General features: G+C 73.4%; 50 protein-coding genes, 1 pseudogene and 1 riboswitch (1 of these 52 only partly in view). Of the genes and pseudogenes, 28 read left to right on the top strand and 23 right to left on the bottom strand.

Annotated elements, in window-relative coordinates:
- Together IEZ08_RS34475 and IEZ08_RS34470 are read left to right on the top strand one after the other, a co-directional pair.
- Positions 1-1,552, top strand: part of the annotated coding region (locus tag IEZ08_RS34475) for a response regulator (RefSeq protein WP_189243851.1) (this coding region is incomplete at its 5' end). 974 nt of the annotated region lie to the left of the window's left edge; 1,552 of its 2,526 annotated nt are in view.
- A gap of 54 nt (positions 1,553-1,606) precedes the next feature.
- Positions 1,607-3,982: a SpoIIE family protein phosphatase gene (locus IEZ08_RS34470; RefSeq protein WP_084780196.1), complete on the top strand. Its 2,376-nt coding sequence runs from the start codon at positions 1,607-1,609 to the stop codon at positions 3,980-3,982.
- Positions 3,983-3,995: 13 nt separating this feature from the next.
- Here IEZ08_RS34470 and IEZ08_RS34465 read toward each other — a convergent pair whose 3' ends face one another.
- Both IEZ08_RS34465 and IEZ08_RS34460 read right to left on the bottom strand, forming a co-directional pair.
- A complete protein-coding gene (locus IEZ08_RS34465; RefSeq protein ID WP_218061727.1) occupies positions 3,996-4,919 on the bottom strand; it encodes a 5'-3' exonuclease in 924 nt (307 codons plus the stop codon).
- 246 nt (positions 4,920-5,165) lie between these two features.
- Positions 5,166-6,053 carry a PP2C family protein-serine/threonine phosphatase gene (locus IEZ08_RS34460; protein WP_229803839.1) on the bottom strand — a complete coding sequence of 296 codons (888 nt, stop codon included), beginning with the start codon at positions 6,051-6,053 and terminating at the stop codon, positions 5,166-5,168.
- 364 nt (positions 6,054-6,417) lie between these two features.
- On the opposite strand from IEZ08_RS34460, the gene IEZ08_RS34455 reads away from it, so the two are divergent.
- From IEZ08_RS34455 to IEZ08_RS34440, 4 genes are all read left to right on the top strand, one after another.
- Positions 6,418-7,533, top strand: a complete 1,116-nt coding sequence (locus IEZ08_RS34455; RefSeq protein WP_068923972.1) for a M24 family metallopeptidase — start codon at positions 6,418-6,420, stop codon at positions 7,531-7,533.
- Positions 7,534-7,783: 250 nt separating this feature from the next.
- Complete coding sequence (locus IEZ08_RS34450; protein WP_068923971.1) at positions 7,784-8,929, top strand: acyl-CoA dehydrogenase family protein; 1,146 nt, start codon at positions 7,784-7,786, stop codon at positions 8,927-8,929.
- Positions 8,930-9,098: 169 nt separating this feature from the next.
- Positions 9,099-11,696 carry a DUF7824 domain-containing protein gene (locus IEZ08_RS34445; protein WP_068923970.1) on the top strand — a complete coding sequence of 866 codons (2,598 nt, stop codon included), beginning with the start codon at positions 9,099-9,101 and terminating at the stop codon, positions 11,694-11,696.
- Positions 11,697-11,789: 93 nt separating this feature from the next.
- Positions 11,790-12,761 carry an SMP-30/gluconolactonase/LRE family protein gene (locus tag IEZ08_RS34440; protein WP_068923969.1) on the top strand — a complete coding sequence of 324 codons (972 nt, stop codon included), beginning with the start codon at positions 11,790-11,792 and terminating at the stop codon, positions 12,759-12,761.
- A gap of 25 nt (positions 12,762-12,786) precedes the next feature.
- Here IEZ08_RS34440 and IEZ08_RS34435 read toward each other — a convergent pair whose 3' ends face one another.
- Positions 12,787-13,137: an STAS domain-containing protein gene (locus IEZ08_RS34435; protein ID WP_068923968.1), complete on the bottom strand. Its 351-nt coding sequence runs from the start codon at positions 13,135-13,137 to the stop codon at positions 12,787-12,789.
- 118 nt (positions 13,138-13,255) lie between these two features.
- Positions 13,256-14,020 carry a PP2C family protein-serine/threonine phosphatase gene (locus tag IEZ08_RS34430; protein ID WP_068923967.1) on the bottom strand — a complete coding sequence of 255 codons (765 nt, stop codon included), beginning with the start codon at positions 14,018-14,020 and terminating at the stop codon, positions 13,256-13,258.
- A gap of 416 nt (positions 14,021-14,436) precedes the next feature.
- Here IEZ08_RS34430 and IEZ08_RS34425 point away from each other — a divergent pair, with 416 nt between their 5' ends.
- The 5 genes from IEZ08_RS34425 (at position 14,437) to IEZ08_RS34405 (ending at position 19,059) form a co-directional block, all read left to right on the top strand.
- Positions 14,437-15,591 (top strand): sensor histidine kinase, encoded by a 1,155-nt coding sequence (locus tag IEZ08_RS34425; RefSeq protein ID WP_068923966.1) that lies wholly within the window; start codon positions 14,437-14,439, stop codon positions 15,589-15,591.
- Positions 15,588-16,706, top strand: coding sequence for a hypothetical protein (locus tag IEZ08_RS34420; protein WP_176728525.1), 1,119 nt, complete (start codon positions 15,588-15,590; stop codon positions 16,704-16,706). Before IEZ08_RS34425 ends, IEZ08_RS34420 begins: the two co-directional genes overlap by 4 nt.
- Positions 16,676-17,404 (top strand): response regulator, encoded by a 729-nt coding sequence (locus IEZ08_RS34415; RefSeq protein WP_068923964.1) that lies wholly within the window; start codon positions 16,676-16,678, stop codon positions 17,402-17,404. The genes IEZ08_RS34420 and IEZ08_RS34415 overlap by 31 nt, the downstream gene beginning before the upstream one ends.
- Before the next feature lie 46 nt (positions 17,405-17,450).
- Complete coding sequence (locus tag IEZ08_RS34410; RefSeq protein WP_084780195.1) at positions 17,451-17,921, top strand: Lrp/AsnC family transcriptional regulator; 471 nt, start codon at positions 17,451-17,453, stop codon at positions 17,919-17,921.
- Positions 17,922-18,069: 148 nt separating this feature from the next.
- A complete protein-coding gene (locus IEZ08_RS34405; protein WP_189243850.1) occupies positions 18,070-19,059 on the top strand; it encodes an RNA polymerase sigma factor in 990 nt (329 codons plus the stop codon).
- Between the two features lie 104 nt (positions 19,060-19,163).
- Here the strand turns inward: IEZ08_RS34405 and IEZ08_RS34400 are convergent, their stop codons facing one another.
- The 3 genes from IEZ08_RS34400 to IEZ08_RS34390 are packed head-to-tail and all read right to left on the bottom strand — an operon-like array spanning position 19,164 to position 21,251.
- Positions 19,164-20,435: a cytochrome P450 gene (locus tag IEZ08_RS34400; protein WP_084780193.1), complete on the bottom strand. Its 1,272-nt coding sequence runs from the start codon at positions 20,433-20,435 to the stop codon at positions 19,164-19,166.
- 10 nt (positions 20,436-20,445) lie between these two features.
- On the bottom strand, positions 20,446-20,637 hold the full coding sequence (locus IEZ08_RS34395; RefSeq protein ID WP_068923962.1) for a ferredoxin: 192 nt from the start codon (positions 20,635-20,637) through the stop codon (positions 20,446-20,448).
- Complete coding sequence (locus IEZ08_RS34390; RefSeq protein ID WP_189243849.1) at positions 20,637-21,251, bottom strand: TetR family transcriptional regulator; 615 nt, start codon at positions 21,249-21,251, stop codon at positions 20,637-20,639. Before IEZ08_RS34390 ends, IEZ08_RS34395 begins: the two co-directional genes overlap by 1 nt.
- A gap of 159 nt (positions 21,252-21,410) precedes the next feature.
- Between IEZ08_RS34390 and IEZ08_RS34385 the strand changes: the two genes are divergently transcribed.
- Positions 21,411-22,205: a DUF6461 domain-containing protein gene (locus IEZ08_RS34385; protein ID WP_068923960.1), complete on the top strand. Its 795-nt coding sequence runs from the start codon at positions 21,411-21,413 to the stop codon at positions 22,203-22,205.
- Positions 22,206-22,324: 119 nt separating this feature from the next.
- On the top strand, positions 22,325-22,666 hold the full coding sequence (locus IEZ08_RS34380) for a DUF5713 family protein (RefSeq protein ID WP_189243848.1): 342 nt from the start codon (positions 22,325-22,327) through the stop codon (positions 22,664-22,666).
- A gap of 110 nt (positions 22,667-22,776) precedes the next feature.
- Here the strand turns inward: IEZ08_RS34380 and IEZ08_RS34375 are convergent, their stop codons facing one another.
- The 3 genes from IEZ08_RS34375 to IEZ08_RS34365 all read right to left on the bottom strand — a co-directional run bounded on the left by IEZ08_RS34375 (position 22,777) and on the right by IEZ08_RS34365 (position 26,276).
- Positions 22,777-23,748: an N-acetylglucosamine kinase gene (locus tag IEZ08_RS34375; RefSeq protein ID WP_189243847.1), complete on the bottom strand. Its 972-nt coding sequence runs from the start codon at positions 23,746-23,748 to the stop codon at positions 22,777-22,779.
- The gene (locus IEZ08_RS34370; protein WP_189243846.1) at positions 23,745-25,004 is read right to left on the bottom strand and encodes a 6-phospho-beta-glucosidase; all 1,260 of its coding nucleotides are present in this window, start codon (positions 25,002-25,004) and stop codon (positions 23,745-23,747) included. Before IEZ08_RS34370 ends, IEZ08_RS34375 begins: the two co-directional genes overlap by 4 nt.
- Positions 25,005-25,067: 63 nt before the next feature.
- Positions 25,068-26,276, bottom strand: coding sequence for an ROK family transcriptional regulator (locus IEZ08_RS34365; protein WP_068923957.1), 1,209 nt, complete (start codon positions 26,274-26,276; stop codon positions 25,068-25,070).
- A 300-nt stretch (positions 26,277-26,576) separates the two neighbouring features.
- On the opposite strand from IEZ08_RS34365, the gene IEZ08_RS34360 reads away from it, so the two are divergent.
- The 4 genes from IEZ08_RS34360 (at position 26,577) to IEZ08_RS34345 (ending at position 32,559) form a co-directional block, all read left to right on the top strand.
- Entirely contained in the window at positions 26,577-28,841 is a 2,265-nt protein-coding gene (locus tag IEZ08_RS34360) for a HelD family protein (RefSeq protein ID WP_506330647.1), read from the top strand.
- A gap of 475 nt (positions 28,842-29,316) precedes the next feature.
- A complete protein-coding gene (gene lnt / locus IEZ08_RS34355; RefSeq protein WP_229803833.1) occupies positions 29,317-31,044 on the top strand; it encodes an apolipoprotein N-acyltransferase in 1,728 nt (575 codons plus the stop codon).
- Complete coding sequence (locus tag IEZ08_RS34350) at positions 31,044-31,787, top strand: polyprenol monophosphomannose synthase (protein ID WP_068923955.1); 744 nt, start codon at positions 31,044-31,046, stop codon at positions 31,785-31,787. The genes lnt and IEZ08_RS34350 overlap by 1 nt, the downstream gene beginning before the upstream one ends.
- 196 nt (positions 31,788-31,983) lie before the next feature.
- Entirely contained in the window at positions 31,984-32,559 is a 576-nt protein-coding gene (locus tag IEZ08_RS34345; protein ID WP_068923954.1) for an FxsA family protein, read from the top strand.
- 54 nt (positions 32,560-32,613) lie between these two features.
- On the opposite strand, the gene IEZ08_RS34340 is transcribed toward IEZ08_RS34345, so the two are convergent.
- The 5 genes and pseudogenes from IEZ08_RS34340 to IEZ08_RS34320 form a co-directional block, all read right to left on the bottom strand.
- A complete protein-coding gene (locus IEZ08_RS34340; RefSeq protein WP_068923953.1) occupies positions 32,614-33,057 on the bottom strand; it encodes an SRPBCC family protein in 444 nt (147 codons plus the stop codon).
- Between the two features lie 31 nt (positions 33,058-33,088).
- Complete coding sequence (locus IEZ08_RS34335) at positions 33,089-33,637, bottom strand: snapalysin family zinc-dependent metalloprotease (protein ID WP_068923952.1); 549 nt, start codon at positions 33,635-33,637, stop codon at positions 33,089-33,091.
- A 323-nt stretch (positions 33,638-33,960) separates the two neighbouring features.
- The gene (locus IEZ08_RS34330; RefSeq protein ID WP_068923951.1) at positions 33,961-34,305 is read right to left on the bottom strand and encodes an RNA polymerase-binding protein RbpA; all 345 of its coding nucleotides are present in this window, start codon (positions 34,303-34,305) and stop codon (positions 33,961-33,963) included.
- A gap of 156 nt (positions 34,306-34,461) precedes the next feature.
- A pseudogene (locus tag IEZ08_RS34325) lies at positions 34,462-35,883 on the bottom strand (MFS transporter); the annotation flags it as partial.
- A gap of 108 nt (positions 35,884-35,991) precedes the next feature.
- A complete protein-coding gene (locus IEZ08_RS34320; RefSeq protein ID WP_068923949.1) occupies positions 35,992-36,789 on the bottom strand; it encodes a glycerophosphodiester phosphodiesterase family protein in 798 nt (265 codons plus the stop codon).
- Between the two features lie 214 nt (positions 36,790-37,003).
- Between IEZ08_RS34320 and IEZ08_RS34315 the strand changes: the two genes are divergently transcribed.
- On the top strand, positions 37,004-37,711 hold the full coding sequence (locus IEZ08_RS34315) for a hotdog family protein (protein ID WP_189243844.1): 708 nt from the start codon (positions 37,004-37,006) through the stop codon (positions 37,709-37,711).
- A 49-nt stretch (positions 37,712-37,760) separates the two neighbouring features.
- On the opposite strand, the gene IEZ08_RS34310 is transcribed toward IEZ08_RS34315, so the two are convergent.
- Complete coding sequence (locus tag IEZ08_RS34310) at positions 37,761-38,039, bottom strand: WhiB family transcriptional regulator (RefSeq protein ID WP_068923947.1); 279 nt, start codon at positions 38,037-38,039, stop codon at positions 37,761-37,763.
- Positions 38,040-38,227: 188 nt separating this feature from the next.
- Positions 38,228-39,229: a DNA topoisomerase IB gene (locus IEZ08_RS34305; protein ID WP_176728524.1), complete on the bottom strand. Its 1,002-nt coding sequence runs from the start codon at positions 39,227-39,229 to the stop codon at positions 38,228-38,230.
- A 216-nt stretch (positions 39,230-39,445) separates the two neighbouring features.
- Here IEZ08_RS34305 and IEZ08_RS34300 point away from each other — a divergent pair, with 216 nt between their 5' ends.
- From IEZ08_RS34300 to IEZ08_RS34280, 5 genes are all read left to right on the top strand, one after another.
- Complete coding sequence (locus IEZ08_RS34300; RefSeq protein ID WP_068928868.1) at positions 39,446-39,844, top strand: TIGR03618 family F420-dependent PPOX class oxidoreductase; 399 nt, start codon at positions 39,446-39,448, stop codon at positions 39,842-39,844.
- A 94-nt stretch (positions 39,845-39,938) separates the two neighbouring features.
- Complete coding sequence (locus IEZ08_RS34295) at positions 39,939-40,337, top strand: pyridoxamine 5'-phosphate oxidase family protein (RefSeq protein WP_275424752.1); 399 nt, start codon at positions 39,939-39,941, stop codon at positions 40,335-40,337.
- Positions 40,330-41,565, top strand: coding sequence for a bifunctional cobalt-precorrin-7 (C(5))-methyltransferase/cobalt-precorrin-6B (C(15))-methyltransferase (locus IEZ08_RS34290; RefSeq protein WP_068923946.1), 1,236 nt, complete (start codon positions 40,330-40,332; stop codon positions 41,563-41,565). The genes IEZ08_RS34295 and IEZ08_RS34290 overlap by 8 nt, the downstream gene beginning before the upstream one ends.
- 73 nt (positions 41,566-41,638) lie before the next feature.
- On the top strand, positions 41,639-42,382 hold the full coding sequence (gene cobM / locus IEZ08_RS34285) for a precorrin-4 C(11)-methyltransferase (RefSeq protein ID WP_068923945.1): 744 nt from the start codon (positions 41,639-41,641) through the stop codon (positions 42,380-42,382).
- 215 nt (positions 42,383-42,597) lie between these two features.
- A complete protein-coding gene (locus IEZ08_RS34280; protein WP_141704091.1) occupies positions 42,598-42,909 on the top strand; it encodes a hypothetical protein in 312 nt (103 codons plus the stop codon).
- Positions 42,910-42,938: 29 nt separating this feature from the next.
- Here IEZ08_RS34280 and IEZ08_RS34275 read toward each other — a convergent pair whose 3' ends face one another.
- Positions 42,939-43,469 (bottom strand): DUF6194 family protein, encoded by a 531-nt coding sequence (locus IEZ08_RS34275; protein ID WP_189243843.1) that lies wholly within the window; start codon positions 43,467-43,469, stop codon positions 42,939-42,941.
- An 86-nt stretch (positions 43,470-43,555) separates the two neighbouring features.
- Between IEZ08_RS34275 and IEZ08_RS34270 the strand changes: the two genes are divergently transcribed.
- A complete protein-coding gene (locus tag IEZ08_RS34270; RefSeq protein WP_068923942.1) occupies positions 43,556-44,263 on the top strand; it encodes a MerR family transcriptional regulator in 708 nt (235 codons plus the stop codon).
- Positions 44,264-44,387: 124 nt separating this feature from the next.
- On the opposite strand, the gene IEZ08_RS34265 is transcribed toward IEZ08_RS34270, so the two are convergent.
- The gene (locus tag IEZ08_RS34265; protein WP_068923941.1) at positions 44,388-45,458 is read right to left on the bottom strand and encodes a cobalt-precorrin-5B (C(1))-methyltransferase; all 1,071 of its coding nucleotides are present in this window, start codon (positions 45,456-45,458) and stop codon (positions 44,388-44,390) included.
- Positions 45,459-45,607: 149 nt separating this feature from the next.
- Between IEZ08_RS34265 and IEZ08_RS34260 the strand changes: the two genes are divergently transcribed.
- Positions 45,608-46,378, top strand: coding sequence for a cobalt-precorrin-6A reductase (locus tag IEZ08_RS34260; RefSeq protein WP_203863623.1), 771 nt, complete (start codon positions 45,608-45,610; stop codon positions 46,376-46,378).
- Here IEZ08_RS34260 and IEZ08_RS34255 read toward each other — a convergent pair.
- From IEZ08_RS34255 to IEZ08_RS34245, 3 genes are read right to left on the bottom strand one after another with little or no spacing between them, the layout of a single operon-like run.
- Positions 46,366-47,997, bottom strand: coding sequence for a precorrin-2 C(20)-methyltransferase (locus IEZ08_RS34255; protein ID WP_068923939.1), 1,632 nt, complete (start codon positions 47,995-47,997; stop codon positions 46,366-46,368). The genes IEZ08_RS34260 and IEZ08_RS34255 overlap by 13 nt on opposite strands.
- Positions 47,997-48,623 (bottom strand): precorrin-8X methylmutase, encoded by a 627-nt coding sequence (locus IEZ08_RS34250; protein ID WP_068923938.1) that lies wholly within the window; start codon positions 48,621-48,623, stop codon positions 47,997-47,999. Before IEZ08_RS34250 ends, IEZ08_RS34255 begins: the two co-directional genes overlap by 1 nt.
- Positions 48,620-50,104: a ferredoxin-like domain-containing protein gene (locus IEZ08_RS34245; protein ID WP_189243841.1), complete on the bottom strand. Its 1,485-nt coding sequence runs from the start codon at positions 50,102-50,104 to the stop codon at positions 48,620-48,622. Before IEZ08_RS34245 ends, IEZ08_RS34250 begins: the two co-directional genes overlap by 4 nt.
- Before the next feature lie 99 nt (positions 50,105-50,203).
- Positions 50,204-50,405: riboswitch (cobalamin riboswitch) on the top strand.
- Positions 50,406-50,539: 134 nt separating this feature from the next.
- On the opposite strand from IEZ08_RS34245, the gene cobN reads away from it, so the two are divergent.
- The 3 genes from cobN to IEZ08_RS34230 all read left to right on the top strand — a co-directional run bounded on the left by cobN (position 50,540) and on the right by IEZ08_RS34230 (position 56,102).
- On the top strand, positions 50,540-54,241 hold the full coding sequence (gene cobN, locus IEZ08_RS34240) for a cobaltochelatase subunit CobN (RefSeq protein WP_189243840.1): 3,702 nt from the start codon (positions 50,540-50,542) through the stop codon (positions 54,239-54,241).
- A gap of 259 nt (positions 54,242-54,500) precedes the next feature.
- Positions 54,501-55,142 carry an alpha/beta fold hydrolase gene (locus tag IEZ08_RS34235; protein WP_068923935.1) on the top strand — a complete coding sequence of 214 codons (642 nt, stop codon included), beginning with the start codon at positions 54,501-54,503 and terminating at the stop codon, positions 55,140-55,142.
- 105 nt (positions 55,143-55,247) lie between these two features.
- A complete protein-coding gene (locus IEZ08_RS34230) occupies positions 55,248-56,102 on the top strand; it encodes a hypothetical protein (RefSeq protein ID WP_189243839.1) in 855 nt (284 codons plus the stop codon).
- Positions 56,103-56,182: 80 nt separating this feature from the next.
- On the opposite strand, the gene IEZ08_RS34225 is transcribed toward IEZ08_RS34230, so the two are convergent.
- Positions 56,183-56,800 (bottom strand): FMN reductase, encoded by a 618-nt coding sequence (locus IEZ08_RS34225; protein ID WP_189243838.1) that lies wholly within the window; start codon positions 56,798-56,800, stop codon positions 56,183-56,185.
- Between the last annotated feature and the right edge of the window lie 155 nt (positions 56,801-56,955).

The following is a 56,955-nucleotide window of genomic DNA, read 5'->3' as shown; positions in this document are numbered from 1 at the left end:
GTACGCCGGGATCATCCACTCGGCCGGGTCGGACCTGCTGCAGCTGATCAACGACATCCTCGACCTGTCCAAGGTCGAGGCCGGCAAGATGGACATCAGCCCCGAGTGGGTGCCGCTGCGCCGCCTGCTGGACTACGTCGAGGCCACCTTCCGGCCGATGACCACCCAGAAGAGCCTGAACTTCCAGGTCGTCACCGCGCCCGGCGTCCCGGCGGAGCTGCTCACCGACGACTCCCGGCTCCGCCAGGTGCTGCGCAACCTGCTGTCCAACGCGGTCAAGTTCACCGAGTCCGGAAGCGTGGAGCTGCGCATCGAGCCCGCCGGCCAGGCCGAGATGCCCCCCTCGGTGCGCGCCAACGGCGCCGCCATCGCGCTACGGGTGGTCGACACCGGCATCGGCATCGAGGAGCAGCAGCTGGAGATGATCTTCGGGGCGTTCCAGCAGGCCGACGGGACCACCAGCCGTAAGTACGGCGGTACCGGCCTGGGCCTGTCGATCAGCCGGGAGATCGCCCACCTGCTGGGCGGCGCGATCACCGCGCAGAGCACGCCCGGCCAGGGCAGCGCCTTCACCCTGTACCTGCCGGTCGCGCACCCCGATTTCGAGGAGCGCGCGGCGGCCGCCGAGCCGTCCGCGGCCGACCCGCAGGCGGCGCGGCACGACGAGTCCGTGAAGGCGCACACACCCGCCTCGTCCGCGGTGCAGCCGCGCCGGCTGCTGGTGATCGAACAGCGGGTCGGCGGGTTGCTGTCCCTGGTGGCCGAGAGCGCCGTGACCGAGCTGTCGGGCACGAGCGAGACGATCGAGCTGGTCACCGCCGCGGGAGGGCAGGAGGCCGCAGCCCTGCTGGCAACAGAGCCGTGCCACTGCATCGTGCTCGACCTGGACCTGCCCGAGCTGGCGGCGTACCAGCTGCTGGAGGCGATGGACGGCGACCCCGCCCTGGCGGCGGTCCCGGTGCTGGGCTACAGCAACTGGCGGATCAACCCGCAGCAGGAACGGCGGCTGCTGTCCCGCATCCAGGACCGCCCCCTGGAGCTGCTGTTCAGCCTGGACGAGCTGCGGGAGCGCATCGCCCTGCACCTCAGCGCCGACCAGCCCGGCGACGTCGTGCCGCTGATCAGGTCGGAGGCGGCGGCGGAGGTGGTACCCGTGCTGGAGGAGGGCCAGAGCTCACTGGCCGGCCGCACCGTGCTGGTCGTCGACGACGACACCCGCAACCTGCTCGCGCTGACCAGCATGCTGGAGATCCACGGTGTCAACGTGCTGCACGCCGAGAACGGCCGTCAGGGCATCGACACACTGGTCGCCCACCCCGAGACCGACCTGGTCCTGATGGACGTGATGATGCCGGAGATGGACGGCTACGCCGCCACGACGGCCGTACGGGCCATGCCGCAGTACGCCGAGTTGCCGATCATCATGGTGACGGCCAAGGCCATGCCGGGTGACCAGGAGAAGAGCATCGCCGCCGGGGCCAGCGACTACGTGACCAAGCCCGTCGACGCCGACCACCTCATCGGACGGATCCGCCAGTGGCTCAACGCCTGACGCCCAACCCGTTCCGCCCGCGGAGGACACGGCCCACCGGCAAGGAGTAGTCACGTGCAGAGCCCATCGCACCACCTGGCCGTCCCGGTCGTATCCGCCCTGCCCGGCCATCCCGCGGCGGGGAGCAACGTGGGGCGGCTGGCGGCCACCATCGAGCGTCTGCGCCAGGAGGTCGAGCGCGCCCAGCGCGCCGCCGAGGGGCGCGCGCTGATCGAGGTGGCCAAGGGAATCCTGATCGAGCGGCTGCAGTGCGGGCTCACCGCGGCCGAACACCAGCTCGCCGCACTCGCGGACCAGGCCGGGGTGAGCCGGCTGGAGCTGGCCGCCGACATCATCAACCAGGCGACCCACGACAAGATCAGCCAGGCTGCCCACGACTTCCTGAACGCGGCGCGTTCCGCGCACGGCGCGCCGGAGGCGGCCGGTGTGGCGGTGCGGCTGCGCACCGCCGAGAACAGCATGCTCAAGGCGACGGACGTGCCGGCGGTGGCCCAGTCGCTGCTGGAGCACGCCCTCACCCCGCTGGACGCCACGGCCGTCGCCATCTGGATGGCCGGTTCGGACACCTCCCTCACGCTGGCCGGACACGCCGGTTTCAGCGAGGTGGAGGCGCGCCAGTGGCGGTACGTCCCGCCCGGCGTGGCGACACCCGCCCGGCGAGCCCTGGACGAGCAGCGGGCCGTCTGGATCCGGGCGTTGTCGGACGTCGGCCTGCCCTCGATCGGGATGCGCGCGGCGCCGGACGGCGGGCGGGTGGTCGTTCCGGCGGGCACCGGCGGCCGGATCCTGGGAGTGCTGGAGATCGGCTGGGCGCGGCCGCTCGAACCACAGCCGCCCCAGGTCACCAAGCAGATCGAGGCGCTGGCCGAGCTGTGCGCGCACACCCTCGACCTGCCCGCGGGCAGCGATCACGGCACCGCCCTGGACGAGCTGACAGGCCTCGCCGACTGCCTGCCGGACGCCGCGCTGATCCTCCGCCCCCACCTGGACCACGACGGCAAGCTGATCGATTTCCGTATCAGCCACACCAACCCCCACTTCGTCGACCCGGCAGGCCGGCCCGTCGGCGCCGTCAACGGCGCCCTGCTGCTGGAGGCCTACCCCCTGGCCGCCGAGGACAGCGGGCTCTTCTCCAAGATCGAGCGAGTGCACGCCACCGGCGAGCCGTACCGGGCCGACCAGATGACCATCACCGCGCTCGTGGACCAGGTGCCGCTGGACAGCGTCGCCACGGTGAGCATCACCCGGCACGGCGACAGCGTATTGCTCGTCTGGCGCGTGCAGGACGAGACCGTACGGCTGGCCAACCTGCTGCAGCACGCCCAGCGCCTGGGCCGCATCGGCGGTTTCGAGGAGAACGCCCTCACCGGGGACATCATCTGGAACAGCCAGCTCTACGCCCTCTACGGCATGGACCCCGGCCAGCCGCCGATCCCGCTGGAGCGGCTGTCCGAGCACGCGCACCCGGACGACGCCAACGCCATCGGCCGCTTCCTGCGCAGCCTGCTGCACCACCGCCGGCCGGCCTCGATCGCGTTCCGGCTGCAGCGGCCCGACGGCATCGCCCGGCACATCAGAATCATCGCCGAGCCCGTCCTGTCCCCCGACCGGCGTCTGCTGGCGATCCGGGGCGCCTACCAGGACATCTCCGCACAGCACTGGACCGAGGTGGCCCTGGCCGCCACCCGCGACCAGCTCGCCCACACCGAGGAGCAGGCCGCCGAGCGCAACAGGCTGGCCCTGCAGCTGCAGCAGGCGATCATGCCGCCCAGCCGGGGGCCGCTGGAGGCCTTCGACCTGAACATCGCCGTCCGTTACCGGCCGGCGGAGCAGGAGCACCTGGTCGGCGGCGACTGGTACGACGCCGTCGTCCTGCCCTCCAAGCAGGTCCTGCTGTCGCTGGGCGACGTCGCCGGGCACGGCATCGAGGCGGCGACCGGCATGGTCGTCCTGCGCAACGCGCTGCGCGGCCTGGCGGCCACCGGTGCGGGTCCGGGACAGCTGCTGACCTGGCTGAACATGGTCACCCATCACCTGACCGAGAACGTGACGGCCACGGCCGTCTGCGCGTTGTACGACCCGGAGACCCGCATCCTGCGCTGGGCCAGGGCCGGGCACCTGCCGCCCATCCTGATCCGGCAGGACGACGCGGCCGAACTGGATCTGATCGGCGGGCTTCTGCTCGGCGCCCTCTCCGACGCCGAGTACGAAGAGGCCCAGATCCAGCTCGAGCCGGGCGACATCCTGCTGATGTACACCGACGGCCTGATCGAACGGCGCGACCTCGCCCTGCACCAGTCACAGGAGCAGCTCCTGCGCACGGCCTCGCACCGTGGGGGCACGCTGGAGCACCGCCTCGATCACCTGCTCACCCACAGCAACTCCGACACCGACGACGACACCTGCCTCATCGGCGTCCAGCTGTGCTGACGAGGACCCGGGGTCACGCCTTCCAGGACAGGGCGTCGGCCAGGCGCTTGAGCGGGCCGCCCAGGCCGTACCGGGCGGAGAGGGCCTCCAGCGCCTCCGGGTCGCGGGGCTCCGCCGGGAGGACGAGCCCCGCGGGCCCGGTCTCCGGGAGCGGCGCGTCGTGGGCGACCCGGACCACCGCCGGGGCGACGGCGAGGTAGTCGCGGGCGGCGGCCAGCTTGGCCCGCTGCCCCTTGGTCAGGCCGTTCTCCGCGCCGTCCTCCTCCGCCGCCTTCAGCAGCTCCGCGAGCGAGCCGAACCGGGTGATCAGCGTGGCGGCGGTCTTGTCGCCGATCCCGGCGACGCCGGGCAGCCCGTCGCTGGGGTCGCCGCGCAGGACGGCGAAGTCGGCGTAGGCGCGCCCGGGGATGCCGTACCGCTCGGCGACGGCGGCCTCGTCGACGGGCTGGATGTTCTTGATCCCCCGCACCGTGTAGAGGACGCGGACCGGCCGGGCGTCGTCCACCAGCTGGAACAGGTCCCGGTCGCCGGTGACGATGTCCACCGGGCCGCGGGAGCGGGCGGTGAGCGTGCCGATGACGTCGTCGGCCTCGTAACCGGCCGCCTCGACCCGGGCGATCCCCGCCGCGTCCAGCACCTGCTCGATCACCGGGACCTGCGGGGCGAGCGTGTCGGGGACCTCCTCGCCGCCGTCGGACGCGACCCGGTGGGCCTTGTAGGAGGGGATGGCCGTCACCCGGAAGGCCGGCCGCCAGTCGGCGTCCATGCAGGCGGCCAGCTCGCCGGGGGAGTGCTCCCGGACCAGGGAGGCGATCATGTCGATGACCCCGCGGACCGCGTTGACCGGCATTCCGTCGGGAGCGGTGACCGACTCCGGCACCCCGTAGAAGGCGCGGAAGTAGAGGGACGGCGTGTCGAGGATCATCAGTCGGGGCATGGCCCCCATTCAACCAAGCCGCGCCGACAGTCCGCGCGCCGATCGGGGCCCGGCCGGAAACGACCGGCAGGACCGTCACCCGGGAACCGGACGCACCTGCCGGAAGCCGGCCACGCCGTGTGCGATCGGCCGGGGGATCCCGGAGGTGAGTCAGCCGGGGATCTCGGAGGTGAGTCAGCCGGGGATCTCGGAGGTGAGTCAGCCGGGGATCTCGGAGGTGAGTCAGCCGGGGATCTCGGAGGTGAGTCAGCCGGGGATCTCGACCGAGAGCAGGCACACGTCGTCCTCGGGGGCGCTCCCGCAGACCGCCTCGATCATCCGGTCCAGCCCGGCGTCCAGGCCGCCGCGGGGCAGCCGGGACGCCGCCTCCAGGGCCAGCGCGAGGCCCTCGCCGATGTCACGGCCGCGCCGTTCCACCAGCCCGTCGGTGAACAGCAGCAGCAGGTCCCCCGCCTTCAGGCGTACCTCGGCCGGTTCGTACGGCAGGCCCGCGCCGACCCCGAGCAGCACCCCGTCCGGCGGGGCGAGCTGGGCGGCGGCCCCGTCGCGGACCAGGATCGGCGCCGGGTGCCCGGCCTGGCCCCAGGTGAACACGGAGGTGTCCGGGTCGAGGTGACCGACGATCGCGGTCGCGGTCGTCCCGGGCATCCGGTGCACGACCAGATCGTCCAGCCAGGCCAGCAGCCGGCCGGGCGGCGCGCCGCTCATGGCCAGCCCGGCGAGCGCGTGCCTGAGCTGGGCCATCCGGGCGAGCGCGGGCAGGCCGTGGCCGGCCACGTCGCCGATCGCCAGCACGGCCCGGCCGTCGGGCAGGGAACCGGCGTCGTACCAGTCGCCGCCCAGCCCTGCTCCGGCCCCCGCCGGGACGTAGCGCGCCGTGATCCGCGCGTGCGGCAGGTCCACGTCGGCACCGGGACCGGGCATGATCGCATCACGCAGCGCGGCGCTCACGTTCCGCTCCGCGGCGGCCTGCTCGCTGACCTCCAGCAGCAGCCGGCGGGAGTCCGACGCGGTCTGCTCGGCCAGGGCCAGGCGCGCGCTGAGGAGGACGTGCTCGGCGGAGACGGGCTCGCCGGGTTCGTCGCGGGGCCGCTGCATCGTCCGGGCCGTGCCCGGCGGCACCGGACCGCTCACCCGGTCACCGCCGAGGGCGTCCTGATCTCCAGACCGGGGAGGATCGGGCGTACGGTCTGCATGGTCGTTCCTCGTTCGTACCGGTGGCGTGACCGCCGGCACGCTGGAGGAGCGGGATACCGGTGGAGGATGCCTGCGGCTCGCCTATGGGGGTGATCCCGTCCCGTGGGAGGGCCCGTGGGAGGGATTTCGTGGGCTTGGTCGGACGCCCCGCCGCCGAAGCGGCCGACAAAACGTGAGCGCCATTGCACGGAGTGTAGTGAGGTGCCCGCTCCACTGCCAACCCATCGGTGTTCCGGCCGGTGGCGGCCGGTCCGGCGCATTGGTGATCCCGCAACCGCGGACACCCCTTAGATTGGTCCACGTGACAAAGGAGTCCTCTGACCTGTACCCCGTCGCCCGCCTGGCCGCCGCCCAGGAGGCGACCGCCGCCGCCGGGCTCGACGCCCTGCTGCTGACCCCCAGCCCCGACCTGCGCTACATCACCGGCTACGAGGCGCTGCCGCTGGAGCGGCTCACCTGCCTGGTGGTGCCCGCCCGGGGCGAGGCGTTCATGATGGTGCCGAGACTGGAACTGCCCGCGGCCGAGCACTCCCCGGCCTCACGGCTCGGCGTCGAGTTCGTCGCCTGGGACGAGACCGACGACCCCTACGCGGTCGTGGCCGCCCGGCTGGGCAGGGTCGGCAAGGTCGGGCTGGCCGATCTGATGTGGGCGATGCAGTCGCTGCGCTTCCGCGATGCGCTCCCCGGCGCCGAGCAGGTTCTCGCCGGCACCGTCCTGCGCGGGCTGCGCATGCGCAAGAGCGCCGCCGAGGCCGCCGCGCTGCGCGAGGCGGGCGCCGCGATCGACGCCGTCCACGCGCAGGTCCCCGACCTGCTGAAGGCGGGGCGGACCGAGCGGGAGGTCGGCCGGGACATCGCCGAGGCGATCCTCGCCGCCGGGCACGTGACCGTCGACTTCGTCATCGTCGGGTCGGGGCCCAACGGCGCCAGCCCGCACCACGAGCTGTCCGACCGCGTCATCCAGGCCGGCGAGCCGGTGGTGGTCGACATCGGCGGCCGGATGCCCAGCGGTTACCGTTCCGACTCCACCCGGGTCTACTCGGTCGGTGAGCCGCCGGCGGGCTTCCTGAAGTACTACGACGTGCTCCAGCGTGCCCAGGAGGCCGCCTGCGCCGCCGTACGGCCCGGCGTCCCGTGCGAGGAGATCGACGCCGCCGCCCGCGAGGTGATCGCCGCCGAGGGCTACGGCGAGTACTTCATCCACCGCACCGGCCACGGCATCGGCCTGGAGAGCCACGAGGAGCCGTACATCGTGGCGGGCAACACCGAGCCGCTGGAGCCCGGCTTCGCCTTCTCCGTCGAGCCGGGCATCTACCTGCCCGGGACGCACGGCGCGCGCATCGAGGACATCCTGATCTGCACTGAGGACGGCGGCGAGCGGGTCAACCACCGCCCCCGCGAGCTGATCGTCATCTGAGCCCCCGAGCCGCGACGCGAAGCGTCGCCATGGACCCGTGCGGGGGCGCCGGTGAGCCAATGGAGGAGCGCCCGCAGCGAAGCGAGGACGTGACGACGGCGGGAGCCGGTTACCAGCCCCCGAGCCGCGACGCGAAGCGTCGCCATGGACATGTCACAATCGGGTCGGATGCCACAATCGGGGTGACCGGCGATCCCGGTCACCCCGTTGTCCTTCACTGTTCCACGCCCATGATCTGGAGTGTGCGGCGATGCCCGTCGAGCGTGTCCTTCCGACCCCCGAGGCCCACGACCTGCTGGACCTGGTCCGCGACCTGATCGGCAAGGAGGTCGCGCCGCGGGCGGCGGGCGACGAGTCCGCCGGGCGTTTCCCGCGCGAGGTGTTCGCCACCCTGGGCGCGTCCGGTCTGCTGGGCCTGCCCTACCCCGAGGAGCACGGCGGGGCCGCGCAGCCGTACGAGGTCTACCTCCAGGTGATCGAGGAGCTCGCCGCGGGCTGGCTGGCGGTCGGTCTCGGCCTGTCGGTGCACACGTTGTCGTGTTTCCCGGTCGCCGCCTACGGCACGGGCGCGCAACGCGAGAGCCTGCTGCCCGGGATGCTCGGCGGCGAGCTGCTGGGCGCCTACTGCCTGTCGGAGCCGCACTCCGGGTCCGACGCCGCGGCCCTGACCACCAAGGCCGTCCGCGACGCCGACGGTTACGCCGTGGACGGGGTGAAGGCCTGGATCACCCACGGCGGCGCCGCCGACTTCTACACGCTCATGGCCCGCACCTCCGCCGACGGGGCGCGCGGGATCTCCTGCTTCCACGTGCCGGCCTCGGCCGAGGGCCTCTCGTTCGGCGAACCCGAGCGGAAGATGGGCATGAAGTCCTCGCCGACCGCCCAGGTCCGCTTCGACGGGGTACGGCTCGCGCCGGAGGCACTGATCGGTGCGGAGGGGGAGGGCTTCCGCATCGCGATGGCCGCCCTGGACGGCGGCCGGCTCGGCATCGCCGCCTGCGCCGTCGGCCTGGCCCAGGCGGCCTTCGACGCCGCCGCCTCCTACGCCAGGGAGCGCCGCCAGTTCGGCACCCGCATCGTCGACTTCCAGGGTGTCGGCTTCATGCTGGCCGACATGGCCACCCAGATCGCCGCAGCCCGCGCCCTCTACCTCGACGCCGCCCGCGCCCGCGACGCGGGACGGCCGTACGGCACGCAGGCGGCGATGGCCAAGCTGTTCGCCACCGACATGTGCATGAAGGTCACCACCGATGCCGTGCAGGTACTCGGCGGCTACGGCTACGTGGAGGACTTCCCGGTCGAGCGCTACATGCGCGAGGCCAAGGTCCTGCAGATCGTCGAGGGCACCAACCAGGTCCAGCGCCTGGTCATCGGCCGCGCCGTCGCCAAGGGCTGACCCGCGGCGCCTGACGGGGACCGCGAGACTGTCGGAGGCGGTCAGTAACGTCCCGGCCATGTCTGACGCGGCACGGCATACCCCCGCGCCTTCCGGCGCTCAACCCGGCCAGGGTCCCGGAGACTCGCCGTCTCCACCGGCGGGTGACGCCGCGACCCTGTGGCCGCGCGTGCTCGAACGGATCAAGGAGGGCGACGCGGAGGGAACAGCCGGGCTGCTGGAGGTCGCGGCGGACGCGGACCGATACGCGCTGGCCGCGCCTCTGCGGATCTACTTCTGGAAAGCCATGGCCAGGAATGCCTGGTGGGGGAGGGAGCGGCCGGAGCACGAGCAGGCCCCCGCGCTGCGCGCCGCTCTCGCCGTCTGCCTCGACGACGCCCGGGAGGTCGCGAGATGGCTGACCAAGCCGGAGCTGTGGCTGTGGACCGGGCACCGGCGGGACGCCGACCGTCTCGCGCGGTTGCTGCGGGGCCGTCCGGCGCAGTGGCGCTCGCAGGTCGTCAGCCGTCTGGCGGAGCAGGCGCCGTGGGATGACGGCGACGAGAGCAGGGGCCGGGCGATGTGGTGGTCGGCGTGGTATCCCGCCGCCGCTCTCCTGGAGGACCCGGACATCGAGCCGCCGGGCTCCGAGACGTTCGTCATCGGCTGGATGCGTGCGGTGGCCGAGGCCGGCCACCGCGTCACCGGTGAACGGCTGGCGCGCGACCTGCTCCGCGTGCTGCTGCGCCTTCGCGGCCCGTCGGCGCGGTTGCGCCCGAAGGCGGAGGTGATCCAGGCGTGGGCCGCGGTGATGGCCGGGCTCGCGGACGAGGACGTGATCGAGCGCCGGGAACTGGCCGAAGGCTGCGCCGCCGCGTTCTTCGACGGTGAGTCGTGGCCGTTCACGGATCTGTTCGCCGCTCTCCGGCCGGAGCCGGAGGATCTCCCGGTCAGGGATCTCGTGCGGTCGCTGTCCGTAGCCTCCGGACCGGCCGCCGGGCTCGCCGTGGTACGGCTGCGGCGCGCCGACGACGCCGGGCTGCTGACGGACGAGCTGTTCTCCGACGCGGTCGGCGCGCTGGCGTTCCGGCCGGAGAAGAAGTGCGTGCGGGCCGCGTTCTCCTGGATCGAGACCGCCGTGCGCCGGGAGCCGCGCCGCGCCGACGACGCGCTGGCGGCGGTGGCCGCCGTGTTCGGCATCGGCCCGCGGGACCTGCAGGAGCGGGCCGTACGGCTGGCGCTCAAGCTTGCCGGGCGGGCGGGGGAGCCGGGGCGCCAGGCCGTCCGGGCGGCGGCCGACGAGCTCCCCGGCGACCTGCGTGAGCGGCTGGGCACGGCGTTCCGGCTGCCGGGGGCGCCGGAGCGGACGCCTCCGGCGCTGCCCGCGTTCACTGCGGGGACGCGGCCGCTCGCCGCCGTCGAGTCGGTGGATGAGCTCGTCGGGCTGGTCACCGCGGCGAGGGGTCAGATGGAGATCGAGCGGCTGGTCGGCGGGCTGGTGACGCTGGTTCACCGCGACCGGGAGGCCGTCCGGGCGGCCGTCGAGCCGGTGCTGCGTGGTCACTGGCCGAGCCTGTTCGACGGGAGCGCGGCCTACGGCTTCGGCGGGATGGACGACCCGCATCTGCTGGCCGCCCGCGCCGCGCTCGCCGCCGTGGCGCCGCAGGTGAGCGGGGAGCTCAGGGGGCGCCTGCCCTCCTACCCGGCGCGCGGCCCCATGCCCGACGTGCTCACCGTGCTGCGTCTGCGAGAGGCCGTGGTGGCGCTGGAGTCCGCGGCCGTGCCGGTGCTGCTGGCCACGCCCACCGCCTCGACCGGTCATGTCGATCCGGACACGCTGGTGGCGAGGATGGAGCGGCTGGAGGCGGCCGGGACGCCGCCGCTCGCGGCCGACTTCCAGCAGGCCCTGGTACGGCTGCCGCGCGAGATCGACCCGGCGGCGGCCGTACGGGCACGGCGGCTGTCCACGAGCGACGGCCGTGCGCTGGCGGACTGGCTCGCCCGGGGTGGTCTGGCCGACCCCGACGTCGGCCACCGGGTCGAACGCCTGCCGCTCTACGAGGGCTCGCCGGAGATCGTGACCCGGATCCTCCCCGCCGTGTGGCCCCGGGAAGAGGATCTGCCGGTGCTGGTCCGCAGGTTGTGCATGCTCAATCCCGCGTATGCCGTCAGCACCGCCTCCCAGATGACGGAGTGGTGGCCGGCGATCATGCCGTCCCACCGGGAGGTGATCACCGCCTGGATGTTGCCTCGCCTCCCGGCGCTGGCCGGGTCCCGCGGGGCCGATCTGCTCCCCCTGGTCCGGCTGGCCCGAGGGCAGGGTCCCGCCGGGGTGGTGAGCGCCGCCGCGCTCGCCCACGGACTGGGGTTCAGGGACGACCGCGCACGCGGCACGGCCGTGGACGCCCTGCTGATCCACGCGGCGCGCGGCGACCTGGCCGGGCAGGAGCTCGGCCGGTTCCTGGCCGACCTGGTGACGGGCGAGGTGATCAAGCTCGGTCCGGTGGTCGCCGCTCTGGGCGACGCCGTGGCGGCGGGGGCGCACGCCGCCGTGTGGGAGGCGGTCTGCGGGATGCTGCGCGGCGGGATCCTTCCCCGCCCGCAGGACAGGCCTCGCACGGGCCTGGCCGGCCTGCTCGCCGTCGGCGTCACGGCCGCCGCGCTCACCGGGGCGCGCGCCGACATCCCCGAGCTGGTGGAGACGACCGCGCGGGGCGGCTCCAGCCGCCTGGTCCAGGAGACTCGGCGGCTGCAGGGAGTGATCGGCTCCGGTGACGCGGCCCGGTGAGGGCGGGCGGATCCTCCGTCCGATCCTGGGAAAGTGCTGGGAGACAGGACCCAGATCTTCCCCGGCGCCGGGAGGAACGGGGATGGTGATCGTATGAGACCAGGAGCCGTTGCAACCGCGTTGCTCACGCTGCTTCTCGCCGTCATGGGAGTGGCTGCGCCCGCCCAGGCCGACGGAGCAGTCGCGCCCGCCCAGGCCGACGGAGCGGCGGCGCGGGCCGGCGGCGCGGCGCCCTTCCCGGAGAACTTCCCGCTGCCCGACGGGTTCCAGCCGGAGGGGATCGCGATCGGCCCGGGCCCGGTGGCCTACTTCGGATCGCGCGCCACCGGCGACGTCTACCGCGCCGATCTGAGGACCGGCGAGGGCGAGATCATCAGCAGGGGGCCGGGAACGCCGTCGCTCGGGATGAAGACCGACCGGCGCGGGCGGCTGTTCGTCGCCGGGGGCACCGGCGGCGACGCTCGGGTCGTCGACGTCCGGACCGGTGAGGTGCTCAGGTCCTACACCCTCGCCACCGGCACGACCTTCGTCAACGACGTCGTCCTGACCCGCGACGCCGCCTGGTTCACCGACTCGAGGAGCCCCGTGCTGTACCGGCTGCCCCTCGGGCGCCGGGGCGCCCTGCCCGACCGGGCGGTGACGCTCCCGCTCACCGGGGACATCGTGTACGGCACGGGCACCAACGCCAACGGCATCGTCGAGACGCCGGACCGCAGGTCGCTGCTCATCGTGCAGTCCAACACCGGCACGCTGTTCCGCGTGGACCCCGCCATCGGCGTCGCCACGCGAGTGGACCTGGGCGGGGAGACGCTCGTCAACGGGGACGGGCTGCTGCTGCTGGGCCGCACCCTGTACGTGGTGCAGAACCGGCTCGACACCGTGGCCGTGATCGAGATCAGCCGCGACGGGTCGTCGGGCCGGGTCGTCGAGCGGCTGACCGACCCGGACTTCGACGTGCCGACCACGGTGGCGGTGTTCGGGAAGCGGCTCTACCTGCCCAACGCCCGGTTCACCACCGCGCCCACGCCGACGACCCCCTACGAGGTGGTCTCCGTCCGGCGCTGAGCGGGCCGGGGTACGGGGGTGGGGTTCAGGCGCAGAGCGGGACGGGCTCCGGGCTGAGCGTGCGGCTCAGCCCGGTCAGCTTGAGCAGCCGGCCGACCGCGGCGGGCACGCCGATGAGCTGGACCGTGCCCCCGAGCTCGCGTGCCCTGTTGTTGACGGCGACGAGCACGCCGAGGCCGCGGGCGTCCATGAACGTCACTTCGGACAGGTCGACGAGGAGCCTTCCGCCGGCGGTCAGCGCGTTCTGCAGGCGCGTGCGGAGCGCGGGCGCGGTGGAGATGTCGATCTCACCGGTCACCCGGTGGATCATGGAATTGCCGTGAGCGGTCACGGACAGGCCCACGCGGGACCTCCAATCGAGGGGAACGCCGGGCATCCTTGTGCACTCCGGCATCCTGTGGTGGTGCGCCGCACGACGGCGGCGTCTACGTGACTATTCCATAGGACGCATTCGACGGCGGAATTGTTCCCCGGCGCCCCCTGCGAGAGGGAAATCATATGGGGACGAAGTCCGCGATGATCACTGTGGCGTCGTCCTTGGGTTCCGCGGCGGCCATCTCGTCATACAGCCCGCCGAGGCAGGCGGCGGGGGAGGAGCCCCGGGAGAGGAGCTCCGCCAGGCGCGCGGCGCCGACGGCCCCGATCACGCCGTCCGTGACGATGGCGACGCGGTCCCCCGGACGCAGGGGTACCGTGCCGGTGTCGGGGACGAGGCCGGACGCCAGGCCGACGGCGCGCAGCGGCGGGCCGTCGCCGAGGGAGTCCGGCGTGGTGATGGGCCGCGGTCTCCCGTCCTTGGTGCGGTACCAGATCGCGCCGTTGCCGACGTGGGCGTAGCGCAGGAACGGGTGTTCGCCGGGGTCGAGGACGATCAGGTCCAGGGTGCTGAGCAGGTCGGACACGGCGGGGTTGCGCAGCGCGGCGGTGCGCACGGCGCGGTGCGCCTCCTGGACGCAGTGGTCCAGGTCCTGCTCCCGTCGTGTCGTGTACTGGGGCCGGGCGACGACGACGGCGCCCAGGGTCAGGGCGGCGGCGGTGTGGCCGAACCGGGTGGCGCTCCCGCCGTCGGCTGTCGCGATCAGCCGTTCCTGGACGACGTACACGTCTGAGGGACGGCCCTGCGAGCCCTCGTACGTGCCGCCCGCCACCACCAGCCGCGGCCGTGCCGCCGGCGTGCCGGGAGGCCAGGGGCGGTGCCGGCCGTAGACCGCCATCGTGGACAGGCAGCCGATCAGAATCGTGATCACGATGAAGGTCATAAATCCCCTTTCGTCCTGACATACGGGCAAGTACACGCCTGCGCGAGGTGATGCGCCTGACGGCTGATCGGCCGTCGTCCGGGTGACGGCCGATCAGCCGTCATGCCGCGGGTCCGCCGGCGGTCCAGTGTGCGGAGAAGGGGGGGAGAAGGGTGAACACCGCGGAAGGGAGGGGGACAGAGGAGGGAGGGGGCACCGGAACACCGGACACCGGAGGAGAACCGGCCCGAGGGAGACCGGGGTGACCGCAGTGGGACCGCAGTAGGACCGCAGTGGGACCGCAGTGGGACCGATGGCCTCGCCCGCCGTCATGGCGGGAGAGATCCCCTCCCGCCTCTTTTTTCCCGCTCTGCTCACGCATGCCGGGTGCGTTAGGGTGAGATCCGTCCTGTGCTCTTATCGCGGGCGGACGGCACATGGCTCACCCCGGTTCCACGCGGTACGACTCGGCGGCCAGGCAGCTGGACAGGGCCGTCGCGCGTACCGGTGCGGTCGCACGGGGCACGGTGGGCCTGGTGGCGGTCGTCGCCGCCGTGCTGGGAGCCGTCCCGCCGGTCTCCGCCCTGTGGCTGGCTCCCATGCTGGCGATCGACCTCGTGTGGACCACGCTGTTCCTCCGCCTGGCCCGGCGCAGGGAACTGATGCCGCCGTGGCTGGTGGCCGCTGATGCGGCCACCACCATCGTGTTGTGCCTGGCGCAGCGCCACCTCGTGGCGCGGGAGGTGCTCGACACGGGATCGAGCTGGATCGCGGGTCTGGTCACGATGACCGTCGTCATCGCCGGGGTCACCTGGCTGCCGAAGATCTCCGTCCCCGTCGGCCTCGCCGTGGCCGGTGCGTACCTGGCCGGTGTCCGGCTGGCTTCGCCGTCCCACGACGTGACCGTCACCCTGGCGATCCACCTCGTGCAGGTCATCGCGATCGCGGCGCTGATGACGCTGCTGCGCCGCTCCGCCAGCTCGGCCGACGCCTTCCTGCGGGAGAGCGCCCGCGCCGAGATCGCGCTCATGGTGGACCGGCGGCGGCGCGAGGACGAGCTGAGACAGATCAGCAGCATTCACGAGACGTCGCTGCACACGCTGACGATGGTCGGCCTGGGCGTCTACGACGGGCCCTCGCCCGTCCTGCGCGGCCAGGCGGAAGCCGACCTGTCGACGCTGGAGAGCCTGCGTGACGCGCCGCGGGCCGTCACCGCGCCCATCGCCCTGGACGCCCTGCTGGAGGAGGTGGCGGGACGGGCCACCGGCCTGGAGGTGCGCAGGCGTCTGACGCCGCAGACGGTGCCCGAGGACGTCGCCGAGCACTTCGCCCGCGCCGTCACCGAGGCCCTGGCGAACATCGCGCTGCATTCCGGAGTGCGCGAGGCCGAGCTGGTCTCCAGCAGGCGCGACGGTGAGATCCGCGTGGAGGTCGCCGACGAGGGCCGCGGGTTCGACCAGCACCGGCTGCCGCCCGACCGGTTCGGCGTCCGCGGATCGATACTCGACACGATGCGCTCCCTGCCGAACGGCGGCGCCGAGATCTCCTCCGGCGAGCGGGGCACCCGGGTGTGCCTGTGGTGGCGGCCGTGACCGGGGACGTCGAGCAGGTGGCGCAGCGCTACGCCCGCTACACCGCGCTCGGCGCCGCGGTCATCACCGGCCTGTGGCACCTCGGCTACGACCTGACGGTCACGGTCGCCGGCTGGCACGCCTTCCGCCGGCCGATGCTGGTGGCGGCGGCCTGGACCGGCTACACCGCGATCGCCCTGATCGCGACGCTGTCGCTGGCGCGCACCTCCCGCGGACCGGCGAGGATACGGGAGCTCGCCGTCGCCGCGCTGGCCGTGGACGTCGCGGTCATCGTGGCCTGCCGCCCCGGGGACCTGCTCGGCGCCGCCGACTGGGGGTGGGGGTCGGTGGGCTGGCTCGGCGTCATGCTGGTGTGGGACCGGCCGCGCTGGCGGGCCGAGCTCGTCGCGTTCCTGGCCGCCAACGCCGGCATCATGCTGACGGCGATGGTCGTGACCGGGACGCTCGACCGGGTCTCCGTCGCCAAGTACCTGGTGGTCATCGTCGGCGGCATCACCATGCAGCTCGGTTACACGGCGGGCTGCCACACCCTGCGCGCCCGCGCCGAGGACGCGGTGCTGCTGGCCCGCAGGCTCGCCGCCGACGACGCCTGGCGGGAGTCCGCCTGGCGCATCCACGCCGACCGGCTCCGCAGGTACGACGCGATCCGCGACGCGGCGGAGTCACTGCTGGAGCGGCTCGCCGACGGCGCCGACCCCGGCGATCCCCGCGTACGGCGGGACTGCACGGCCGGAGCCATGCGGTTGCGCCGGCTCATCACCGAGCGGGAGGACGTGCCCGACGCGCTGGTGTCGGTGCTGCGCGAGCGGATCGACGCGGCCGAGCGGCGCAAGGTCCTGGTCGCGGCGCCGCCGTTCGGCGGGAACCTGCCCGACCTGCCGGCGGGGGTCCGGGAGGACCTGCTCAGAGCGCCGGTCCGGGCCCTGGACGGGGCCAGGTCGCGGGCCAGGGTCACCGTGTCCGCGATGTCCACCATGGTGAGCGTGGCCGTCGTGGCCGACAACGACGATCTGCCCGTCAGCGCGACCCCGGTGCACGAACCCAGCGGGGTCGTCGTCACCTATCAGCGGCAGGGAGGAGAGGTATGGGTCAACAGCATCTGGCAGCCCCCGTGACGGTCGCGCTGGTGGAGGACCACCAGGTCGTGGTGGACGGTGTCAGGTCGTGGTTCTCCCCGCCCGGCCCGGTGGAGCTGGTCGCCCACGGGCCCACCGTCGACTCCGTCCGCGGCACGGCCGCCGACGTGCTCCTGCTCGACCTCAACCTCAACGGCACCATGGTCGTCGACCGGATCGCCGAGCTGTGCCAGGGAGGGCAGCGCGTCGTCGTCTTCTCCGAGCACGAGGAACCGGAGACGGTGCGCGCCGTGCTGGACGCGGGAGCCTCGGCGTTCATCGGCAAGGGCCGGGCCACGCGGGAGTCCTGCCTGGAGACCGTCCTGGACGTGGCCGCCGACCGGCCGAACGTGACACCGCCGATGGCGCAGGCGATCGCGACGGACGAGCGCCCGCACCGGCCGCAGCTGTCGGACAAGGAGCGGGCCGCGCTGCTGTTCTGGTTCCAGTCGATGTCGAAGGCGTCGGTGGCGGCCCGGATGGGGATCAAGGAGCGGACCGTGCGCCAGTACATCGACCGGGCCCGGGTCAAGTACGCAGCGGCGGGAAGGCCCGCGCCCACCAAGGAGAAACTGCTCGTCTGCGCCATCGAGGACGGCCTCATCCGCCCCGAGGAGGTGACCGTGTACACCTCCCTGGCCGCGAGGTCGGACGGCGGGCGCGCCTCGTCCGGCTCCGGCTCCGGATCCGGATCGTGACCGTCAGGCGGTAACGGGGCGGCCGGGATCACGCTACCTTGGGCGGGTGGAGGAGATCGACCGCCGGATCGTGACGTTGCTGGCTTCGGACGGCCGGATGAGCTTCACCGACCTCGCCAAGGAGACCGGCCTGTCGGTGTCGGCCGTGCACCAGCGGGTGCGCCGGCTGGAGAAGCGCGGGGTGGTGCGCGGCTACGCGGCGCTGCTGGACCACGACGAGATCGGCCTGCCGCTCACCGCGTTCGTCTCCATCAAGCCGATCGACCCGGCCGCCGCCGACGACGCCCCCGACCGGCTGGCCCACCTGAGCGCCATCGAGGCCTGCCACAGCGTCGCGGGCGACGAGAGCTACATCCTCAAGGTGCGGGTGGCCTCGCCGAGCGCGCTGGAGGAGCTGCTCAGCCAGATCCGCGTCGCGGCCAACGTCTCCACCCGGACCACCGTCGTCCTCAGCACGCCGTACGAGCACCGGCCCCCCGACCTGACGGCGGCGGAGAACCGGCCGGAGAAGGAGTAGGCCGCTCGCTCTCCCCGGTCTCCGGATCCGTTTCCCGGCTTCGCCGCTCCGGGCCCGCTCCGGTCTCCGCGACCCCTTCCGGTCAGGATTTTTCGGATATTTCCGGCTGGAGGCAACCTGGGGGAGTGCGTCGTGCATCTCCAGTGTGATGAACGAGGAGGAGATCCGACACTACCTGCGCGAGTCGTTCCCACGGCTCGCGGCGGGACTGGAACGCCGCTTCGCCGGGCAGGCGTCCGGCGAGGACGCCGTGCAGGAGGCCGTCGTACGGGCCTGGCAGCACACCCGCAGGGGCGCGGCCGTCGAGTCGTGGGACGGCTGGCTGGCCGTCGTGGCGACCAACGCCGCGCGGATGGAGGTGCGCCGGCGACTGGCGGAGGAGCGGGCCGTTACGGCCCTGGCCTCCCTGCGCCCCGTGCAGGGGCACCGGACGGCGACGGTCGCGGAGGCGATGGAGGCGCTGCCGCCCCGGCAGCGGCAGATCCTCAGGTTGCACTACTACGAGGACCTGGAGATCGCCGAGATCGCCCGGCTGCTGGAGATCAGTCCCGGAACGGTGAAGAGCGCCCTGCACCGGGGGCGTCAGGCGCTGGCTCGCCTCCTCCGGCCCTACGAGACGACGAGGAGGTCCGTGGTGATCGGCTGGATGCTGGCGGGGACGCACCCGCAGGAGTACACGTTCGAGCTCACCGGAGACAAGCACGAGGGGCTGCCCGTGGCGTCCCTGCGGTGCGTGGCGGACGAACCCGGTGGGTTCGGTACGGCGATGCAGATGTTCCGGCCCGAGGAGTACCAGGGCAAGCGCATCCGGGTGTCGGGCCGGCTCCAGGCCCGCGGCGTCGCCGACCACATGGGGCTGTGGATGCGGGTCGACGGCCCCGAGGACCATCCGCTGGCCTTCGACAACATGAGCGACCGGCCGATCACCGGCACCACCGGCTGGGTCCACGCCGAGGTGGTCCTCGACGTGGCCCCCGAGGCCACCGCGGTGGCGCTGGGCGTGCTGCTGACCGGCGGGGGAGAGGCGCTCATCTCGGGGATCCGTCTGGAGGAGGTGTCCCCGGACGTGCCGGTGACCGGTGACGGCGGGCGGGCGCTGGCCGACGGCCCGCGCAACCTCGACTTCACCGAGGGGTGACCGGCCCGCCCGGCCCGCCGTCCACCCCGGCGGGCCGGGACAGGCCGGGACAGGCCTGTCAGGCAGGGCAGGGCAGGGCGGGGACGGGCCGCGCCCCGCCGCGGTCAGCCGATGCGGACCGGCAGGGTGCGCGGGCCGCGGACCTGACCCGTGGACCAGGTCACCGCCGCCGGGTCGGCGAGGACGAAGTCCGGGATCCGCTCCAGCCACACCTCCAGGGCGACCCGCAGCTCCATGCGCGCCAGGTGCGAGCCCACGCAGCGGTGGATGCCGAGGCCGAATGCGGCGTGCCGGTTGACCTCGCGGTCGATGACGACCTCATCGGCCCGGTCGAACTGCGCGGGATCGCGGTTGGCCGCCGGGAACGAGAGCAGGACCCAGTCGTCGGCCCTCATGTCCACGCCGCGCCAGTGCATGTCCTCCTTGACCAGCCGGGCCATGGTGACCGGGGCGTAGGCCCGGAGGAACTCCTCCATCGCGGTCGGCAGCAGCCCGGGTTCGGCGACCAGGCGCTCGCGGTCGGCGGGGGTCTTCGCCAGGTGCCACAGGGAGGCGCCGATCGCGCTCCACGTCGTGTCGACGCCGGCGATGAGCAGCAGCCCCATCGTGCCCGCCACGTGCTCCGGACTGAGCTTGTGGCCGCCGAGCTCGACGTTGATCAGGTAGGTGGTGAGGTCGTCGCGCGGGTTGTCGACGTGGTCGCGGATCTGCGCGTACAGATAGTCGAACAGCTTCTCCATCCGGGCGACGCGCTCCTCCGGCGGGGAGTTGACGCCCTCGAGCGCGTTCTCGACGAACTCGCGGAAGCGCGGCCCGTCCTCGGGCGGGAAGCCGAGCATGTCGGCGATGACCCGCATCGGGATGTGCTGGGCGTAGTCGTGGGCGGCGTCGACGACGTCCCGCCCCTCGAACGCGTCGATGAGCGCGTGGCAGAACGCCCTGGTCGCCGCCTCCCGCCTGGCGACCGCGGCCTTGGTGAACGCCGGCAGCAGGAGCTTGCGCGCGTGGTGGTGGAAGGGCGGGTCGGAGGAGATCGGCGGCGCGCCCCCGATGGGGGCGATCTCGCGGGGCGGCCGGAAGTTGCTCATGATGATCGCCCGGGACGAGAAGCGCTCGGTGTCGTAGGCGACGGCCGCGACGTCCTCGTACCGCGTCGGCAGCCATCCGCCGCCGAACCGCTCGGTGCGCGCGATCGGGCAGCGCTGCCGCAGCTCGTCCTGGATGGGGTAGGGATCGGCCGCCCACTCGGGCTCGGTGTGGGAGAAGTCGGTCGCCCAGTCCGAGACCGGGCCGGTGACGATCTCGTTGCGGACGCCGAGGGGGCGGTCCTTCATCGTCTCCCGGAGGTCCCGGCTGAAGCGTTCGTCGACGGTCATGTCAATCTCCCTAGAGGATCTCGATCGCCCGTTCGGGACAGTTGGACACCGCCAGGCGCGCCGTGCGCTCCTCGTCCGGCGGTACGGTGCCGTCGCCGGGGACCTGCCCGTAGCCCTCGTCGTCCTCGCCGAACAGCTCGGGGGCCAGGTCGTAGCAGCGACCGTGTCCCTGACACCGTTCGGAGTCGATCCGCACCTTCATCACGGTGCTCCCCTCTGTTCTGTGGTGCCGGTGGTGGCGAGGGCGCTCACGACCCGGGTGAGCAGCGCGGCCCACTCCTCGTCGTCCACCGCGTGCAGGTCCGAGGTGACCAGCGCGCTGCCCATCGCGAGCAGGAGGCAGAAGTGGGCGAGCGCGTCCGGCGGCAGCGCCGGATCGAGCCCGCCGTCGCGCTGGGCCAGCCGTACGAGCCCGGCCAGCCAGTCGGCGCGCTCGCCGACATAGCCCCGCATCGACCGGGCGACCTCCTCGTCGCGGCGGGCCGCGACCAGCGCCTCGACGATGAGATGACCGCAGGCTTCCCGGGGACGGGGCAGGCTGCGGCCGACGGCGACGAGCAGATCGGCGATCGGCCGGTCGGGGTCGGCGGCGAGCAGGTCGGCCAGGAGCCGCGGCCCGTGCGCGCGCAGCGCGGCCACCAGCAGCTCGGCCTTCGACCCGAAATGCGTGTACAGCGCGCCGTTGCTCACCCCGGCGGAGGCGGCGATGTCGGCCACGCGCGTGCCGTCGTACCCGCGCTCGGCGAACACCTCGGCGGCCGCGCGCAGCAGCCGCTCACGCGTCTCGGCGGCGGTGACGCCCGCGATGCGTCCCATGAACGAATTAAAAGATCGTTCATTTGATTCGTCAATAGGGAGCGGCATCCGAGGATCACTCCCGGGGAGAGCGTTTCATCCGCCCTGGGCCGGCCTGCCGCAGAAGTGCGAGGCCTGGACGGGAAGACGGGACATCGCACCTGCCGGTAGTTTTTGATCATGTCCGATGCCGACTTCACCCCCCTCCGTGTCACCTACCGGTACCGGGCGTACGGGCGCGACACCTCCCTCCGCATCCGCGCATGGGGCAGGGCGGAGGGCTACCCCGTCGGCGAGCGTGGCGGCATCGCGCCGGAAGTCATCGACGCCTTCTTCGCCGCCCACCCCGAGGTCGACGAGCAGATACAGACCTACGAGACGGTCCGCGCTACACCCAGAACCCCCGGCGCGTCACCGGAGGATTATCGGTGGCAGGGGGACATCGGGGACATCTACACGGTCGTCTTCGTCCGCGGACTCGACGAGCGCGAGGTGCTGCGCCGGCTCGGCGCCGCGGACGAGGACATCCGGCCGATCGACGACGGGGACTACTCCTATCCGGAAGGACCCGAGATCATCACCGTCAGGCGCATCGGGGACTGGACGGTCGCGATCGAGGACTGCGGCTGGCGCGGTGCGCAACAGGATGTCCTGGGCGCTCTGTCGCGCGACGGAGGAGAGGCCGTGGCGGTGCAGCGGCATGACTACGCCCGGCACCTCGTTTCCTATGCCGTCGACGGCCGTCTCATCACCACCGTCAACCCGGGGTTTCCCATCGACAGGCGGGGCGCGGATCCCGACCGGCTCAATCGTCACCTGCGCGAGCTGGGCATCGATCCGGCCGCCGACGACCACATCGACAACCCCGTCCCGGCGGCGCTGGCACTCGCCGCCCGCGTCACCGGTGTCACGATCGGCCCGCACCACCTTCGCCGCCCCGTTCTCGGCGCCGCCATACCCGGCGCCCTTTTCTGACCCATCCCGGCACCGGGCCGGAGGCGGTGACCAGGTCGGCGACAGGGGGTTTCGTGAGGGTTGTCGGTGGCGGCGGGCAGTATCGGCACATCAAGTCACGGCGGGAACAGGAGAACAGGGTGCCCCCTGCCAACCAGCAGATAGCGGACCATGCCTTCCTCAAGGGCATGTACCAGGACGACTACTACCCCGATCACGTCGTCGACCGGGGAAAAGAGATCTTGTTGCGCCTGTGCGAGCGGATCGAGGCCGAGCGGCCGTCGAGCCTCGCGGAGCTGTACGTCCTCACCAACGCGGCGACAGAGGAGTTCAACGAGCTGGAGGCCGAGTTCGGCGCGGCCGGCAGTGAGATCGAGACCGTGGCGCGCGAAGTGATCGCCGAGGACTTCTGGTTCGTGGCCTCGGCCTACGGGTTCACGGACGCGGACGTGGAGGAGCTGATCGCGACCCGGGACTGGTGAGTGCGCCGGCCCGGACGGTCACCGCGTGGAGACGTACTGGGAACCCGAGGTGTGAACCGGGACGCCGGAGCGGCTCCGCCGTCTCGATCCGCTCCGGCGTCCCGGCGGGCTCAGGAGGCGGAGGGGAAGCGGGCCCGCAGGCGGGCCTCGGCCTCCTCGCCCGCGCCCAGGGCGTCCAGGCCGAGCAGGGCGGCCCCCGCGATCGGCGGCACGTCGGCCACGATCAGCTTGGCCTGCGGGGCCCGCTCGGCGAACCGCTCCTCGATCATCCGGCTCAGCAGGGGGTCGCGGGCGGTCAGCACGCCGCCGCCCAGGATCACCTCCACGGGGGCGTCGAGCAGGTCCAGGCGGCGCATGGCGACCACCGCGAGCACGGTGACCTCCTCGGCCATGCGCGCCACGAGGGAGCACGCCACCGCGTCGCCCGCGGCGGCCGTCGCCATCAGCACCGGCACCAGCCCGTGCAGCCCGGCGTAGGGCAGGTCGCCGAAGTGCAGGCCGAGGGAGACCTCCTCGACGGTGCGGGCGCCGAAGTGCTCGCGCACCGCGCGCTCCAGCGCGGTGGCCGGGCCGCGGCCGTCCTCGGACCGCACGGCGTGCCAGAGCGTCTCCTCGCCCAGGCCCATGCCGCCGCCCCAGTCCCCGGTGATCTTCCCCAGGGCGGGGAACCTGGCGACCTCCCCGGTGGGGGAGACCCCGACCGCGTTGATGCCCGCCCCGCAGACCACGGCCACGCCCGACGGTCCCGAGGCCCCGGAGCGCAGCAGCGCGAAGGTGTCGTTGCCGACGACCACCTCCCGCCCGTATCCCCGGGCGAGGATCTCGTCGCGGAGGGCCTCCTCCTCGACCGGCAGGTCCGCGCCCGCCACGTAGGCGGCCACGTGGTCGGCGTACGGCGGGGCCGCCCCCCCGCCGAGCGCCCGCCGTACCGCCTCGCCGATCACGTCGACGGCGGCGTCCACCCCCGTGCTCTGGGGCGCGAAGGCCCCGCCGCGGCCGGTGGCCAGGACGGAGCCGTCCTCGCCGATCAGTGCGACGTCGGTCTTGCTGTTGCCGCCGTCGACGGCCAGGACGGTCCTCACGCGCCCGCCCAGGGCAGGTGCCGCCGGTTGGCGTCGATCAGGCGGCGGGCCAGGTCGCCCGCGAGCGACGCCTGGCCGATCAGCGGGTGGGCCAGCAGGGCGTCGGCCACCCGCTCCTCGCCGCCGTGCAGCGCGGCTTCCAGCGCCAGCGTCTCGTACGCCGTGACGTGCGCGATGAGCCCGGCGTAGAGCGGTTCCACGGCCGGTACGGCCAGCGGCACGGCCCCGCCGGCGGTGATCCGGGCGGGCACCTCGATGACCGCGTCGTCGGCCAGGAACGGCAGGGTGCCGTCGTTGCGGAGGTTGACCACCTGGGTGTCGCCCCGGTCGCCGGCCAGCGAGGCGATCAGCGCCACCGCGGCCTCGGAGTAGAACGCGCCGCCGCGCCTGCCCAGCAGCTCGGGCTTGGTGGTCGTCGACGGGTCGGCGTACAGCTTCAGCAGCTCGTCCTCCATCGCCGCGACCTCGGCCGCCCGCGACGGCTTGGACTTCTGCTCCTCCACCACGAGGTCGTGCTCGTAGAAGTAGCGCAGGTAGTAGGAGGGCACCACGCCCAGGCGGCGGATCAGACCGACCGGCAGGCCGATGTCGTCGGCGATCTCCTGGCCGTGCGACTCCAGCAGCGCGGGCAGCACGTCCTCGCCGTCGAGGTGGACGGCCCGCTCCCAGGTCAGGTGGTTGAGCCCGACGTGGCCCAGGGAGATCCGCTCGGGCGCGACGCCCAGCCTGGCGGCGAAACGGCGCTGGAAGCCGATGGCCACGTTGCACAGGCCGATGGCCCGGTGCCCGGCCTCCAGCAGCGCCCTGGTGACGATGCCCACCGGGTTGGTGAAGTCGACGATCCACGCGCCGGGCGCGTGCTCACGGACCTTCTCGGCGATGTCCAGCACTACCGGGACCGTGCGCAGGGCCTTGGCCAGGCCGCCCGCGCCGGTGGTCTCCTGGCCGACGCAGCCGCATTCCAGGGGGAGCGTCTCGTCCACGTTCCGCGCCGCCTGGCCGCCGACGCGCAGCTGCAGCAGGACGGCCTGCGCCCCGGCGACGCCCTCCTCGACCGACGCGGTCGCGAGGATCCTCCCGGGGTGGCCGGCGTGCGCCAGCATCCGGCGGGCCATGCCCGCGACGAGTTCCAGCCGGCGGGCGTCCGGGTCGACCAGCGCGATCTCGGTGAGCGGAAGTTCGTCCCGCAGCCGGGCGAACCCGTCGATCAGCTCCGGCGTGTACGTCGAACCGCCCCCGACAACGGCGATTTTCACCTTTTCACTCCTGTCATGTAGCACCCCCGGCGGGAACTCTCCGGGAGAGGAAGGACACGGCGGTCACGAGGGGATCGTGGGCAGGGCCGGGCCGAAGACCTCGTCGCGGGCGATGGTCAGGGCCTGGTCCAGCGCGCCGGCCAGGACCGGGTTGCCCTCGACGGCTGAGAGCAGCAGCGGCGGCCGGGGGATGGTGAGCGCGTGCAGTTCGTGCTCGACGAGCTCGCGGAGCGTCTCGCCGCCTGCCGCGAAGGTGCCTCCGGCCAGCACGACGAGCTCGGGGTCGACGACCGCGGTGATGGCGGCCAGGCCGACGGCGAGGCGGGCGGCGACGTCGCGGAGCCCGGCGCGGGCGTCGTCGGCCCGCCTCCCGGTGCCCTCCGCGGCCAGTACGGCGCTGCGCACGGCCGCGGCGGAGGTGGCGCCGCGCACGCCGTACGACCGCAGGACCTTGAGCACGGTGCGGCCGCCGGTCAGGGCCTGGAAGCCGTGGTCGGCCTCGCGCCCGGCCTCGCGGGCGGTGGGGGCGCCCAGCGCGGGCATGTAACCGACCTCGCCCGCACCGCCGGTCGCGCCGCGGTGCAGCCGTCCGCCGAGCACCAGCGCCGAGCCGAGGCCGGCGTCGGCCCAGAACAGCACGAAGTCCTGGCGGCCCCGGGCCGCGCCGCGGGCCTGCTCGCACAGGGCGACCAGGTTCACGTCGTTCTCGATGTGGACCTGGGCGCCGAGACCCTCGCTGAGGGTGGGGACCAGGTCGGGGATGTGCCAGCCGGGGATGTGGCCGCCGTAGCCGAGCCTGCCGGTGACCGGGTCCAGGGCGCCCTGGATGCCGATCACCACATGCCGCAGGCCGCCGGGGACGTCCCGGGCCCCGGCGCCGTCGAGTACGGCGCGCAGCCGGCCCAGGACGTCCCGGCCCGAGCGGCCCGGGGTGGGCAGGCGGTGCTCGCCGCTCACGGCGCCGGTGATGTCGGCGATGCGGGCCTCGATGCGCGAGGGGGTGACGTCCACCGCCGCGACGTGGGCGAGGCCGGGGTTGATCCGGTAGACCTCGGCCGTGCGGCCGGGGAGTCCCTCGCGGATGCCGTCCAGAACGACGAACCCGGCGTCCTGAAGACGGGAGAGGAGCTGTGAGGCGGTGGGCTTGGACAGGCCGGTCAGGACCCCGATCTCGGGCCGGGTCAGCGGGCCGCGCTCCAGGAACGCCTGGATCGCGGCACGGTCGTTGATCGCGCGGAGCAGGCTCGGGGTGCCCGGGGTCGGCTGCGCCACTGCCCTCCACCCCTCCACTGTTAGGAAACTTTCCTAATCTGAGGTGAATCTAGGAGGCCCGGTGCGGGGCGTCAAGCGCGGAGGGGGATCGCCGCGAGAGCTGCAACCAACCTGTGATGGCGGAGGGGTATGCAGGAGGGAGGGGGCAGGCGAAAGAGAATGCGAATGTCTCGACGGACCTGGTAGGGTGGTGGTTTGTCACACAACTACTGAAACAGCCCTACATTGACCTTGCAGTAGCCATATGGCCCGGAGTATCCCATTACTAGCAACGATAGTGGAGCGACGACAACCCGTCAAATCGAGCTCGCCAAGGAGCAGGAGTACGTCTCGGCCCTTTACGAACGGCTCGACCTGCTGCGCGACCGTACCCAGCGCCAGCTCGACGGCGTCCTGGCCCAGGGCGGGGGCGGCACCCACCAGAACCGCTCGGAGCGCGACACCTTCGCCGGAATGTACGCCGAACGGCTGGCCCGGCTCTGGGCGGTGGAGAACAGCCTGTGCTTCGGCCGGCTCGACAACGCCGACCAGACGTCCCTCTACATCGGCCGCATCGGCATGGCCGACGACGACCAGCGGCGGCTGCTGATCGACTGGCGGGCCCCGGTGGCCCAGCCCTTCTACCGGGCCACCCCCGCGGTCCCGATGGGCGTCACCCGCCGCCGCCATCTGCAGACCAAGGGCCGCACGGTGATCGGGGTCGACGACGACCTGCTCGACCTCGACAACCTCACCGACGAGGCCGCCGCCACCCTCAACGGCGAGGCCGCGCTGCTGGCCTCCGTCGGCGCCCGCCGCACCGGCCGGATGCGCGACATCGTGGCCACCATCCAGGCCGAGCAGGACCGCATCATCCGCTCCGACCTGAACGGCGTGCTGGTCGTGCAGGGCGGGCCCGGCACCGGCAAGACCGTGGTGGCCCTGCACCGGGCCGCCTATCTCCTGTACACCCACCGCGAGAAGCTGGCCCGCCGGGGCGTGCTCATCCTCGGCCCCAACCTGACCTTCCTGCGCTACATCGAACAGGTCCTGCCCTCCCTCGGCGAGACCGATGTGCTGCTGTCCACGGTCGCCGAGCTGTACCCCGGGATCACCGCCACGCGCAGGGACCGGCCCGAGGTGGCCGCGCTCAAGGGCGGCGAGCGGATGGCGCAGGTGGTGGCGCGCGCCGTACGGGAACGCCAGCGCGTCCCCCGTAAGCCGATCGACATCAAGCTGGACCGCTACACCCTCCGGCTCGACGGCCGCACCCTCGACGCCGCGCGCAACCGGGCCTCCCGCGCCCGCCGCACCCACAACGAGGCCCGCGCGGTCTTCGTCCGCCACCTGCTCAACGCGCTCGCCCGCCAGGCCGCCAAGCAGCTCGGCAAGGGCATGATCGACGACGACGAGCTGGCCGACCTCCGTGAGGACCTGCGCACCGAGCAGCCGGTGAAGGCCGCGCTGAACCGCCTGTGGCCGTACACCACCCCGCAGCAGCTCCTCATCGGGCTGTTCACCTCCCGCGAGCGGCTCGACTACGCCGCGGCCGACCTCGACCCGGCCGAGCGCGAGCTGCTGCTGCGCGAGCCGCCCCGCAAGGGGGAGAACTGGTGGACGGAGTCCGACGTGGCGCTGCTGGACGAGGCCGCCGAACTGCTCGGCGACATCGATCCCGCGGTGCTGCGGGCCGGGGCGTGGATGGCCGAGGAGGAGCAGGCCGCCGCCCGCAACGCCGCGCAGGAGGAGGACCAGGCCCATCTCGCCTACGCCAAGGAGGTGCTGGAGCTGACCGGCCTGTCCGACATCATGGACGCCGAGAAGTTCGCCGCCCGGCACCTGGGCGACGAGTTCTACCTCACCACCGCCGAGCGCGCCGCCGGTGACCGCACCTGGGCCTTCGGCCACGTCATCGTGGACGAGGCGCAGGAGCTGTCGCCGATGGACTGGCGGATGGTCATGCGCCGCTGCCCGAGCCGGTCGATGACGATCGTCGGGGACCTGGCGCAGACCGCCTCCCCGGCCGGGGCGCGGTCCTGGGGCCGGGTGCTCGATCCCTACGTGGCCGGGCGCTGGCGTGCCGAGAGCCTCACCATGAACTACCGCACCCCCACCGAGCTGATGGCCGTGGCCGCCGCCGTCCTCCCGCTGGTCGGCCCCGGTCTCACCGCGCCCGACTCGGTCCGGGAGACCGGCGTGCGCCCCTGGGCCGCCTCCCCGGTCGAGGCCCTGGTGCCGCTGGTGAAGACCGAGGCCGCCGAGGGCGGCCGCCTCGCGGTGATCGTCCCGGAATCCCTCGCGGGCGAGCTCGGCGAGGCCGTGACCTCGGGCGTGCCCGGCGCGGTCGCAGGGCCCGGCCCGGCCGCCCTGGACGCCCCCGCGGCGGTCCTGACCGTCGCCGACGCCAAGGGCCTGGAGTTCGACACGGTCATCGTGGTGGAACCGGCCCTGATCCTCCGGGAATCGCCACGCGGGCCGAGCGACCTCTACGTCGCGCTGACCCGCGCCACCCAGCGCCTCGGTGTGGTCCACACCACTCCGCTGCCCGGGGAACTCCCGGGGCTTGAGTGGGAGCGGATTACGTGAGAGCATTGACGCTCTTGTCGATCATGTGCTAGCTGCGGCGACTGGCGTCTCCGCAGCTGGTGACGGGGTTGACATCTGGACCGGTGCCGGTAGTTTGCTGCCCAGTCCAGCACGGGACTGGCCGGTTGGCCGTCTCCGGCGTCACCGGTTCCTGCGTCCGGGCGGAGTGCAGCTCCTCCCGAACAGCCAGGTGCAGGACCGGTGGTCCGTCGGGTCGGGGCACCCCAGCCGGGCGGGGGATTGGACCCAGGAGGGGTCTGGACACCCAGTAGACAACGGCAGTCCGAGCCCGCCGCCGACGGGACGGAAGCCGGTCCGAAGGGCCTGTCCGGACCCTTTTCCCGCTCCCGTGCCACCGCCGAACGCGTCGGGGTGATCTCCAAGGGCGGGGATCACCCCGCTGCTGTTTGGGGAGGCGGAGGCCGGGGCGGTAGCGTTCGGGCTAGCCCGAACGACAGTGCAAGGAGCCTCGCCGGTGGTGCAGGAGAGAACGGTTCCCCCGGTGGGGGACGAGCCCGCGGGAGGGGATGGGGGCGTCCCCGAGGCGGGCGGCCCGGTGGATGAGGGCTCCGGCGGGTCACCGAGACGGGCGGCCCTCGCCAGGGCCGTGGCCGCCGTCGCCGGGGGGGCGCTGCTCTATCTCGCCTTCCCCCCGCTCGGGCTCTGGTTCCTCGCCCCCGCCGGCGCGGCCCTGGTCATCCTGGCGCTGTACGGCGCCCGCCCGCGCCGCGCCGCCTGGCTCGGCCTCCTGACGGCGTCCGCCTTCCTCCTGCCCGGCCTGCGCTGGGTGAGCCCGATCGGCGTGGACGCCTGGCTGGGCCTGGTCGCCATCGAGAGCCTCTTCTACGCGGCCTGGGCCGCCGCCACCGCCGCAGTCGTCAGACTCCCCCTGTGGCCGCTGTGGACCTCGGCGCTCTGGGTGGCCATGGAATGGGCCCGGGGAGAGATCCCCTTCGGGGGGTTCCCCTGGGTGCGGGTCGCCTTCAGCCAGGGCGAGTCGGTCTTCACTCCCTACGCGGCGCTCGGCGGCGCGCCGCTGGTGAGCTTCGCGGTGGTGTTCTGCGGCGCCCTCCTCGCCCTCGCCGCCGTGCGGGTGCTCCGGCCAGCGCGGGCTGAGGGGGCCGGGCCCGCGGTCGCCGAGGGGGCCGGGCCGGCCGTACCGTCTCCGGGCGGGGCGCCGCGCCGGTGGAGCCGGGCGCTCGTCCTCCCGCTCGCCGGGGCGCTGGCCGTCCCGCTCGGGGCCTTCGCCGTACCGCGCCCCGGCGACGAGGGCAGGAGCGTCACCATCGGCGTCGTCCAGGGCAACGTGCCGGGCCGGGGCATGTACCCCCTGGGTGACGAGCCCGCCGTGGTCCTGCGCAACCACACGGGCAAGCTCCACGAGATGGCGCGGGCCGTGCGGGAGGGGAAACTGCCCCGGCCGGACATCGTGGTGCTGCCGGAGAACTCCACCGACATCGACCCCTACCGCAGCGCCACGGCCCGGCAGGAGATCGACGCGGCGGTGAAGGACATCGGGGTGCCCGTCCTCGTCGGGGCCGTGGTGGCGATCGGAGACAGCCACCGCGCCACCCGCAGCCTGGTCTGGGACCCGGTCACCGGCCCCGGCGCCTACTACGACAAGCAGCAGCTGGTGCCGTTCGGGGAGTACACCCCGCTGAAGGATCTCGTGCTCGCCCTGTTCGAGCGGGCCAACCTGGTCGGCAGGCAGTCGCTGGCCGGCACCCGCGACGGCGACCTGCGGATGGGGCCGGTGACCGTCGGGGCGATCAACTGCTACGAGGTCGCCTACGACGACGTCGTCCGCGGCACCGCCAGGACGGGCGCGAGCCCGCTGGTGGTGCAGACCAACAACGCGACCTACGCGCTGACCAACCTGCCGCCCCAGCAGCTCGCCATGTCCCAGCTGCGCGCCGTGGAGCACAACCGCGCGGTGGTCACCTCGGCGATCACCGGCATCTCCGCGTCGGTGACCCCGGAGGGACGGGTGACCTGGCAGACCCGCGAGCTGGTTCCCGACATGGCCGTGCTGGAGGTCCAGGTCCGTACGGCGAGCACGGTCGCGACCAGGGTTGGCGCCCTGCCGGAGTGGGCCTTGATACTGATGGGTACATTCGCGCTGGGCGCGGTCCCGGCGCGCCGGAACCGCCGCCCGGCGCGCCTCGTGGATCACAATGACGACCAGCAGGTGGGAGACGCGTGATGGAGCAGACGTTCGGCAGGGTGCTCGTCATCGTTCCGACGTACAACGAACGGGAGAACCTGCCGAAGATCGTTGAGCGGGTGCGCGCGTCGGTCCCGGAGGCGCACGTCCTCGTCGCCGACGACAACAGCCCCGACGGCACCGGTCAGGTGGCCGACGAGCTGGCGGCCGCCGACGACCACGTCCGGGTGCTCCACCGGCCGGGCAAGCAGGGACTCGGCGCCGCCTACATCGCGGGGTTCCGCTGGGGCCTGGCCGAGGGCTACGACATCCTCGTGGAGATGGACGCCGACGGATCGCACCAGCCGGAGGAGCTGCCCAGGCTGCTTCAGGCCGTGTCCGACGGGGCCGACCTGGCGATCGGCTCCCGCTACGTCTCCGGCGGCAAGGTGGTCAACTGGCCGGCCTCCCGGCAGTTCCTGTCGCGCGGGGCCAACGCCTACACCCGGGTGATGCTCGGAATGCCGGTCCGCGACGCCACCGCGGGCTTCCGCGCCTACCGCGCGTCCACCCTGGAGAAGATCGGCCTGGACGGTGTCGAGTCGCAGGGTTACTGCTTCCAGGTGGACCTGACGCTCCGTACGGCCCGGCACGGACTGCGCGTGGCCGAGGTGCCCATCACCTTCGTGGAGCGCACCGTCGGAGCCAGCAAGATGAGCCGGAGCGTCATCACCGAGGCGCTCTGGCGGGTCACGGTCTGGGGGGTCTCCGGCCTGCCCCACCGGCTGCGCCGCCCCCGCTGAGAAACGGGCCTGCGAGGGGGCGCCGGTGCGCTGGACTGAGGAGCGTGCCGGAGCGCAGCGACGGAGCGCGACGAGGGAAGGCACCGGTTATCAGCCCCCGAGCCGCGACGCGCAGCGTCGCCATAAGCACAGCGGAACGCGGCGGAGCCCGTGGGCGTTGACACTGTCGTACGGCCCGCGCCCGAGTGAGGAAACGATGCGCCTTCTCCTGTTCCTGTCCTTCCTGGTGGTCCCGATCCTGGAGATCTGGGTGCTCATCCAGGTCGGTCAGGTCATCGGCGGCTGGCCCACGGTCGCCCTGCTGCTCGCCGACAGCCTCTTCGGCGCTTGGATCGTCCGCCGCGAGGGCCGCCGGGCCTGGCAGAGCCTGCAGGCCGCGCTCGGCCAGGGCCGCATGCCCGACCGGGAGCTCGCCGACGGCGCCATGATCGTCGCGGGTGGCGCGCTGCTGCTCACCCCCGGCTTCCTCACCGATGTCGCGGGCTTCCTGCTGGTGCTGCCGTTCACCCGGCCGCTGATGCGCCGGCTCGGCTCCTGGTTCTTCGCCCGCCGGGTCCGGGCGCTCGCCAAGACCGGGGCGGGGCCCGGCCTCGGCATGCCGTTCGGCGCGGCGGGTCCGGCGGGCTCGCCCTTCGGCCCCTTCGGAGCCTTCGACGAGGCCCGGCGCGGGCGGCCGGGCGGTTCTGGCCCCGTCATCCACGGCGAGGTCATCGACGACGACGCCGACGGCCCGGTCACCCGCGATCCCAGCCGGGACCTGCCCAAGGGCTGACGCCCCGCCGCGCCGTGAGCGGGGTCTCCGCGCCGCCGGGCGTGTCCGCCGGGGTCACTCCGCGCTGAGATCGGCCAGGCGGCGCAGCGAGAGCCGGAAGAAGGCCTCGTTGACCGGCCGGAGCAGCGGCCAGCCGAGCCTGCCGACCGGGCCGAACGGCAGGTCGAGGTCCTCCTCCCAGCCGATGACGCTGCCTCCGCCGGGCCGGGGCAGCACCCGGAAGACGCCGGTGCCGCGCACCAGCCGCCCGGTGTGCCGGACCGCCACCGCCGTCGGCGGATCCCATTCGGTGATCTCCATGGTGTCCAGGAAGCCGACCGGTCCCAGACCGGTGAAGGCGGCCAGCCTGCTCCCGGCGCTGCGGCCGTCACCGGCCGTGACGCGCGCGCGGGTCAGGACCATCCACTCGTCGTGGCGGGGCCAGTCGGTCAGTACGGCGAACACCCGTGAGGGGCTCGCCTCCGCCTCCACCGAGACGCTGATGCGGGCGTGGGTCACGCCTGCATCTTTCCCCGGGCGGCGGGCCGGGTCACCGGGTCGCCGCCTCCGGGCTGTCGATGTGCAGCTCACCGAAGTCGACGGGCGGCGCGAAACCGGCGAAGTTCCGGTCCACCTCGGCTTTCTCGGCGGCGTTGGGGTAGGGGTTGGTGCAGCTCACACCCGCACTTGAGCCGGACATCAGGTCCGTGCAGCGGCCGGTGCGCCGGTCGGGCAGGCCCAGGATGTGGCCGATCTCGTGGGTGGAGATGCGCAGGGCGTTGTAGCCCTGGGAGGTCGCCTGCCGGCCGATCCAGATGGTGCCGCGCCCCAGCCGGGTGGGCAGGGCGCGGGGCCAGCCGTTGTCGGCCAGCACCACGAAGTCCGCGGGGGTGCCCGGGACCAGGCGCACGTTGGTGACACTGGCGTTCCAGATCTGCGCCGCCTGGTCCACGGCGGCGCGGAACTCGGCGGCCCGGCTGGCGTCGTACCGGAGCGTGCGCACGGCGGCGGAGGGGGCGGGCTCGGCCTGCGCCGGCACCGCCGTCAGGAAGGTGAGCCCGAGCGCGATCGCCAGCGCGGAGCGGATGATTCTCAGCATTGCGTACGGCCTCCTCGGCCATCGGGGGGTGTGCGGATGCGGTCAGGGGGCGCCGCGGAGCGTGAGCCCGTACGCCCGCAGAATCTCGTTGATCGGCCGGTGGTGGGTGGTGCCGCCACGGTACGTGTCCCGGCTGGGGGAAGGGATGTCGCAAAAAATCCCTATCGTCGTGATATGACGTCACCGGCCCCGGCGGGCCCTCCGGAAAAAGCCTCCGGGCGGGCCCGCCGGAAAAGCCGGAGCCCCCGGCACCGCGAAGGTGCCGGGGGCTCCGGTCCGCGTCCGTTCCCCGAACGGTCCAGACGGTCCTGCTCTCCCTGTGGTCAGGCGCTCTTGCGGCGCTGTGCGCGCAGGATCGCCAGGCGCTCGTTGAGCACCTCCTCCAGGTCCTCGATCGTGCGTCGCTCCAGCAGCATGTCCCAGTGGGTGCGCGGAGGCTTGGCCTTCTTGGCCTCCGGCTGCTCACCGTCCACGCGGAGGGCGACGGCGCCGCACATGCGGCACTCCCATGTCGCCGGGATCTCCGCCTCGGCCGCAAAGGGGACGTCGAACCGATGGCCCTTCGGGCAGGTGTAGGACACCTCCTGGCGCGGGGCCAGATCGGTGTTGCGGTCGTTCTCGTAGCTGGTCGCCCCGAGTCGGGTACCGCGCAGCGCACGCTCGCCCATGTCTCAATGCCTCCTGAGGGCCCCGTCGTGAGGGGTTCGTCTCCCACGGCGTACAACGCTTGATACCGTGTGTGGATTCCCACACGCGGCGTGATCCAATCGCGTGTTTTCGAGATGATCCGCAGAAGATCCCCAGAAGATCCCTCTGGAGGGCCCTCAGATGCGTTCGGGAACCGGGTTCCCGGCCGCGCGGATGGCCTTGGGGAGGTTGATCGCGGCCAGGCCGGCCAGGCCCACCACGAAGAAGACGACCAGGGTGAGGATGCCCAGCCGGTAGCTGTCGGTCAGCTGCAGGGCCAGCCCGAGGGTGAACGAGCCGAGGAACGTCGAGCCCTTGTCGCTGATCTCGTACAGGCTGTAGTACTCCGCCTCCTTGCCCCGGGGGATCACGTGGGAGAACAGCGAGCGCGACAGCGCCTGGGTGCCGCCCATCACGATCGCGATGGCGAAGCCGAGCGCGAAGAACGCCGCCGCCGACCCCTTGGGCAGGAAGTACCCCACGGCCACCACGACGGTCCAGGCCACCAGCGCGTACATCACGACCTTCTTGGCCCCGAGGGAGTTCGCCAGCCTGCCCAGCAGCAGCGCGCCGCCGAAGGCCACGAACTGCACCATCAGGATCGCCGCGATCCGCACCGTCTGGTCCAGCCCGAGCTCCTTGTCGGCGTAGGTGGCCGAGAAGGAGATGACGGTCTGCACGCCGTCGTTGTAGATCAGGTAGGTGACCAGGAAGCCCAGCGTCAGCGGGTAGTTGCGCAGATCCCTGATCGTGCGGCCCAGCTGCCGGAAGCTGCCGGTCACGGCCCGCCCCGCGCTCTCCGTCCCCGGAGCGAGGGCCCGCCGGTTGCGCAGCCGGAGCATCGGGATGATCGTGAAACCGCCCCACCACAGGCCGGAGGAGGCCAGTGCGATGCGCACCGCGTCGCCTTCGGAGACGCCGAAGGAGTCGTGGAAGAGGAACAGCCCCAGGTGGACCGCGAGCAGCAGGCCGCCGCCGAGGTAGCCGAAGCCCCAGCCCCGCGCGGAGACCCCGTCGCGCTCGTCGGCCGTGGCGATCTGGGGCAGGAACGAGTTGTAGACGACGAACGCGGCGGCGAAGCTGACGCTGGCGACGGTGAACAGCAGGCCGCCCAGCAGGTAGCGGTCGCCGGACAGGAACCAGAAGCAGACCGTGGCGCCCGCGCCCAGGTAGGCGAAGGCCCCCATGATCTCCTTCTTCCGGCCGGTGTGGTCGGCCAGGGCGCCCACCATGGGCATCAGGATGATCTGCAGGATGGCGGCGACACCGACCACGAAGGAGTAGTAGGCGCTGGGCCGTACGTCGAACCAGAGCACCGGGATGTACGGCGCGCCCCCGGCGGCGGACTCGGCGATCGTCGTCAGGTACGGCCCCAGGAAGACGGTCAGGACCGTGGTGGGGAAGGCCGAGTTGGCCCAGTCGTACCAGTACCAGCCGAACTGCTCGCGCCGACGGGACTGGGGGGTCTCTTCGACGACCGGTGAGGTTGTCATGGGCGGTCCTCGGTTCGCTCGGGGGATGCGGCCGCGTGCGGCTCGCTGGGACTTCGGCGCCGGTGCTGCCGGAGGTCTTCGTGGTGGGGGCGCGGCCCGTCCCGGAGGTCCGCCGGGCCGGGTACGGCCGACGCCGGGATCCTCCCAGCCGGGACGGGGCGCGCGCCAGGGGTGTCAGGCGGCCAGCCGCCCCGGATGCCACTGGCCGCGCGCCCGGAGCACCTCGCGCAGACCGGTGACGTTGTCGGTCATCACGCCGTCCACGCCGAGATCGAGCAGGCGCTCCATCTCCCGGGTGCCGTTGACGGTCCACACGTGGATCTGCATGCCGAGGGCGTGCGCCGTACGGACCAGCGCGGGGGTGGTGACCCGCAGCCCCCGGAAGCCCACGGGCACCTGCGCGCACGGCACCCCGGCGCGGGCCAGGCGGGTCAGCAGGCGCCCGTAGGCGGAGGTGGCGGCCGCGGCGCGCAGGGCGGCGACGCCGCGCGGGCCGAGGGCGGAGCACACGTCCCGGCCCATCGCGGCGCGGGCGCGGGCCAGCCGCTCGTCGGAGAAGGAGGTCAGGCAGATCCGGTCGTAGGCGTTGGTCCGCTTGACCACCCTGGCCAGCGGGGCGATGGCCTCCGCCTCCTTGACGTCGATGTTGAAGCGCGCCTCGGGCCAGGAGCCCAGCAGCTCCTCCAGGAGCGGGATCTCCTCGGCGCCGCCGATCCGCGCCTCGCGCACCGTCCGGTACGGCAGCGCGGAGATCCTGCCGCTCCGGTCGGTCACCCGGTCCAGGGTGTGGTCGTGGAAGGCGAGCAGCACGCCGTCGGCGGTGGCGTGGGCGTCGGTCTCCAGATAGGTGTAACCGAGCTCCACCGCGTGCGCGAAGGCCGCGTAGGTGTTCTCCCGGCCCTCCAGCGCTCCGCCCCGGTGGGCGAAGGCGAGCGGGACGGGATGGTCGAGGAAGGCGTAACGGCGCTGCACGTGGAGGAGTATGCCCGGTGCGGGCGCGGCTCGTCATCGCGCCCGGGTGAACGTTTGGATTACGGGTCCCAAAACCGCTCCGCCACCGCACCGCCGTACCGCACTTGTGAGTCTCCGGACCTGGGCATGTGATCCCTTGACACCGCCGTGACAGCGTGACGCAAGCGCGCTCGGCCACCCTGGACTCCATCGACCGAGAACGGGGAGTGCGACCATGAAGGCCCTCATGCAGGAGTTCAGCGTGCCGGACCGCTACTGCGGCCCGAAGGGGATGGCGAACGGGGGATGGATCTCAGGCCTGGCGGCCAGCTACCTTCCGGCCGGCGGCGCCGTCGAGGTGACGTTGCGGGCGCCGACCCCGCTGGGCACCGGACTGCGGGTCGAGCGGGAGAACGGCCGCGTCACGCTGTTCCACGGCGACAGGCCGCTCGTCGAGGCCAGGCCGGTGGACGACGAGCTGACGCCCCCGCCGTTCGTCTCCCTCCACCAGGCCACCGTGGCCGCGCGGAGGTTCCTCGGCGCCGAGAGCCATCCCTTCCCCACCTGCTTCGTCTGCGGCGACCGTGAGCCCGGGGACGGCATGCGGATCCATCCGGGACCGGTCGGCGGTGTGCCGGACACCGTCGCCGCGCCCTGGTTCGCCCATCCGGAACTGGCCGAGTGGTCGGCGAGCATGCCGCTGACCCACGTGTGGGGGGCGCTCGACTGTCCCACGGGCTGGGCGCATCTGGAGCCCGGCGGGGTCGCTCTGCTGGGCAGGCTCACGGCCCGGACGTACCGGCGGGTCGTTCCCGGCAGGACCTACGTGGTCGTGGCGCGCAGGGAAGGGCGGGAGCGGCGCAAGCTCTTCGCGAGCGGGGCGGTGTACGAGGTGGACGGCAGGCTGGTCGCCGCGAGCCGCGCCACCTGGATCGAGATCTGAACCAGGCGGGCCGGCGTCCCGGCCGGGCGCCCGCCGGCCCGGCGATCGATCAGGTGCCCGTTCTCTGACGGGTCCTCGCCAGGGCCGCCGCGGCGCGCTCATCGGGACTGGTGCCGCCCCAGACCCCGTGCGCCTGGTGGGTGTTGATGGCGTAGTCCAGGCATTGGGCCCGCACCGGGCAGCGGCGGCACACGGCCTTGGCGTGCTCGTGCTGGATCTGCCCCGGACCCTGGGGCGAAATGGGAAAGAACAGCTCCGGATCCTCGCTGAGGCAGGCGGCCCGGCGAGACCAGTGAGTGATGAAAGAAATGTCAGCGTGAGAAGGCATGGTGAATCCAATGAGTCGTGGGGAAAACCCGACCACCGTCGGCCCAACTGCTCATTCGGATGCCCCTGCCTGTCGGGTTCATACGATTTGGGGATAGAAAAATCGGCAAAATCGGGGCGGGGAAAACATGATCGTCGTTGCTGGAAGCCTCGGCGTTTCATGACGGGGACCGGTGGGGAACCGGTGGGTCACGACCGGCGCAGCAGGGCGATGACCGCCCGTTCCACGTCGCCCCGGGTGGCCAGCTGGCCGAACTCCGCGTCGGCGCCGAGCCGGGTGAGCGCCCGCGCGACGGTCCGCCCCTTCTCGTAGGCCTCCACGATCCGGGGGTCCACATAGGAGGCGCGGGCGACGGCGGGGGTGTTGCCCAGATAGCCGGCCACCTCCTTCATCACCCTGGCCACCGCGCGCCGCCTGCCGTTCCTGGAGCGCACGGGGGAGGAGACCGCCAGGCCCACCGCGGCCAGCACGGTCCCGTGCCAGGTACGGAAGTCCTTCGCCGAGACCTCGCACTCGAACGTCTCGCGCAGGTAGGCGTTGATGTCGTCGCTGCGCACGTCCGTCCACCCGGAGCCGTTCTCGTAGCGCAGCAGTTCCCCCTCCTGGCCGGTCCGGTGCAGGGAGGTGACCACCGCGCACACGTCCGGATCGATGATCTCCACCTTGCGGTGCTTGCCGCCCTTGGCCGGATAGGAGCAGACGACGCGGCCCGCCGCGCAGGTGACGTGCTCCATCCGCAGCGTGGCCAGCCCGAACGAGTCATAGGACTCGCCGCCCACCCGGAAGAAACCGATGTCGAGCATCCGGGCCGCCGCGGCGAGCACCCGCTCGCGCGTCAGCTCCGGCTGCTCCAGGTGCTCGGCGACGCGCTTGCGGAACGCGGGCAGCCGCTCGGCCATCTCCAGCACCCGGTCGAACTTGATCCGGTCCTGCTCCTCGCGCCAGACGTCGTGATAGCGGTACTGCCGCCGACCGGCCGTGTCGGTGCCGACCGCCTGGATGTGCCCGTTCGGCGCGCGGCAGATCCACACGTCGGTCCAGGCCGGCGGGAGCGCCAGCGCCTTGATCCGGTCGAGGGTGCGGCGGTCGCGGACCTGCCGCCCGTCCGGATGGTGGTAGCTGAACCCCCGCCCTCTGCGGCGGCGGATGATTCCGGGCTCGGCGGGATCACTCTGGCGCAGTTCGGTCACCGGCACCTCCTACCCACGGAGAAGGGACACATGAGGGGCGGGACTCGCGATCGTGCGCGAGGGACGTGGGGGGGTGTGCGGGGCCCCGGCCGGGCTCGTAAACGACGGGCCGGGAAATGGGAATGCGGACGGCGGGAACGTGTGGCGGATCCGGGAGAACGCCGCTCCGCGATGTTCGATCGTTCGGCGGACATATCGCTGATCGGGGAGGTTCCCATGGAAAAACTGACCGACGATGCCAAACAGCTGCTCCGGCGGCCGGTGCACGGCTGGGCGACCACCGTGCGCCCGGACGGCTCCCTGCACAGCACCGTGGTCTGGGTGGACGTGGACGGAGACGACGTCGTCTTCAACACGGCCGTCGGCCGGGCCAAGGAGAAGCACCTGCGCGCCAATCCGCAGGTCTCGGTGAGCGTCCTGGACCCGGAGGACGCCTTCCACCTGGTGAGCGTCTCCGGCGTCGCACGGCTCGAACTGGAGGGCGCCGACCGGGTCATCGACGGGCTGGCGAACAAGTATCTCGGCGTGGACACCTACCCCTACCGCCAGCCCGGCGAGCAGCGCATCACGGTCCGGGTGACCCCGGACAAGGTGATCTTCAGTCCGGGCGGCTGAGGACCCGGCGGGGGAAGGGAGATCACCGCGGGGACTAGCATGTCGCCCTGGACCGTGACGACGGAGGGGCTGGGTGTTGAAGGATCGCCAGATCTTGAAGGATCTCGGGGACGGGTTCCACGCCTTCTGGCGGGAGCGCCACCTGTGCACGCTCACCACCATCCGGAGCGACGGCACCCCGCACGTCGTCCCGGTGGGGGTGACCCTGGACGCGGCCACCGCCACGGCCCGGGTGATCTCCTCGGGCGGGTCCCGCAAGGTCCGCAACGTCCTGGCGGCGAACGAGGCGGATCCGGAGGGCGCGGTGGTCGCGGTCTGTCAGGTGGACGGGCGGCGCTGGTCGACGCTGGAGGGACGCGCGGTGATCCGCTCGGACCGCGCCTCGGTCGCCGACGCCGAGCGCCGCTACGCCGAGCGCTACAAGCCGCCCCGGGAGAACCCGTCCCGCGTCGTGATCGAGATCCAGGTCACCCGGGTGATGGGCAATGTCTGACCTGAGGCCCGCCGACGCGGTCGCCGTCGTCGGCATCGGCGCCGACGGCTGGTCCGGTCTGTCGCAGACCGCTCGCCGGGAACTGCACGCCGCCGAGGTCCTCATGGGCAGCGCCCGGCAGCTCGCCCTGGTCCCCGAGCCCACCGCCGAGCGGGTGGTGTGGCCCTCGCCGCTCCTGCCGGAGCTGCCCGGCCTGCTGGAGGCCCACCGGGGCCGCCGGATCTGCGTGCTGGCCAGCGGCGACCCCATGTTCCACGGAATCGGCACGACGCTGGTCCGCCTGCTGGGCCCGGGCCGGGTCCGGGTGCTGCCGCACCCGTCGTCGGTCTCGCTGGCCTGCGCCCGGCTCGGCTGGGCCGTCGACCAGGTCGAGGTCGTCAGCCTCGTGACGCGGCCGGTCGAGGCGCTGAACTCCGTGATCCACGAGGGCCGCCGGGTGCTGGTCCTCGGCGCCGACGGCACCTCCGCCGCCCGGGTCGCCGTCCTGCTCGCCGCCCGCGGGTACGGCGGCAGCCCGATCACCGTCCTGGAACGGCTCGGCGGCCCCGAGGAGCGCGTGATCACCGGGGTGGCGGGCGGCTGGGACCTGCCGGCGACCCAGGACCTGAACATCGTGGCCGTGGAGTGCCGGGCCGACCCCGGGACGGTGCCGTTGCCGTGCGTCCCCGGCCTGCCGGACGCGGCGTTCGAGCACGACGGGCAGCTCACCAAGGCCGAGGTGCGCGCGGTGACCCTGGCCCGGCTCGCGCCCGTCCCCGGTGAACTGCTGTGGGACGTCGGAGCCGGGGCGGGGAGCGTCGCCGTCGAGTGGATGCGCGGCCACCGGGCCAACCGGGCCGTCGCCGTGGAACGCGACCCCGACCGCGCCGCCCGGGCCGCCCGCAACGCCGCCGGGCTCGGGGTCCCCGAACTGAGCGTGGTCAACGGTCCCGCCCCGGCCGCGCTCGCCGGTCTCCCGCGGCCCGACGCCGTCTTCGTCGGCGGCGGGGTGACCGCGCCCGGAGTGGTGGAGGCATGCTGGGAGGCGCTGCGGCCGGGCGGGCGCCTGGTGGCCAACGCGGTGACCGTCGAATCCGAGGCGGTCCTGGCCTCCTGGTACGGCCGGCTCGGCGGCGACCTGGTCCGGTTGGCGGTCAGCCGGGCGTCCCCGGTGGGCGGCTTCACCGGCTGGAGGCCGCTGATGCCCGTGACGATCTGGTCGGTGGTCAAACCGGAGGAGGGCCGGTGACCGTGCGGGCACGGATTTTCCCGGTGACGGCGATGGAAGAGATCCGGCGGGGCACGCCGGGGGAGGACGGGCGATGACGGTCCGGTTCATCGGGGCGGGGCCGGGCGCCGCGGACCTGATCACCGTGCGGGGCCTGCGGGCGTTGCGGACCTCGCCCGTGTGCCTGTACGCGGGGTCGCTGGTCCCCGCCGAGCTGCTGAAGGACTGCCCGCCCGGCGCACGTCTGGTGGACACCGCGCGGATGGCGCTGGACGAGATCGTGGCGGAGATGCTCGACGCCCACGCGGCCGGGCACGACGTGGCCCGGCTGCACTCCGGCGACCCGTCGGTGTTCAGCGCGGTGGCGGAGCAGATGCGGCGGCTCGACGCGGCCGCGGTGCCGTACGAGGTGATCCCGGGCGTGCCCGCGTTCGCCGCCGCGGCGGCCTCGCTCAAACGCGAGCTGACCGTGCCCGGGGTGGGCCAGACCGTCGTGCTGACCCGGACCTCCGTACGGGCCACCCCCATGCCCGAGGGCGAGGACCTGGACACTCTCGGCAGGAGCCGGGCCACGATGGTGCTCCACCTGGCCGTGCAGCGCATCGAGGAGGTCGCCCGGGAGCTGGTGCCCAACTACGGCGCCGACTGCCCGGTGGCCGTGGTGGCCAGGGCCAGCCGCGACGACGAGGTCGTCCTGCGCGGCACCCTCGCCGACATCGCGGACCAGGTCCGCGCCGCCGGGATCGTCCGTACCGCGGTGATCGTCGTCGGCCGCGTCCTGACCGCCGCGGAGTTCCCCGACAGCCACCTCTACTCCGCCGCCCGCTGCCGAGCGTGAGGACGCCTCCGGTCACGCGGTCCTCTGCGGCTCCGCCTGGGGGATGCCCAGACCGGTGCACAGCTCGCGCGGGGTTGACGCGCTCCCGGGGGCGCGTATCTTCCGTTTAGGAAAGTTTCCTAAGAATTATCTCTGTTGAACCTCCCCGCGTTCGAGGCGCGAACCGGGGCGTACGGAACGTGAAACGGCCATCCGTCACCAGTACGAGGAGAGATATGAGAAGAACCCTGCGCTTGCTCGCCGCGACCGTGCTCGCGGCGGGAGCCGTCACCGTCGGGTCGGGTGTGCTGAGCCCGGCGTCGGCAGGGGCCGGTGACTGCGACTACGCCCTGGGCCAGAACTCCTTCTCCGCCCGATGCGCGACCAGCGGCCCCGCCTACGAGTTCCGTGCGTGGGTCCAGTGCGTCAACGGCCGCAGGGACGGCGGCTGGGTGGCGGCCAACAGCGGCCAGTGGAGCGTGGCGAGCTGCGGACCGTGGTGGATCGACCGCCTGAGCTACGGCATGGACGTACGCCCGCTCTCCTGACGCGCACACGCCTTCCGCGCCCCGCGGCCTCAGCGCCCTGTGATCTCGGCGCGCCGCTCGTAGCGCGCGCGGGCGAGGCCGTGGGCCGTGCGCAGCAGCTCACGTGTCGCCTCTCCGGTGCGCGGGCCCGGGTTCACCACCGCCAGCCAGCCGACGGTGCCGTAGACGGGGTGCGCGATCACGGTGTCGTCGGAGCCGGAGCCGGAGCCGGAGCCGGAGCCGGAGGTGGGGTCGGAGCCGGAGCCGGGGGTGGGGTCGGTCCCGGCGGTGGCCGGTTCGCGCGGCGCGTGACCGGTCCACCGGACGAACGCCTCCTTCCCGGCGTTGACGTTCACGCGGAAGGCGCCCGGCCGGTCCAGGCGCGACGTCTCGTCGCCGGGGTAGTCCTTGGTCACGACCGTCGCGAAGGGCTGGGTCGTCGTCGGGACGACGCCGTCGGGGGAGTAGTAGAAGAACGTGTCTCCCCAGGCGATCTCCGGCGAACCGTCGCCGGGCCCCGGCCTGAGGGTCAGGACGCCGTCGAGGCCGTCCACGAAGCCGATGATCTCGTCCATGGTCATGGCTCCAGCGTCGCATTAAAGTCCTCGTGGAGGCTTCGTGGCTGATCTTCAGGGACTCCAGGGCGTCAGGTCTCAAATCGAGGGATATGCGAACGGTCGACGTCGCGCGGCGTGCCGGATACTCCGTGCAGCAGGTGCGCAATCTGGAGCGCGACGGTGTGCTGCCGCCGGCGACGCGCACCGCCTCGGGCTACCGGGTCTACGGAGAGATCCATCTGCAGTCCGCGCTGGCCTACCGGGCCCTCGCGGCGGGCATCGGCCCGGTCGAGGCCAAGACGATCGTCCGGGCCGCCCACCGGCCCCCCGCCTCGCGGATGCTGGCCCTTCTCGACGCGGCGCACGCCCGGCTCCACACGGAACGCGCGGAACTGAGGCAGGCCAGGGAGGCCGCCCAGGCGATCTCCGGTGAACCGATCGACGACGTACGCCCCTCGGACTCGATGAGCGTCTCCGAGCTCGCCGCCGCCCTCGGCGTGCGGCCCTCGACGTTGCGGCACTGGGACGCGGAAGGGCTGGTCGTCCCCGACCGCGACTCCGGGCGGGGAGCGCGGCGGTACACGCCGGCCCAGGTACGGGACGCACGGATCGTCCACCAGCTGCGCAAGGCGGGCTACCGCATCGAACCCCTCCGGGCGCTCATGCCGGAGCTGCGGCGCGCCCGCCGGCTGGAGGAGGCCGCCTCCGCGCTGGCCGCCAGAGAGGCCGGCATCGCGGCCCGTTCCAGAGCCCTCCTCGACGGCGCCGCCGCACTCAGCGCCGTGCTCTCGCTCGCCGCCCCGGTGCCCCGCGGCTGAACAGCCGTTTCCCCGGCCCGGTCCTTCCACAGGGGACGCACGGGTCCGCCCGGCTCAATGGAACCGTCCCGCGCGCTCAGGATCCCGCGCGCTCAGGATCCCGCGCGCTCAGGATCCCGTGCGCTCAGGCACGGCCGACGATCACGCCCGCGCGGTCGACGACCACGACGTCGACGGCGACCGGCGCCTCGCGGAGCACGGCCTCGGCGGTACGGCGGGCCCGCTCGGCGACCAGGTCCCCCAGGGGGAGATCCGCCTCCTGGCACAGGCGCAGCGCGTGCAGGGCCGTGTTCGCGGCGCGGACCCGCCCGGCCAGGGCGTCGTCCCCGCCCGCCGCGCGGGCGAGCCCGGCCAGCAGGTCCGGGTTGACCTGGGAACGGCCCGAGTGCAGGTCGAGATGCCCGTCGGCGAGCTTGGAGAGCTTGCCGATGCCGCCGGCGATCGTCAGCCGGGGAACGGGATGCCTGCGCAGGTACTTCAGCACGGCCCCGGCGAAGTCGCCCATGTCGAGCAGGGCGTCCTCCGGCAGGCCGTACAGCTCGGCGGCGACCCGCTCGGAGGTGCTCCCGGTGCAGCCCGCGACGTGCGCGTACCCCGCCGCGCGGGCCACGTCGATCCCCCGCCGGATGCTGTCGATCCAGGCCGAACACGAGTACGGCACGACGATGCCGGTCGTGCCGAGGATGGACAGGCCGCCCAGGATGCCCAGCCTCGGGTTCCACGTCCTGCCGGCCAGCTCCTCGCCGTGCTCCACGGAGATCTCCACGACCACGTCGCCGGTCCCGCCGTGCCGGGCGGCCACCTCGGCGACGTGCTCGCGCATCATCCGCCGGGGCACCGGGTTGATCGCCGGCTCGCCCACCTCCAGCGGGAGGCCCGGCTTGGTGACCGTGCCGACGCCGGGTCCCGCGGCGAACACCACGCCGCTGCCCGGGACGCCGTGCCGTACGGTCGAGGAGATCAGCGCGCCGTGCGTCACGTCGGGATCGTCGCCCGCGTCCTTGACCACCGAGGCCGTCGCCGTACCGTCCGCGAGGCCCTCCCGCGCCAGCGCGAACGCCGGGCGCTGCCCCTTCGGCAGGACGATCTCCACCGGGTCGGGGAAGTCGCCGGTCAGCAGGGCGGTGTAGGCGGCGGTGGTCGCCGCCGTCGCGCACGCGCCCGTGGTCCAGCCGTGGCGCAGGGGCGCGCTCACCGCTCGCCCGCCGGCCGGTACGGTGTCCCGGTGCCGCGGGACAGGACGGGACGGACCCCGGCGTCCCCCGGAGCGAGACCCCGGGGGGCCGGGGAGGGGAGGAGCGAGATGTCCCGTGACGTGAAAGGCGTGGGAGAGGTGGGGGAGTGCTGAACGTCCTGGTGCTGGGCGGCACCGACGAGGCGAGGAGGCTGGCCGCCGCGCTCGCCGGGCGGGCCGGGACGCACGTGGTGTCCTCGCTGGCCGGGCGGGTGCGCGACCCGAAGCTGCCGGTGGGCGAGGTGCGCGAGGGCGGCTTCGGCGGCCCGGCCGGGCTCGCCGCCTGGCTGGCGGGACGCCGCATCGACGTCGTCGTGGACGCGACGCACCCGTTCGCCGCCCGGATGACCGCCTCGGCGGCCGAGGCGGCCCGCGCGACCGGGCTCCCGCTGCTGATCCTGCGCAGGCCCGGCTGGCGGCCGGGCCCCGGCGACGACTGGCGCCCGGTCCCGTCGCTGGAGGCCGCGGCCGAGCTGCTGCCCGCGCTGGGGGAGCGGGTGTTCCTCACCACCGGCCGCCGCAGCCTGCCGGTCTTCGCGGGCCTGGACGGGCTGTGGTTCCTGGCCCGCTCGGTGGACCCGCCCGAGCCGCCGCTGCCGCGCCGGGCGGAGATCCTGCTCAGCCGAGGCCCGTTCACCGTCGAGGGCGAGCTGGCCCTGATGCGGGAGCACCGGATCGACGTGCTGGTAACCAAGGACAGCGGCGGGCGGATGACCACGGCCAAACTCCACGCGGCCCGCGAGCTCGGCCTGCCGGTCGTGGTCGTACGGCGCCCGCCCGCGCCCGGCGGCGTGCCCGCGGTGGAGACCGTCGAGGAGGCGGTCGCCTGGCTGGAGTCCGTCGCTCACGCCGGACAGCGCCGGAGGGGTCATGCCGGGTAGCGGCGGGGGGTGAAGACCACCCGGCGGCCGTCGCCCCGCTCGGCCACCCGCGTGGTCGAGGACCCCACCAGCAGCAGGCAGCGCATGTCCACCGCCGCCGGATCCAGCTCGGCGAGAGTGGTCACCGTCATGCTCTCCTCCGCCCCGCCGACGTTGCGGCCGATGACCACCGGGGTCCGCGGGTCACGGTGCTCCAGCAGCAGGTCGCGGGCGGCGGCCACCTGCCAGGTCCGGCTCTTCGAGGCCGGGTTGTAGATCGCCAGAACCAGGTCCGCCCTGGCCGCCGCGCGGATCCGCTCGGCCACCACGTCCCACGGCTTGAGCAGGTCCGACAGCGACAACACGCAGTAGTCGTGGCCGAGCGGCGCCCCCGCCCGGCTCGCCACCGCGTGCGCCGCGGTCAGGCCCGGCAGCACCCGCACCGGGACACCGGAGAAGCGGGGCTCGCAGGCCACCTCCAGTACGGCGCTCGCCATCGCGAACACCCCCGGGTCGCCCGAGGAGACGACCGCCACCCGGGACCCGGCCAGGGCCAGCTCCAGCGCGTGCGCGGCCCGCTCGGCCTCGACCCGGTTGTCGGTGGCGTGCCGGCGCTGGCGCGGGTTGGGCGGGACCCGGTCCAGGTAGGGGCCGTACCCGACGAGCTCGTCGGCGGCGGCCAGCGCCTCCTGCGCCTCCGGCGTCAGCCACGGCCGCCCCGCCGGGCCCAGCCCGACCACCACGACCTCACCGGTCCGGTCCGCCCGGCCGGTCGTACCCGCCGTCCCCGTCCGGTCCGCCGTCTCCGCCCGGTTCCTCGCGCCGGTCCGGTCCTGACCGTCCGTCCCGGCCGCCGCGGCGGGGTCCGTACCCGGCCCCTTCAGGCCCGCCGGCGCGGGCAGGTCCGCGTTGACCGGGCTGGTGATCAGGGCCAGCGAGAAGTACGGCACGCTGTCCGGATCGACCTCGGCCAGCGGGGCCAGGCGCTGGCCGCCGGTGGTGGCGCGCTCCACGTACCAGGCCTCGCCGAGGCGGCCCGCCTTCTCCAGCGCGTCGCGGACCTTGGTGAACGTCCGGCCGAGCTTGAGCACCGCCGCCGAGTCCGTGGCGGCCAGCCGCTCGGCGAGGACCTCGGCGGGCAGCGTGCCGGGCAGGATCGTCAGCGTCTCGTCCCGCTCGACCAGCGGCCGCCCGAGGACGGCCGAGGCCCCGCTCACCGAGGTCACGCCGGGGACGACCTCGGTGACGTAGCGGTGCGCCAGGCGCTTGTGCATGTGCATGTAGGAGCCGTAGAAGAGCGGGTCGCCCTCGCACAGCACCACCACGTCGCGCCCGGCGTCCAGGTGGGCGGCCAGCCGCAGCGCGCACTCGGCGTAGAAGTCGTCGATCGCCCCCTGGTAGCCGCCGGGATGGTCGGTGGTCTCCGTGGTGAGCGGGTAGATGAGGGCCTCCTCGATCTGCCCCTCCCGCAGGTACGGCGCGGCGACCGAGCGGGCGATGCTCCGGCCGTGCCGGGCGCTGTGATAGGCGATCACGTCGGCCTCGCCGAGGAGCCGGGCGGCCTTGACGGTCACCAGTTCGGGATCGCCGGGGCCGAGCCCCACACCCCAGAGCCGCCCCGCCGGGTTCGTATCAGTCATCACTCTTCCTCGCTGGCGATCGCGTTGACGGCGGCGGCGGTCATCGCGCTGCCGCCGCGACGGCCGTGCACGACCAGGTACTCCAGGCCCGCCGGGTGCTCGGCCAGGGCCTGCTTGGACTCGGCGGCGCCGATGAAACCGACCGGGACGCCCAGGACGGCGGCCGGCCGCCCGGCGCCCTCCCCGACCATCTCCAGCAGCCGGAACAGCGCGGTCGGCGCGTTGCCGATCGCCACCACCGAGCCCTCCAGCCGGTCCCGCCACAGCTCCAGGGCGGCGGCGCTGCGCGTGGTGCCCAGCCTCTCGGCGAGCTCCGGCACGCGCGGGTCGCCGAGGGTGCAGACGACGTCGTTGGCGGCGGGGAGACGGCGGCGGGTCACCCCGGAGGCGACCATCATGGCGTCGCACAGCACCGGGGCCCCGGCGTCCAGCGCGGCCCGCGCCGACGCCACGACACCGGGCGACCAGCCGAGGTCGGCGACCAGATCCACCATCCCGCAGGCGTGGATCATACGGACCGCCACCCGGGCGACGTCCTCGGGCAGCCCGCCCAGGTCGGCCTCGGCGCGGATGGTGGCGAAGGAACGGCGGTAGATCTCCGCGCCGTCGCGGACGTAGTCGATCACTTTTCCCCTCTGGCGGCCGCCACCGCGGCCGCGGTCTGTCCGATGTCGGTAAAGGTCAGGCTCCGGTCGTCCAGATCCACGCGGTAGCCGTCGTCGGTCGCGACCACCTCCACGACCCGCCCCCTGGGACGGCCGCAGCGCCGCTCACAGCCCGCCCAGTGCACCGGGAGCGTACCGCCCTCCGCCCCGGGCGAGCCCCGGCCCTCACCCACGGGCCGCTCCCCGCCTCCGGGCGGGGACGACCTCTCGGGGCCGGAGCCGGAGGCGACGGTGGTCGCGATGGCAGTGGCCGCATCGGACTGGACGTCGGTCAGGGACTTGGCGCATCCGGGACGGCCGGTGCAGGCGCTCACCCCGTCCCACGCGGATCCGGGGGCGGTCACCAGCCCCGCGCCCGAGAGCGCGGCGATCGCCGCCTCGGACTCGGGACGGGTGAGGCCGGGAAGCACCACTCCTCGCCACGGCGTGAGCCGTACCTCCCCCGAAGCGGCGGCGTCCGCGAGCAGTCCGGCCTGGGCGGAGGTCAGCCGTCCCAGCGGCACCGTCACCCCCAGGGCGACGCGGCCGTCCCGTCCCGGGATGATCCCCACGGGCCCCCGGACGGCGTGCCGGAGCCGTACCGGCTCCCCGGAACGGAGACCGAGAGCAGCGCGGACCCGGGTCGTCACCGCGGCGGGGCCGCCGGGCAGCTCCCCGATCCGCCAAGCGGTGACCGCGCGGGCGGACAGCTCCGCCAGGAACGCCTCGGCCACGGCGAGCAGCGCGGGCACCGCGCCGTCCCGGGGCACGCGCAGGCCGCTGTCGGCGCCCGCGATGATCAACGCGACCTCGTCCAGCGAGTCCGCCCCGCCCAGCGAGTCCGTCCTGCCCGTCCCGTCCGCCCCGTGCGCCGCGCCCGTCTCATCCGCGTCGACCGGCGACGTTCCGGCGTCGGCGCCGAGTCCGGCGACGTCGCCCCGGCCGTCGTCGAGGGCGAACAGGAACCGTCCGGGAAGCCCGGCCAGGGCCGGACGGGAGCACAGCCGCCGGTCGAGTTCGGCGACCAGGGGTCCGACGTCCATCGCGCCCGCGTCGTCGCAGCCGGTCAGCGGGGAAGCCAGGATGTTGCGGACCCGCTCGTGGGTGGAGGAGGGCAGCAGCCCCGCCCGCGCCATCCGATCTGCGAAACCGGGTACGGCCTCGCCTGCGGTCCCCGCTCCGGACTCCTGCCCCGCGTCCGCCCCGGCGGCCGCGCGGCCCTCGTTCTCCACACCCACCCGGCTCCGGAGACCGCGCACCTGGACGTTGGCGCGGGAGGTCAGCTCGATGACGCCGGTGCCGTACCCGGCCGCCGCGAGGGCGAGTTCGCGCAGCTGGGCGGCTGTGAGCCTGCCCCCGGGCACGCGGACGCGCGCCAGCCCCCCGTCGGCGGCGGCGTGGACCTGGAGGGCCCCCGGGCACGCGTCGAGCCTGGTTCGTCCGGATAAGTCGAGATTGACCACGCAGAGGATGCTAAGGGGTGTGCTGTGAATCCTCACCGGAGCGGGACGCCGGTCGGGCGGCCGCGGGAGACAAGAAGGCGCACAGCACACCCTTTGTCACCGATTTCCCGTGAGGACCGGTCTGCCGTAGTCTCATGGTCATCGATGGCAGAGGGAGGAAGCCGGTGCGAATCCGGCGCGGTCCCGCCACTGTGACCGGGGAGCGAACCCCACCACGGCCACTGTCCGGCGACGGATGGGAAGGCCGGGGGGAGCACTGATCCGGGAGCCAGGAGACTCCGGCCGTCGTGTCCGACCACGACCCGGGGCGAGGACCCCGAGGGAGGAAACCGCCGTGTGCTCTTCGCCGTCCCCCCGCCCTTCCGCGACCGCCGCGCCGGGCCGTGCCGCGATCGCCGCGCCGGGCCGTAGCGCGACTCCGGCGGAGCGTGACGCGTGATCCTCCTGCTCTCGACCTCCGACACCGACCTGCTCAGCGCCCGCGCCGGCGGCGCCGCCTACCGCCTGGGCAACCCCGCCCGCCTCGCCGCCGAGGACCTGCCGCCGCTGCTGGAGGGCGTGGACCTGGTCGTGGTCCGGCTGCTGGGCGGCCGCCGCGCCTGGGAGGAAGGGCTGGACCTCCTGCTCGCCGGGGACCGGCCGGTGGTCGTGCTCGGCGGCGAGCAGGCGCCCGACGCCGAGCTGATGGAGCTGTCCACCGTGCCCGGCGGCGTGTGCGCCGAGGCGCACGCCTACCTCGCCCACGGCGGCCCGGTCAACCTCACCGAGCTCCACCGGTTCCTGTCCGACACCGTGCTGCTCACCGGTCACGGCTTCGCCACGCCCGCCCCCACCCCGTCGTGGGGCGTGCTGGAGCGTACGGCGCGCCGTATGGAGGGGCCGGTCGTCGGGGTCCTGTACTACCGGGCCCACCACGTGGCCGGGAACACCGCGTTCGTCGAGACCCTGTGCTCGGCGATCGAGGACGCGGGCGGACGGGCGCTGCCCGTCTACTGCGCCTCCCTCCGTACGGCGGAGCCGGAGCTGCTGGCCGTCCTGCGGCAGGCGGACGCCCTGGTCGTGACGGTGCTCGCGGCCGGCGGCACCCGCCCGGCGACCGCGTCGGCCGGCGGCGACGACGAGGCGTGGGACGTCGGGGCGCTGGCCGAGCTGGACGTGCCGATCCTGCAGGGACTCTGCCTGACCGGCAGCCGCGCCGCGTGGGAGGCCAACGACGACGGCCTCTCCCCGCTGGACGCCGCCACCCAGGTCGCGATCCCCGAGTTCGACGGCCGGATCATCACGGTGCCGTTCTCGTTCAAGGAGATCGACTCCGACGGCCTGACGGTCTACGCGGCCGACCCCGAGCGGGCCGCGCGGGTGGCCGGCATCGCGGTGCGGCACGCCACGCTGCGGCACGTCCCGGCGGCGGAGCGGCGGATCGTGCTGATGCTCTCGGCCTACCCCACCAAGCACTCGCGGGTCGGCAACGCCGTCGGCCTGGACACCCCCGCGAGCCTGGTGCGGCTGCTGGCCGCGATGCGCGGGCACGGCTACGACATCGGCGCGGACGGCGAGCTGCCGGGCGTGGCCGGGCAGGACGGCGACGCGCTCATCCACGCGCTGATCGCCGCGGGCGGGCAGGACCAGGAGTGGCTCACCGAGGAGCAGCTCGCCGCCAACCCGGTGCGCATCGCGGCGCGCGACTACGCCGCGTGGTACGGCACGCTCCCGCAGGATCTGCGGGACGGGATCGAGCGGCACTGGGGAGCGCCCCCCGGCGAGCTGTTCGTGGACCGCTCGCGCGACCCCGAGGGCGAGATCGTGCTGGCCGCGCTCCGGGCCGGCAACGTCGTGGTGATGGTCCAGCCGCCGCGCGGCTTCGGCGAGAACCCGATCGCCATCTACCACGACCCCGACCTGCCGCCCAGCCACCACTACCTGGCCGCCTACCGCTGGCTGGCCGACGGGTTCGGCGCGCACGCCGTGGTGCACGTCGGCAAGCACGGCAACCTGGAGTGGCTGCCCGGCAAGTCGGCCGGGATGTCCGCCTCCTGCGGCCCCGACGCGGCCCTCGGCGACCTGCCGCTGATCTACCCGTTCCTGGTGAACGACCCGGGCGAGGGCACCCAGGCCAAGCGCCGCGCCCACGCCACGCTGGTGGACCACCTGGTCCCGCCGATGGCCCGGGCCGACACCTACGGGGACATGGCCCGCCTGGAGCAGCTCCTCGACGAGCACGCCTCCATCGCCGCCATGGACCCCGCCAAGCTCCCCGCCGTCCGCGCCCAGATCTGGACCCTGATCCAGGCCGCCCGGCTCGACCACGACCTGGGGGTCGAGGACCGCCCGCACGACGCGGAGTTCGACGACTTCCTGCTGCACCTGGACGGCTGGCTCTGCGAGGTCAAGGACGTCCAGATCCGCGACGGCCTGCACGTCCTCGGCGCGGCCCCGGAGGGCCGGGCCCGCGTCGACCTGGTGCTGGCCATGCTCCGGGCCCGTCAGATGTGGGCCGGCGCCGAGGCGCTGCCCGGCCTGCGGGAGGCCTTGGGCCTGGTGGAGGACGGCAGCGCGGGCCGTACCGGAACCGACGAGGCCGAGACCCTGGCCCGCTCCCTCGTCGAGGCCATGGAGGCCCGAGGCTGGGATCCCGCGGCCGTCCCCGAGGTGACCGCCGCCGTCCTCGGCTCCGCCTCGGAGCCGGAGGACGCTCCCACCGGTGCGGAGATGCGGGTCCAGGCAGCCGCCGCTCAGCCGGGGGCGCAGCCGGGTTCCGAGGCGGAGCCGAGGGCGGGCACGCGGGCGGACCGGGGGCTGGTGGAGCGGATCCTGCGGTTCGCGGCGACCGAGGTCGTGCCGAGGCTGGCGCGGACCACGGACGAGATCGGCGCGATCCTGCACGCCCTCGACGGCGGGTACGTGCCCGCCGGGCCGAGCGGCTCCCCGCTGCGCGGGCTGATCAACGTGCTGCCGACCGGCCGGAACTTCTACTCCGTCGACCCCAAGGCCGTGCCGAGCAGGCTGGCGTGGGAGACGGGGCAGGCCATGGCCGACTCGCTCCTGGAGCGCTACCGGGCCGACACGGGGGACTGGCCGCGCTCCGTCGGGCTGTCGGTCTGGGGGACCAGCGCCATGCGTACCGCGGGCGACGACGTGGCCGAGGTGCTCGCGCTGCTCGGGGTCAGGCCCGTCTGGGACGAGGCGTCGCGGCGGGTCACCGGCCTGGAGGCGATCCCGGCCGCCGAGCTGGGCCGCCCCCGCATCGACGTCACGGTCCGCATCAGCGGCTTCTTCCGCGACGCGTTCCCGCACGTCGTGGCGATGCTCGATGACGCCGTACGGCTGGCCGCGGGCCTGGACGAGGCCGAGGAGGACAACTACGTCCGGGCCCACGTGCTGGCCGACGCCGCCCGGGGCGACCGGGCCGTCTTCCGGATCTTCGGGTCCCGTCCCGGGGCCTACGGCGCGGGGCTTCTGCCGCTCATCGACAGCCGCAACTGGCGCGACGACGCCGACCTCGCCGAGGTCTACGCCGTCTGGGGCGGGTTCGCCTACGGCCGGGGCGTCGACGGCGTCCCGGCGCGCGAGGACATGGAGAGCGCCTACCGGCGCATCGCCGTGGCGGCCAAGAACGTCGACACCCGCGAGCACGACATCGCCGACTCCGACGACTACTTCCAGTACCACGGCGGCATGGTCGCCACCGTCCGCGCCCTCACCGGCCGGGCCCCGGCCGCCTACATCGGCGACAGCACCCGCCCGGACGCCGTCCGTACCCGGACGCTCTCGGAGGAGACCTCCCGGATCTTCCGCGCCCGGGTGGTGAACCCGCGCTGGCTGGCCGCCATGCGCGGGCACGGCTACAAGGGGGTCTTCGAACTCGCCGCCACCGTCGACTACCTGTTCGGCTACGACGCCACCACCGGCGTCGTCGCCGACTGGATGTACGACAAGCTCGCCGAGGCCTACGTCCTGGACCCGGAGAACCAGGCGTTCATGGCCGAGTCCAACCCGTGGGCGCTGCACGGCATCGCCGAGCGCCTGCTGGAGGCCGCCGACCGGGGTATGTGGGAGCACCCGGACCCGGACGTCCTGGCCGCTCTGCAGGAGGTCTACCTCAAGACGGAGGGGGACCTGGAAGACGGCCGGGGATAGCCCGCGCACCGGAGGAGACCGGGCGCGGGTCCGGGGATCAGTCCGGGAACCTCGCCATGGTCTCCACCGGCGGCAGGAACACCGCGACCGTGAGAACGGCCGGCCGGAGGACCACCTTCCCGAACGGTTGACGTCGCACAGCCACCTCCCTCCGCCACCGAGCCGACCGTACGGCGGAAGCGGAGCCGGGAAATGTCGGTGGCGGCGGCGAGAATCCTTCCGGTGGCACAGACGGAGACACCCGGAGGGATCCACACCCATGGCCACGTTCGTTCTGATCCACGGCGGCGGAGGAGTCGCCTGGCAGTGGCACCTGCTCGACCCCGAGCTGCGGGCGCGGGGCCACGAGGTCGTCGCCGTCGACCTGCCGCTCGCGGACGAGAAGGCGGGGCTGGCCGAGCTGGCCGACGCGGTTGTCGAGGCCGTCGGCGGGCGCACCGACGTGGTCGTGGTGGCCCACTCCTGGGGCGGGTTCGTCGGACCGCTGGTGTGCGACCGGCTCGGAGCCCGCCTGCTGGTGATGCTGGCGGCCATGATCCCCGCGCCGGGCGAGCCCCCGGGCGACTGGTGGGCCGCCACCGGGTTCGAAGGCCCCGGCGACGATTCGGCCGCCGCCTTCTGCCACGACCTCCCGCCCGCCCTGGCCGAGGAGGCGATGCGCCGGACCCAGGACCACGCCGAGCGTTCACTGGTCGAGCCCTGGCCGCTGACCACCTGGCCCGATGTGCCGACCAAGGTCCTGATCTGCGGCGACGACCGGTTCTTCCGCCCGGAGTTCATGCGCAGGATCGCACGCGAACGCCTGGGCGCCGCCCCCGAGGAGATCGGCGGCAGCCACATGGTCATGCTCTCGCGCCCGGAGGAGCTGGCCGCACGCCTCGACGGCTACGTCCGCCCGTGAGGCCGTCCCCGGCGGGGGACGGCGATGCGGGGGCGGCGGGGGCGGCCGATCCGGCACTGTGAAAATTCGGGTGCCTCGGATCGGCAGGTCTGTGACCATGGAACGGTGACGACCTCCTACCGGCCGTTCCGGTGGGACCTGGTCCGGCGCGACCGGCTCGGCACGCTCCTGGACGGCCGGCCCCAGCCCGCCCTCCCGTGGCTGGAACCGCTGATCGAGGCCGCGGCCAAGGTCCTGGCCCGCAGCGGGGACGGCGACCTCCACTTCGTCGGCCGCTCCGCCGACAGCATCTTCGACCTGCTCTCCGGCGCCCTGGCCGGCACCTCGCGGTCCGGCCGGATCAACCTGCTGCCGTTCTCCTACCGGTTCGAGGAGCCACTCCGCCCTCACGAGGTCCGGCAACTGCGAGTCAACCTGGAGGCGCTGGGCGTCAGTCCGTACGACCTGGCTCGCCGGACCCGACCAATCGTCTTCACCGATCTGGTCTACGGGGGCCACACCTTCACCCACCTGTACGGCTTCCTGCGCGAGTGGATCGCCGACGAGCACGAGACGTGGCATGTCATTCGCCGCAAACTACGCTTCATGGGCATCACCTCGCGAACGAAGACCAGTCCCAACACCTGGCGCTGGTGGGAACACGCCGACTGGACCAGGGAACTGCCCCGCAGTGCCGTGACCAACGTGTCCGTCCACCGTTACCTGTGGAGCTACCTCGGCGACAACCAGGAGAAGATCACCCCGTCCTTTCGGCGGGACCGCTGGGCCGATGAGACCGTCACCCGGCCCCGGCACACTGAGAAGGCCGTCGACGCCCTGGCCGAGGCCGTCGCCTACGTCGAGCGGGGCCGGAGCCGACCGGTGCGCACCGCGCTGGCCCGCCGCCTGGCCGCCGAACCGGCCTTCTCCGAGGCCTGGCTGCGGACGCTGGCCCTGGAGCTCCGCAGGGGATCTCCCTGATCACATTAGCGGAGGGCGCTTCGCGGGATTGCCGGGGAAAGGCGTGGACGCCCGGCAGGCGGGGGGGAGCGGGCCCCGCGTCACTGGCCGGCCAGGAGCGCCTCGAAGGGCGTGGGGTTGTCGAACGGGTCGGCGGTGAGGGCTCGCGGACGCTGCGCGACCAGGTCGGCCAGCTCGCCGGCGGCGCGCCGGATGCGCTCGCTCAGCGCTGCGCCGGTCGCATCGCCGCCGGCCCAGTCCTCCGACGCGGCGAACACGGCGGTGGGGGCGACGACGGCCCGCAGGTAGGCGAACAGGGGGCGCATCCCGTGCTCCAGGGCCAGCGAGTGCCGCGCGGTCCCGGCGGTCGCGCCCAGCAGCACGGGCTTTCCGGTCAGGGACTCCCTGTCGAGCACGTCGAAGAAGGTCTTGAACAGGCCGCTGTAGGAGGCGGAGAAGATCGGCGTGACGGCGATCAGCCCGTCGGCGCCGACCACCGTGTCGATGGCCGCGCGCAGGGAGGTGTTCGGGAAACCGGTGACGAGGTTGTCGGCCAGGTCGCGGGCGTGCGCTCGCAGTTCGACGACCTCGGCGGTGGCGTCGATCCCCCGCGTGGCCAGTGCCTCGATGCCGGCCTGCGCGAGCCGGTCGGCCAGCAGCCGGGTGGACGAGGGGACCGACAGGCCGGCGCTGACGACGACCAGGGTGCGCGTGCTCATCGGGCCCGCACCTCCTCGCGGGACTGGCCGGTCACGTCGTCGGCCGCCGCGTACACGGTGGCGTCCTCGGCGCCGCCCGCCGCGGCGACCCGGGCGGCGTGGGTGGGCGCGTCGGGAACGTGGGCGGGCCTGAGCGCGGCGAACTCCTTGCGCAG

It is taken from the genome of Planobispora rosea, from assembly GCF_014648175.1.
In the GTDB taxonomy this organism is placed as follows: domain Bacteria; phylum Actinomycetota; class Actinomycetes; order Streptosporangiales; family Streptosporangiaceae; genus Planobispora; species Planobispora rosea.
This window is presented reverse-complemented; position numbering and strand designations above follow the sequence as displayed.

Excerpts from the sequence above, each read along its gene's own strand:
- IEZ08_RS34465 (WP_218061727.1), bottom strand. The coding sequence starts at position 4,919 with ATGCCCCGACTGATGATCCTCGACACGCCGTCCCTCTACTTCCGCGCC.
- IEZ08_RS34450 (WP_068923971.1), top strand. The coding sequence starts at position 7,784 with ATGCCCGTCGAGCGTGTCCTTCCGACCCCCGAGGCCCACGACCTGCTG.
- IEZ08_RS34440 (WP_068923969.1), top strand. The coding sequence starts at position 11,790 with ATGAGACCAGGAGCCGTTGCAACCGCGTTGCTCACGCTGCTTCTCGCC.
- IEZ08_RS34435 (WP_068923968.1), bottom strand. The coding sequence starts at position 13,137 with ATGCCCGGCGTTCCCCTCGATTGGAGGTCCCGCGTGGGCCTGTCCGTG.
- IEZ08_RS34430 (WP_068923967.1), bottom strand. The coding sequence starts at position 14,020 with ATGACCTTCATCGTGATCACGATTCTGATCGGCTGCCTGTCCACGATG.
- IEZ08_RS34425 (WP_068923966.1), top strand. The coding sequence starts at position 14,437 with ATGGCTCACCCCGGTTCCACGCGGTACGACTCGGCGGCCAGGCAGCTG.
- IEZ08_RS34415 (WP_068923964.1), top strand. The coding sequence starts at position 16,676 with ATGGGTCAACAGCATCTGGCAGCCCCCGTGACGGTCGCGCTGGTGGAG.
- IEZ08_RS34405 (WP_189243850.1), top strand. The coding sequence starts at position 18,070 with ATGAACGAGGAGGAGATCCGACACTACCTGCGCGAGTCGTTCCCACGG.
- IEZ08_RS34400 (WP_084780193.1), bottom strand. The coding sequence starts at position 20,435 with ATGACCGTCGACGAACGCTTCAGCCGGGACCTCCGGGAGACGATGAAG.
- IEZ08_RS34395 (WP_068923962.1), bottom strand. The coding sequence starts at position 20,637 with ATGAAGGTGCGGATCGACTCCGAACGGTGTCAGGGACACGGTCGCTGC.
- IEZ08_RS34390 (WP_189243849.1), bottom strand. The coding sequence starts at position 21,251 with ATGGGACGCATCGCGGGCGTCACCGCCGCCGAGACGCGTGAGCGGCTG.
- IEZ08_RS34385 (WP_068923960.1), top strand. The coding sequence starts at position 21,411 with ATGTCCGATGCCGACTTCACCCCCCTCCGTGTCACCTACCGGTACCGG.
- IEZ08_RS34350 (WP_068923955.1), top strand. The coding sequence starts at position 31,044 with ATGGAGCAGACGTTCGGCAGGGTGCTCGTCATCGTTCCGACGTACAAC.
- IEZ08_RS34345 (WP_068923954.1), top strand. The coding sequence starts at position 31,984 with ATGCGCCTTCTCCTGTTCCTGTCCTTCCTGGTGGTCCCGATCCTGGAG.
- IEZ08_RS34335 (WP_068923952.1), bottom strand. The coding sequence starts at position 33,637 with ATGCTGAGAATCATCCGCTCCGCGCTGGCGATCGCGCTCGGGCTCACC.
- IEZ08_RS34330 (WP_068923951.1), bottom strand. The coding sequence starts at position 34,305 with ATGGGCGAGCGTGCGCTGCGCGGTACCCGACTCGGGGCGACCAGCTAC.
- IEZ08_RS34315 (WP_189243844.1), top strand. The coding sequence starts at position 37,004 with ATGAAGGCCCTCATGCAGGAGTTCAGCGTGCCGGACCGCTACTGCGGC.
- IEZ08_RS34310 (WP_068923947.1), bottom strand. The coding sequence starts at position 38,039 with ATGCCTTCTCACGCTGACATTTCTTTCATCACTCACTGGTCTCGCCGG.
- IEZ08_RS34300 (WP_068928868.1), top strand. The coding sequence starts at position 39,446 with ATGGAAAAACTGACCGACGATGCCAAACAGCTGCTCCGGCGGCCGGTG.
- IEZ08_RS34290 (WP_068923946.1), top strand. The coding sequence starts at position 40,330 with ATGTCTGACCTGAGGCCCGCCGACGCGGTCGCCGTCGTCGGCATCGGC.
- cobM (WP_068923945.1), top strand. The coding sequence starts at position 41,639 with ATGACGGTCCGGTTCATCGGGGCGGGGCCGGGCGCCGCGGACCTGATC.
- IEZ08_RS34280 (WP_141704091.1), top strand. The coding sequence starts at position 42,598 with ATGAGAAGAACCCTGCGCTTGCTCGCCGCGACCGTGCTCGCGGCGGGA.
- IEZ08_RS34275 (WP_189243843.1), bottom strand. The coding sequence starts at position 43,469 with ATGACCATGGACGAGATCATCGGCTTCGTGGACGGCCTCGACGGCGTC.
- IEZ08_RS34270 (WP_068923942.1), top strand. The coding sequence starts at position 43,556 with ATGCGAACGGTCGACGTCGCGCGGCGTGCCGGATACTCCGTGCAGCAG.
- IEZ08_RS34255 (WP_068923939.1), bottom strand. The coding sequence starts at position 47,997 with ATGACTGATACGAACCCGGCGGGGCGGCTCTGGGGTGTGGGGCTCGGC.
- IEZ08_RS34235 (WP_068923935.1), top strand. The coding sequence starts at position 54,501 with ATGGCCACGTTCGTTCTGATCCACGGCGGCGGAGGAGTCGCCTGGCAG.
- IEZ08_RS34225 (WP_189243838.1), bottom strand. The coding sequence starts at position 56,800 with ATGAGCACGCGCACCCTGGTCGTCGTCAGCGCCGGCCTGTCGGTCCCC.